The organism is Bradyrhizobium sp. AZCC 1578 (genome assembly GCF_036924675.1).
Classification (GTDB): Bacteria; Pseudomonadota; Alphaproteobacteria; order Rhizobiales; family Xanthobacteraceae; genus Bradyrhizobium.
Genome location: NZ_JAZHRZ010000001.1, coordinates 2094354 through 2152024 on the forward strand (window position 1 = coordinate 2094354; position 57671 = coordinate 2152024).

Annotated in this window: 54 protein-coding genes and 3 pseudogenes (2 of these 57 cut by a window edge); 15 read left to right on the forward strand and 42 right to left on the reverse strand. The window is 59.2% G+C overall.

Annotated features, from left to right (window positions below; genetic code table 11):
- Positions 1–76, forward strand: the 3' end of a protein-coding gene (locus V1290_RS10190) for a mandelate racemase/muconate lactonizing enzyme family protein (protein WP_334364284.1). Its footprint begins 1070 nt before the window's first position; the window shows 76 of its 1146 coding nt (coding positions 1071–1146); the start codon falls outside the window, past its left edge; it ends in the stop codon at positions 74–76.
- Positions 77–433: 357 nt separating this feature from the next.
- On the opposite strand, the gene V1290_RS10195 is transcribed toward V1290_RS10190, so the two are convergent.
- The 4 genes from V1290_RS10195 to V1290_RS10210 form a co-directional block, all read right to left on the reverse strand.
- The gene (locus V1290_RS10195; protein ID WP_334364285.1) at positions 434–1405 is read right to left on the reverse strand and encodes a Bug family tripartite tricarboxylate transporter substrate binding protein; all 972 of its coding nucleotides are present in this window, start codon (positions 1403–1405) and stop codon (positions 434–436) included.
- A 155-nt stretch (positions 1406–1560) separates the two neighbouring features.
- The gene (locus V1290_RS10200; protein WP_334364286.1) at positions 1561–2067 is read right to left on the reverse strand and encodes an aromatic-ring-hydroxylating dioxygenase subunit beta; all 507 of its coding nucleotides are present in this window, start codon (positions 2065–2067) and stop codon (positions 1561–1563) included.
- A 10-nt stretch (positions 2068–2077) separates the two neighbouring features.
- The gene (locus V1290_RS10205; RefSeq protein WP_334364287.1) at positions 2078–3343 is read right to left on the reverse strand and encodes an SRPBCC family protein; all 1266 of its coding nucleotides are present in this window, start codon (positions 3341–3343) and stop codon (positions 2078–2080) included.
- A gap of 122 nt (positions 3344–3465) precedes the next feature.
- Positions 3466–4368 carry a LysR substrate-binding domain-containing protein gene (locus tag V1290_RS10210; RefSeq protein ID WP_334364288.1) on the reverse strand — a complete coding sequence of 301 codons (903 nt, stop codon included), beginning with the start codon at positions 4366–4368 and terminating at the stop codon, positions 3466–3468.
- A 390-nt stretch (positions 4369–4758) separates the two neighbouring features.
- Here V1290_RS10210 and V1290_RS10215 point away from each other — a divergent pair, with 390 nt between their 5' ends.
- Positions 4759–5781 carry a fumarylacetoacetate hydrolase family protein gene (locus tag V1290_RS10215; protein WP_334364289.1) on the forward strand — a complete coding sequence of 341 codons (1023 nt, stop codon included), beginning with the start codon at positions 4759–4761 and terminating at the stop codon, positions 5779–5781.
- A gap of 148 nt (positions 5782–5929) precedes the next feature.
- On the opposite strand, the pseudogene V1290_RS10220 reads toward V1290_RS10215, so the two are convergent.
- The 11 genes and pseudogenes from V1290_RS10220 to V1290_RS10265 form a co-directional block, all read right to left on the reverse strand.
- Positions 5930–6542, reverse strand: a pseudogene (locus V1290_RS10220) (TetR/AcrR family transcriptional regulator).
- Positions 6543–6835: 293 nt separating this feature from the next.
- On the reverse strand, positions 6836–9052 hold the full coding sequence (locus tag V1290_RS10225; RefSeq protein ID WP_334364290.1) for a 3-hydroxyacyl-CoA dehydrogenase NAD-binding domain-containing protein: 2217 nt from the start codon (positions 9050–9052) through the stop codon (positions 6836–6838).
- A gap of 120 nt (positions 9053–9172) precedes the next feature.
- On the reverse strand, positions 9173–10381 hold the full coding sequence (locus V1290_RS10230; RefSeq protein ID WP_334364291.1) for an acetyl-CoA C-acetyltransferase: 1209 nt from the start codon (positions 10379–10381) through the stop codon (positions 9173–9175).
- Between the two features lie 391 nt (positions 10382–10772).
- Positions 10773–11975, reverse strand: coding sequence for an ABC transporter substrate-binding protein (locus V1290_RS10235; RefSeq protein ID WP_334364292.1), 1203 nt, complete (start codon positions 11973–11975; stop codon positions 10773–10775).
- 74 nt (positions 11976–12049) lie between these two features.
- Complete coding sequence (locus V1290_RS10240) at positions 12050–13633, reverse strand: class I adenylate-forming enzyme family protein (RefSeq protein WP_334364293.1); 1584 nt, start codon at positions 13631–13633, stop codon at positions 12050–12052.
- Between the two features lie 61 nt (positions 13634–13694).
- On the reverse strand, positions 13695–13886 hold the full coding sequence (locus tag V1290_RS36475; protein WP_442894977.1) for a PaaD-like zinc ribbon domain-containing protein: 192 nt from the start codon (positions 13884–13886) through the stop codon (positions 13695–13697).
- The gene (locus tag V1290_RS10245; RefSeq protein ID WP_334364294.1) at positions 13883–14653 is read right to left on the reverse strand and encodes a Phenylacetic acid catabolic protein; all 771 of its coding nucleotides are present in this window, start codon (positions 14651–14653) and stop codon (positions 13883–13885) included. Before V1290_RS10245 ends, V1290_RS36475 begins: the two co-directional genes overlap by 4 nt.
- Positions 14653–14907, reverse strand: coding sequence for a phenylacetic acid degradation b (locus tag V1290_RS10250; RefSeq protein ID WP_334364295.1), 255 nt, complete (start codon positions 14905–14907; stop codon positions 14653–14655). Before V1290_RS10250 ends, V1290_RS10245 begins: the two co-directional genes overlap by 1 nt.
- Before the next feature lie 14 nt (positions 14908–14921).
- Positions 14922–15233 carry a metal-sulfur cluster assembly factor gene (locus V1290_RS10255; protein WP_334364296.1) on the reverse strand — a complete coding sequence of 104 codons (312 nt, stop codon included), beginning with the start codon at positions 15231–15233 and terminating at the stop codon, positions 14922–14924.
- On the reverse strand, positions 15230–16186 hold the full coding sequence (locus V1290_RS10260) for a 1,2-phenylacetyl-CoA epoxidase subunit PaaC (protein ID WP_334364297.1): 957 nt from the start codon (positions 16184–16186) through the stop codon (positions 15230–15232). The genes V1290_RS10255 and V1290_RS10260 overlap by 4 nt, the downstream gene beginning before the upstream one ends.
- 34 nt (positions 16187–16220) lie before the next feature.
- Entirely contained in the window at positions 16221–16928 is a 708-nt protein-coding gene (locus V1290_RS10265; protein ID WP_334364298.1) for a TetR/AcrR family transcriptional regulator, read from the reverse strand.
- 362 nt (positions 16929–17290) lie between these two features.
- On the opposite strand from V1290_RS10265, the gene V1290_RS10270 reads away from it, so the two are divergent.
- The 4 genes and pseudogenes from V1290_RS10270 (at position 17291) to V1290_RS10285 (ending at position 19804) form a co-directional block, all read left to right on the forward strand.
- On the forward strand, positions 17291–17890 hold the full coding sequence (locus tag V1290_RS10270; RefSeq protein ID WP_334364299.1) for a 2-hydroxychromene-2-carboxylate isomerase: 600 nt from the start codon (positions 17291–17293) through the stop codon (positions 17888–17890).
- Complete coding sequence (locus V1290_RS10275) at positions 17887–18594, forward strand: SDR family NAD(P)-dependent oxidoreductase (protein ID WP_334364300.1); 708 nt, start codon at positions 17887–17889, stop codon at positions 18592–18594. The genes V1290_RS10270 and V1290_RS10275 overlap by 4 nt, the downstream gene beginning before the upstream one ends.
- Before the next feature lie 99 nt (positions 18595–18693).
- A pseudogene (locus V1290_RS10280) lies at positions 18694–19131 on the forward strand (putative sulfate exporter family transporter); the annotation flags it as partial.
- A gap of 109 nt (positions 19132–19240) precedes the next feature.
- On the forward strand, positions 19241–19804 hold the full coding sequence (locus V1290_RS10285) for a YeiH family protein (RefSeq protein WP_334364301.1): 564 nt from the start codon (positions 19241–19243) through the stop codon (positions 19802–19804).
- A 17-nt stretch (positions 19805–19821) separates the two neighbouring features.
- Here V1290_RS10285 and V1290_RS10290 read toward each other — a convergent pair whose 3' ends face one another.
- The 3 genes from V1290_RS10290 to grxD all read right to left on the reverse strand — a co-directional run bounded on the left by V1290_RS10290 (position 19822) and on the right by grxD (position 21770).
- Entirely contained in the window at positions 19822–20004 is a 183-nt protein-coding gene (locus V1290_RS10290) for a hypothetical protein (protein ID WP_334364302.1), read from the reverse strand.
- Between the two features lie 37 nt (positions 20005–20041).
- On the reverse strand, positions 20042–21214 hold the full coding sequence (locus tag V1290_RS10295) for a saccharopine dehydrogenase family protein (protein ID WP_334368982.1): 1173 nt from the start codon (positions 21212–21214) through the stop codon (positions 20042–20044).
- 229 nt (positions 21215–21443) lie between these two features.
- Complete coding sequence (grxD, locus tag V1290_RS10300) at positions 21444–21770, reverse strand: Grx4 family monothiol glutaredoxin (protein ID WP_334364303.1); 327 nt, start codon at positions 21768–21770, stop codon at positions 21444–21446.
- A gap of 421 nt (positions 21771–22191) precedes the next feature.
- Between grxD and V1290_RS10305 the strand changes: the two genes are divergently transcribed.
- Positions 22192–23388 carry an acetyl-CoA C-acyltransferase gene (locus tag V1290_RS10305; protein WP_334364304.1) on the forward strand — a complete coding sequence of 399 codons (1197 nt, stop codon included), beginning with the start codon at positions 22192–22194 and terminating at the stop codon, positions 23386–23388.
- 101 nt (positions 23389–23489) lie between these two features.
- Entirely contained in the window at positions 23490–24704 is a 1215-nt protein-coding gene (locus tag V1290_RS10310) for a multidrug effflux MFS transporter (protein ID WP_334364305.1), read from the forward strand.
- 281 nt (positions 24705–24985) lie between these two features.
- On the opposite strand, the gene V1290_RS10315 is transcribed toward V1290_RS10310, so the two are convergent.
- Positions 24986–26209, reverse strand: a complete 1224-nt coding sequence (locus tag V1290_RS10315) for an ABC transporter substrate-binding protein (protein ID WP_334364306.1) — start codon at positions 26207–26209, stop codon at positions 24986–24988.
- 192 nt (positions 26210–26401) lie between these two features.
- Between V1290_RS10315 and V1290_RS10320 the strand changes: the two genes are divergently transcribed.
- Positions 26402–26575: a hypothetical protein gene (locus tag V1290_RS10320; protein ID WP_334364307.1), complete on the forward strand. Its 174-nt coding sequence runs from the start codon at positions 26402–26404 to the stop codon at positions 26573–26575.
- Positions 26576–26588: 13 nt separating this feature from the next.
- On the opposite strand, the gene V1290_RS10325 is transcribed toward V1290_RS10320, so the two are convergent.
- Positions 26589–27083 (reverse strand): winged helix-turn-helix transcriptional regulator, encoded by a 495-nt coding sequence (locus V1290_RS10325; RefSeq protein ID WP_334364308.1) that lies wholly within the window; start codon positions 27081–27083, stop codon positions 26589–26591.
- A gap of 171 nt (positions 27084–27254) precedes the next feature.
- Between V1290_RS10325 and V1290_RS10330 the strand changes: the two genes are divergently transcribed.
- Genes V1290_RS10330 through V1290_RS10340 form a run of 3 tightly spaced genes read left to right on the forward strand, consistent with a single transcriptional unit; the run spans position 27255 to position 30966 of the window.
- Positions 27255–27746, forward strand: a complete 492-nt coding sequence (locus V1290_RS10330; RefSeq protein ID WP_334364309.1) for a (2Fe-2S)-binding protein — start codon at positions 27255–27257, stop codon at positions 27744–27746.
- Positions 27743–30115 (forward strand): xanthine dehydrogenase family protein molybdopterin-binding subunit, encoded by a 2373-nt coding sequence (locus tag V1290_RS10335; protein WP_334364310.1) that lies wholly within the window; start codon positions 27743–27745, stop codon positions 30113–30115. The genes V1290_RS10330 and V1290_RS10335 overlap by 4 nt, the downstream gene beginning before the upstream one ends.
- Complete coding sequence (locus V1290_RS10340; RefSeq protein WP_334364311.1) at positions 30112–30966, forward strand: FAD binding domain-containing protein; 855 nt, start codon at positions 30112–30114, stop codon at positions 30964–30966. The genes V1290_RS10335 and V1290_RS10340 overlap by 4 nt, the downstream gene beginning before the upstream one ends.
- Here the strand turns inward: V1290_RS10340 and V1290_RS10345 are convergent.
- The 12 genes and pseudogenes from V1290_RS10345 to V1290_RS10400 form a co-directional block, all read right to left on the reverse strand.
- A complete protein-coding gene (locus V1290_RS10345; protein ID WP_334364312.1) occupies positions 30946–31449 on the reverse strand; it encodes a winged helix-turn-helix transcriptional regulator in 504 nt (167 codons plus the stop codon). The two genes, V1290_RS10340 and V1290_RS10345, sit on opposite strands and share 21 nt — an antisense overlap.
- A gap of 127 nt (positions 31450–31576) precedes the next feature.
- Positions 31577–32830, reverse strand: coding sequence for a CaiB/BaiF CoA transferase family protein (locus V1290_RS10350; RefSeq protein ID WP_334364313.1), 1254 nt, complete (start codon positions 32828–32830; stop codon positions 31577–31579).
- A gap of 13 nt (positions 32831–32843) precedes the next feature.
- Entirely contained in the window at positions 32844–33641 is a 798-nt protein-coding gene (locus V1290_RS10355; protein WP_334364314.1) for an enoyl-CoA hydratase/isomerase family protein, read from the reverse strand.
- A gap of 97 nt (positions 33642–33738) precedes the next feature.
- Positions 33739–34728, reverse strand: a complete 990-nt coding sequence (locus V1290_RS10360) for a fumarylacetoacetate hydrolase family protein (RefSeq protein WP_334364315.1) — start codon at positions 34726–34728, stop codon at positions 33739–33741.
- Positions 34729–34809: 81 nt separating this feature from the next.
- Positions 34810–35406 carry a TetR/AcrR family transcriptional regulator gene (locus tag V1290_RS10365; RefSeq protein WP_334364316.1) on the reverse strand — a complete coding sequence of 199 codons (597 nt, stop codon included), beginning with the start codon at positions 35404–35406 and terminating at the stop codon, positions 34810–34812.
- 147 nt (positions 35407–35553) lie between these two features.
- Complete coding sequence (locus V1290_RS10370; protein WP_334364317.1) at positions 35554–36381, reverse strand: enoyl-CoA hydratase-related protein; 828 nt, start codon at positions 36379–36381, stop codon at positions 35554–35556.
- 25 nt (positions 36382–36406) lie between these two features.
- The gene (locus V1290_RS10375; protein WP_334364318.1) at positions 36407–37411 is read right to left on the reverse strand and encodes an NAD(P)H-dependent flavin oxidoreductase; all 1005 of its coding nucleotides are present in this window, start codon (positions 37409–37411) and stop codon (positions 36407–36409) included.
- Positions 37412–37464: 53 nt separating this feature from the next.
- A pseudogene (locus V1290_RS10380) lies at positions 37465–38653 on the reverse strand (acetyl-CoA C-acyltransferase).
- Between the two features lie 50 nt (positions 38654–38703).
- The gene (locus V1290_RS10385; protein WP_334364319.1) at positions 38704–39834 is read right to left on the reverse strand and encodes an acyl-CoA dehydrogenase family protein; all 1131 of its coding nucleotides are present in this window, start codon (positions 39832–39834) and stop codon (positions 38704–38706) included.
- A 21-nt stretch (positions 39835–39855) separates the two neighbouring features.
- The gene (locus V1290_RS10390) at positions 39856–41037 is read right to left on the reverse strand and encodes an acyl-CoA dehydrogenase family protein (protein ID WP_334364320.1); all 1182 of its coding nucleotides are present in this window, start codon (positions 41035–41037) and stop codon (positions 39856–39858) included.
- 14 nt (positions 41038–41051) lie between these two features.
- On the reverse strand, positions 41052–41789 hold the full coding sequence (locus V1290_RS10395; protein ID WP_334364321.1) for an SDR family oxidoreductase: 738 nt from the start codon (positions 41787–41789) through the stop codon (positions 41052–41054).
- 14 nt (positions 41790–41803) lie between these two features.
- Positions 41804–43393 (reverse strand): class I adenylate-forming enzyme family protein, encoded by a 1590-nt coding sequence (locus V1290_RS10400; protein WP_334364322.1) that lies wholly within the window; start codon positions 43391–43393, stop codon positions 41804–41806.
- Between the two features lie 221 nt (positions 43394–43614).
- On the opposite strand from V1290_RS10400, the gene V1290_RS10405 reads away from it, so the two are divergent.
- A complete protein-coding gene (locus V1290_RS10405) occupies positions 43615–44358 on the forward strand; it encodes an SDR family NAD(P)-dependent oxidoreductase (protein ID WP_334364323.1) in 744 nt (247 codons plus the stop codon).
- Positions 44358–45035: a glutathione S-transferase family protein gene (locus V1290_RS10410; RefSeq protein WP_334364324.1), complete on the forward strand. Its 678-nt coding sequence runs from the start codon at positions 44358–44360 to the stop codon at positions 45033–45035. Before V1290_RS10405 ends, V1290_RS10410 begins: the two co-directional genes overlap by 1 nt.
- A gap of 29 nt (positions 45036–45064) precedes the next feature.
- On the opposite strand, the gene V1290_RS10415 is transcribed toward V1290_RS10410, so the two are convergent.
- On the reverse strand, positions 45065–46264 hold the full coding sequence (locus tag V1290_RS10415; RefSeq protein ID WP_334364325.1) for a CaiB/BaiF CoA transferase family protein: 1200 nt from the start codon (positions 46262–46264) through the stop codon (positions 45065–45067).
- A 95-nt stretch (positions 46265–46359) separates the two neighbouring features.
- Positions 46360–46992, reverse strand: a complete 633-nt coding sequence (locus tag V1290_RS10420; RefSeq protein ID WP_334364326.1) for a 2-hydroxychromene-2-carboxylate isomerase — start codon at positions 46990–46992, stop codon at positions 46360–46362.
- A 244-nt stretch (positions 46993–47236) separates the two neighbouring features.
- On the opposite strand from V1290_RS10420, the gene V1290_RS10425 reads away from it, so the two are divergent.
- Entirely contained in the window at positions 47237–47752 is a 516-nt protein-coding gene (locus V1290_RS10425) for a winged helix-turn-helix transcriptional regulator (RefSeq protein WP_334364327.1), read from the forward strand.
- 125 nt (positions 47753–47877) lie between these two features.
- On the opposite strand, the gene V1290_RS10430 is transcribed toward V1290_RS10425, so the two are convergent.
- The 8 genes from V1290_RS10430 to V1290_RS10465 all read right to left on the reverse strand — a co-directional run.
- Positions 47878–49680, reverse strand: a complete 1803-nt coding sequence (locus V1290_RS10430; protein ID WP_334364328.1) for an AMP-binding protein — start codon at positions 49678–49680, stop codon at positions 47878–47880.
- Positions 49681–49856: 176 nt separating this feature from the next.
- A complete protein-coding gene (locus V1290_RS10435; protein ID WP_334368983.1) occupies positions 49857–51056 on the reverse strand; it encodes an ABC transporter substrate-binding protein in 1200 nt (399 codons plus the stop codon).
- 70 nt (positions 51057–51126) lie between these two features.
- Complete coding sequence (locus tag V1290_RS10440) at positions 51127–52329, reverse strand: ABC transporter substrate-binding protein (protein WP_334364329.1); 1203 nt, start codon at positions 52327–52329, stop codon at positions 51127–51129.
- 304 nt (positions 52330–52633) lie between these two features.
- Entirely contained in the window at positions 52634–52933 is a 300-nt protein-coding gene (locus V1290_RS10445; RefSeq protein WP_334364330.1) for a putative quinol monooxygenase, read from the reverse strand.
- 47 nt (positions 52934–52980) lie between these two features.
- On the reverse strand, positions 52981–55059 hold the full coding sequence (locus V1290_RS10450) for a 3-hydroxyacyl-CoA dehydrogenase NAD-binding domain-containing protein (protein ID WP_334364331.1): 2079 nt from the start codon (positions 55057–55059) through the stop codon (positions 52981–52983).
- Positions 55060–55233: 174 nt separating this feature from the next.
- Entirely contained in the window at positions 55234–56055 is an 822-nt protein-coding gene (locus V1290_RS10455; RefSeq protein ID WP_334364332.1) for an SDR family oxidoreductase, read from the reverse strand.
- 42 nt (positions 56056–56097) lie between these two features.
- A complete protein-coding gene (locus V1290_RS10460; protein WP_334364333.1) occupies positions 56098–56994 on the reverse strand; it encodes an alpha/beta fold hydrolase in 897 nt (298 codons plus the stop codon).
- 195 nt (positions 56995–57189) lie between these two features.
- On the reverse strand, positions 57190–57671 hold the 3' portion of the coding sequence (locus V1290_RS10465; protein WP_334364334.1) for a crotonase/enoyl-CoA hydratase family protein. It continues 310 nt past the right edge of the window; only the last 482 of its 792 coding nucleotides appear in the window; its start codon lies beyond the right edge, outside the window; its stop codon occupies positions 57190–57192.

Below are 57671 nucleotides of genomic sequence, written 5' to 3' on the forward strand. Positions count from 1 at the left end.
CTCTGGGACGGGACTGGACTTGCAGCCCGAACGGCTCGAGCCATGGATCACAGGCTGTTGGTCAGAGCATCTTTAGGAAACGATGATCGACCTGGACCTCTATGCGCACAATTGCGAGCAACTCCCGGGAACTGCTCGCATCCAAGATTGGGTGAGGCGAGCGGCGGCGGCTCCGAGGGGACGGCTCAACCGGACCCCATGATCAATTTTGCAGAACTTGACCCACAGAACTGGGGGAAGACCAGGCTATTCATTCTCTGGCAGGACAATCGTGAAGATTGGCCGCATGATGCCAATGGCTGATTATGTCATTCGAGCTGCATAGACCGCCTCTCGTTCTTTAGCAGCTTCGACAGACCTCAGTCCATTCGTGTGGAGCGTAAAACACTTTTGGCCGAAAACATCGACATCGGGTACGGTGAACCTGCGGCGCCTACTCTATGATCTGCGTGCCAGAGCTCTTGATAACGTCTCCCCATTTTTCATTTTCTTGTTTCATGAACCGTCCGAAATCCGGACCGAACACTGTACCTACTTCCGCGCCCGTCACTTCGAAGCTCTTTCGCAAGCTCGGGCTCGACATGACCCGCTCAATGTCAGCGGTCACTTTGGATACGATATCGGTTGGCGTCCTCGCCGGCGCCAACACCCCGAACCAGGAAGATGCCTCGAAACCAACCAATCCCGCCTCCTCAAATGTCGGCACATCCGGAAGTGAGTTCAATCGCTTAGGGCTCGCAACGGCCAACGCGCGCACGGTACCGGCCTGAACCTGTGGGATGACGGTGGGCAAGTTGTCGAACAGAATGGGGACGTGGCCTGCGACAAGATCATTCATGGCCGGCGCCGCGCCACGATACGGCACATGTCTTAGTTTGACGCCTGTCATCTTCTTGAATAATTCGGCTGACAGATGGTGCGTCGATCCAATTCCGGACGAAGCGTAATTGAGCTCTTCGGTTCCGTTTCTCGCCAGCTCCAAAAGCTCGCTCAGCGTTGAAGCCGGCAACTTCGGATTGACTATCAAAACGATTGGAACAGTTGCCAGCAGGGCGACAGGTGTGAAGTCCCTCGCCGGATCAAACGGCAGCTTCTTGTAGAGCGATGGATTTATGACAATTGGACCGGGCGAACTGACGAGATAGGTGTATCCATCTGCCGGCTCGGTCGCTGCCGCCTGGGTTCCGATATTTCCGCCCCCGCCAGGTTTGTTCTCTATAACGACGGGTTGTTGCCATATCTCAGCAAGTGCTTGCGCCAGGATGCGCGCTGCCGCGTCGTTCGAACCGCCCGCAGGATTCGGAACGATGAGTCGGACAGTCCGCGTCGGAAACATCTCGGCTCGAGCGGCGCTCACCTGAAGTACGAGGGCAACGGCAAGCAAACACAGAACCAGTCTTCTCACGGCCATTCCTCCCGTTGCCTGGTCGATTTGCTCCGCGAGTTGAACCCGCCGGGCTCTTTCCGAGAACGCGACTTCGCATCTTCAAGTCAGCCGCCAGGGCAAACCTTCACACTTCCGCAGTGTCCAACGCGTGACATCGCCGAAAACAACAATGCCTATAGTGGTACAACGAGCAGGATATCGACATTTCGCGAATCCAGGACAACGACACGCTCCTTGAACTTGAGCGAACTGCCTTCCTTTTGAATCACATCGAGATACTTTCCGGTGGCATACAGATCCATCCGGCCGGTCTCCATGATGCGAATGACCTGGAAGTTGGAACGCGCCGTCACGCAACCGGTCGCCTTGTCGTACGACATGGTCGGATAGCCGATGATGTGATTGTAGGTATGCGGTTCGAAGATATTGGCGGTATGGAACGCCTTGACCCGATCAATCATCATTCCGCGACCGACACACCGCATGATTCCGATCGGCAGGCCAGCCTCGTGATTTTCTTTGGTCGTGATGAGATAGATGCCGTTCGGCGTGAAGAACTGCGGCCAAAGATCGATGTCGCCATCGTCCATGGCATGGCCGTATGAGGCAATCAGTTCCGCAGCTTCACGGTATTGGTCACCGCCGGATTGCGCGACCGGCTTTTCGATGATGCTGGGCATGGCTTGCTCCTCAGAATCCCATGATGCCGCGGTAACCCTGCCAGAAACCGCGAACGGCAGTTTCAGTCGCACGAGAGTTCTTCTCGGATTCGGCGACCCGGCCCCCCATTTCCATGAAAGATGAGCATTCCGGATCGTTGCGGGTGCCGCGCTGGACGAATTCGTTGATGCAACCGTCCTCGAGCGAGACCAGACCTGCCGCACCCGTCAGATTGCTCTGCATGATGCGCATTTGCGATTGTTCTTCGGTATCGCGATCATAGCCGAGGTAAATCCAGAACAGCTCGGTCTTGTCGACTCCCTTTGGCGCAAAGAAACGGATGGCAAGCGAATTCAGTGTGAACTGAATGCACATGTTGGGAAAGACGGTCTGGATGCTGTGGGTGATGCCATCGTCGAATTCCTCCCAAGCCTCCAGCAGGCCCGGCCCCTCGAGGGCGGATTCATAATTGGCCGAATGGACCTTGGCCTCGGAATACTCGGCCGCCTCTTGCAGCTTGGCGCGGCGCGCGAAGCTCAAATGGTGCCACTTCTCATCGGACAGGATGATACCGCCGTCCATGTCCAGACGGTTCACCTTGAAGGTCGTATAGAAGGTGTGGAGCAGGGTTGCGTGATATGAGTCCCGCAGATTCTCGGCATATAGCTTCCAGTTATTGTGAATCGTCTGGCTGTGCGTGCCGAGGACACGAAGCGGGCGATCAAGATTTCGCTTGATGAACTGCGCCATATCGGGACCGAGATAGGTTTCGACGTCCTCGACCTCGTCGGAAAATGTTCCGAAGATAATTCCGCAGAAGTTTTCGATGCGGATCGGCTGAAGGCGATGCTTGGCGACATCGAAATCGCTCGGCATCCCGCCCTGTCCGCGTATCCCGTTACGAAACGCGACGCCCTTTAACTTGCCATCGAGGCCGTAATTCCAGGCATGATAGACGCAGGTAAGGCTCGCGACATTGTCCTGCTTCTTGAGGCACACCAGCGCGCCCTTATGGGCGCAGCGGTTGACCATCCCATGGACCTCGCCCTCATGATCTCTGGTCACGATGACAGGCGTTTCGCCGATCACTGTTGTGCGATAGTCGCCCGCCTTCGGGATTTCGACGTCGAGACAAAGATAATTCCAGCAACGCCCCCTGAAAATCCTCTCCTGCTCCAGCTTGTAGATTTCCGGATCGGTAAAGAGACGATAGGGCGCGCGCGCGATGCCTTCGGCGGGCCACTTGAAATCCGGTGCTTTGGCGGCAGCAGAACTCGGGTGGGGTGTCGACAGCATCTCGTTATTCTCCCTTGTCTCGCCAGATTTTAGAGGCTTTCAAAAGAGACTACCGAGCCGCGCGACATAATCGCCAATAATCATTTGGGCTAAATAAATAAGTAAATCGTATCAGTGGCGGTTCACGGCGGCGCTGGACGCGCCGACCTCTTCAACTGATCGACAAACGCGATGACCGCCGGCGCCCGCTCTGACTTGCGATAGACCATCGCCAGATCGGAGTGCTGATTGATCTTTGCCAACGGCCGGTAGACCACGTCGGCAATTTGCAGATGCCGAAGCGAGTCCGGCACGAACGCCACGCCGAGACCGCCGGCGACGAGCCCTGCTAAAGCGGTGAATTGTCCCGCGCGCTGCGTTATTTGCGGCGACAATCCGCCAGCGGCACATATCTGGGCAACCTGCGCGTTGAAGCCGCTTCCCTCCTGGATCTGGACCGCAACGAACGGCTCGGACTTCAACGCTTCCAGCGTCACCGTCTTTTGCCGCGCGAGCCGGTGTCCGCGCGGTATCGCCAATATGATCGGCTCACGGTGCAGCGACACGATCGCGACGTCGGGCGGCAGTGATTTCACCGGAAGACGCAGGATGCCGAGATCAAGCCGGCCACTGCTGACGTCGTCCAATTGCTGGACGATCCCGATCTCGTTCAGACGAAACTCCACGAGAGGATTGTCTTCGCGAAACCGGGAAATTGCTTTCGATAAAACACCGGTGAAGATGGCAGAACCCACATATCCAATTTCGATGTGCCCTAGTTCGCCGCGCCCTGCCTGACGCGCCACCAGCGCGGTCTTTTCAGCTTGCTGAAGGGTCCTGATCGCCTCGTTCAGCGTGACCCGGCCAGCGACCGTGAGTTTGACCGACCTTTTCGTCCGGTGGAAGAGTTCGACGCCGAGTTCGCGCTCGAGTGCCCGAATTTGCTGCGTGAGTGCCGGCTGCGCGATCCCGAGACGCTCGGCGGCCTTTCCAAAGTGCAATTCCTCCGCCAGAACGGACATGTACTTCAAGCGACGCAATTCCATTCTCAGCCTCCATGGCAGCCTCGACGCCCGGATGCAGCGTCGACCCGACCATGCCCATTCGTTGCTGAATAACCCATAATCGAATTAGCCGCAGGGCATCGTGATAAGTCTATCTTATTTATTCTCTTGGCGGGCTTATTGGAGCCGCGCCGACCTCCCGTCCTATGATGACTCTAGACCATTGCGGCGGCAGTTCGGGTCAACAACAGGGTGGCTGCAGGGAAACAAATGACGGGGGAATTCCAGGGCTAATGGCGGGCTCGACCTTGTTCCGGGCGGCAAGGCAACTACTGCCGATCCTTCGCTTCTGCGGATTTATGAGGCCCCAAACGGCCGACGCCGAAATTACAAATCGCATCACGAACAACCACGCCCCTTAGGAGAAATAACATGCAGTCACGTCGGAAACTGATGAAGGCCGGCCTTGCCGCGGCCGCCTTGGCCGCCACTAACGTCACGGTGCACGGCGCGCAGGACAAGAAGTCGCGCAGTAGCGCGAGCGGCGAACTACCTCGCCAGCTCACTGTGTTATCGATCCGCCAGGAGGATGGGCAAGAGACCATTGGAGTGAAGACCCAGGCTGGCGTGCTCGACGTGGCCGCCGCGTCGAAGCTCCTCGGGTTTTCGCCACCTCTCACTCTTGAGGACCTCCTCACTAACGGCGGAAATGCGGAGCTAAAGGCTCTGGTGGAAGCCGCCCTCAAGTCGCCAGAGGCAAAAAGCGCCTTCAAAGACGAGTCGAAGATCAAATTCGGGCGTCTACTCACCAATCCGGGAAAAATTATCTGCCTGGGTCTGAACTACCGGGAACACGTGGAGGAAACGGGTCAGAAACTGCCTTCCGAACCTATCCTCTTCAACAAATACAACAATACGCTCGCACCGCATATGACGACGATCAAGCTTTATCCCCGCGACGTCTGCTACAAGTTCGACTACGAAACCGAGCTGGTGGTGGTGATGGGCCGAAGGGCAAGCAATGTCTCTGTCGACGAAGCCCTCTCCTATGTCGCAGGATACGCTGTCGGTCACGATTTTACGTCGAGAGATCTGCAGCTTGAGAAAGCTGGCGGTCAGTGGATGCTCGGCAAAACGCTCGACGGCTTCGCCCCGATTGGCCCCTATTTTGTTTCCGCCGACCAGATCGATCCCAACAATTTAGATCTCGAGACCCGCGTGAACGGTGAGGTACGCCAATTGTCCAATACGAGCAAATTCATTTTCAATCCCCAGAAGGTTATCGCCTACACGTCGCGGCTCTTCGCTCTCGAACCCGGCGACATCATCTTCACCGGCACGCCAGCCGGCTGCATCATAGGGTATCCCAAAGAGAAGCAGGTTTGGTTGAAGGCAGGCGATAGGATCGAAAGCACGATTCAAGGACTTGGGACACTCTCCTTCGATCTCGCTTGAAGCGTAAACCGCAGCGCACGCAAAGAGCCAGGCAATTGCATGGTGCCGCACCATCAATTCGCATTTCCAGTTCCTCCGTCGAGTCCTCATGCATGCGCATCAACAATCGACTCAGTCCGGAACCACAGGCCTGAAGACGATAGGCTGCTTAGTCAGACTTGCCGAGAGCTTTCAGGATAAAGCGAATCTGGTCGCGCAGGCCTGCTTCGGTATCTTCGCCGTGTTGAACGCAGTGCTCGATCAGAATCGGATGGAAGAACGGCATGACGCGGACTTGACCGCTCGCGCGGCTCTCGCGGCATCTTCGACCTCGAACTCGCCCGCTTCGATGCCCTCGCGTATGATCGTCTCGAAGATGGCCACGATCCGTTCGGTGTGCGTCCGAATGATCGCCCAGTTCTCCTGCATGGCGGCGACAATGAGGTCGTGCATGTGCTTTTCCTCGACCAGCGTCATCTTGTTGTGGCGGTGAACGGCGGTCAGCAGCCGGTCGAATTTCTCCATGGCCGGCACGTTGTGCGTGCGATCGCGAAGGCAATGTCAGCAACCTCGTTCAAGACACGCCCGCAGATCGACTCGTTGATCGCATCCCTGGAGGGAAAGAAACGGTAGACATTCGCCGGACTCATGCCGAGTTCAGAGGCGATGTCGGCCATCGACGTCTTGTGGTAACCGATGAGGCGAAAGTGCTCCTCTGCCACCTCCAGGATGCGCGCACGCGCCTCGTGTGGTTCAGTTCCCGTTCGGACCGGACGATTCATGCACGTCTCCAGAACTATAAGATCAAAGCCTTTGCCGAAATCTGACTATCAGTTCTGATTTAGTACTTTACTAATCTCAGGAAAATAGCGATGGCGGAAGCGGCGATCGTGGCCGAGCTGCGGGGCACCCGCTGATGGTCCTCGTTGCGGCCTGGCCCAGAGCCGACGCGGGACAACAGGTAGATTCGGTCAAGTCCATGGAATGGAAATTCCATGGACCGGGCGCCGGAGGGAAAACCGTTTTCGCGGTTGCCCGGCCGCAAGCGGGGAAAGGTCAGGTCGCGGACGCCTCGTTATGCCGCAGCCGCCTTCTTCGGCGGGAAGCGGCCGTAAAACGTCTCGTTCTTAGCGGCCATGTCGATCAAGAGCTTCGGTGGCGTGAACCGCGAACCGTACTTCTTCTCCAGCTTCAGGCACTGTTCGACGAACTTCTTCGTACCCATAAAGTCGATGTAGGACAGCGTGCCGCCGGTGAATGGCGGGAAGCCGAATCCGAGGATCGAGCCGACATCGGCCTCCCGCGGATCGGTGATGACATCATCCTCCACGGTGCGCGCGGCTTCCACCGCCTGAACCACGAGAAACCGCTGCTTCAATTCCTCGACGTCGAGCGTATCCGGATCGAGATGCTTCGGCTGCAGCGTGGTCAGCTCCGGCCATAGCTTCTTCTGCCCCTTGCCTTTCTCGGGATAATCATAAAAGCCCTTGCCGTTCTTGCGGCCGAGACGTCCACGCTTTTCCACCAGTTCGACCAGCAGCTTCTTATGATCCTGATTGATCGCCTGCGCACCGATATCGGCTTCGGTGGCCCTCAAAATCTTCAGCCCCAAATCGAGGGCGGTTTCATCATTGAGCGAGAGCGGCCCGACTGGCATGCCGGCCATCTTCGCGGTGTTCTCGATCATCGCTGGCGGCACGCCTTCCAGCAGCATCTCGTAACCTTCGAAGAGGAAGAGCATCACGCAGCGGTTGGCGAAGAAGCCGCGCGAGTCGTTGACGACTATCGGCGTTTTCTTGATCTGGCGGACGTAGTCGAGCGCGGTGGCCAGCGCCACGTCGCCGGTGTTCTTGCCGACAATGATTTCTGAGAGCATCATCTTCTCGACCGGCGAGAAAAAGTGAATGCCGATGAACTTCGACTGATCCTTCCACTCCTCGGCCAGCGAATTGATCGGCAGCGTTGAGGTGTTGGTCGCAAAGATCGCGCCTTCCTTCAAAAGCGGCTGCGCTTTAGCGTAAGTCTCTGCCTTGACCTTGCGATCCTCGAACACTGCCTCGATCACGAGGTCGCAATCGCTAATCGCATTGTAATCGGCGGTGGCGGTAATGCGCGACAGGATCGCTTCACCGTCGGCCCGTTTCATGCGGCCCTTGGAGACCGCCGCATCGATGTTAGCCTTGGAGTGGCCCTTGCCCTTGTCGGCGGCATCCTGGTCGCGATCGATCAGCACCACGTCAATGCCGGCTTGCGCCGACACGAAACCGACGCTCGCGCCCATGAAGCCCGCGCCGATGACGGCGATCTTCTTGACCTTGATAGGCGGCACATTCGGCGGACGGCGCGCGCCCTTGTTGAGCTCCTGCATCGACATGAAGAGAGAGCGGATCATCGCCGCCGCTTCGTTCGACCGCAGGATCTTCGAGAAGTAGCGCGACTCGACGCGCAACGCCGTATCCATCGGCAACTGCAGGCCTTCATAGACGCATTGCAAGATAGCTCGCGCGCCCGGATAGTTATCGTAAGTCTCGCGGCGCAGCATCGCGGCCGCCGGCTGGAAGAACTGTGCGCCCTCTTTCGAGTAGACCGGACCGCCAGGCAGCTTGAAACCCTTCTCATCCCAGGGCGCGACCGCTTTGCCGCCGACCTTGATCCAGTCTTTAGCTCTCTGAATCAGATCCGCCGCCGGCACCACCTCGCCGATTATACCCCGATCCTGGGCCTTCTTGAGATCGATGGCCTCACCCTTGAACAGCATCTGAACAGCATCCATCGTCGGCATCATGCGCGGCAGCCGCTGCGTGCCGCCGCCGCCGGGGAAAATTCCAACCTTGACCTCAGGCAGGCCAACACGGGTTTTCGGGTTATCGGACGCGATGCGGTAGTGACAGGCAAGCGTCAGCTCGAAACCGCCGCCGAGCGCCGTACCGTTGATCGCAGCAACCCACGGCTTGCCGCCCACCTCGATGTTCCGGAACGATTGGGACAGCTTGCGGGCCTCGTCGAATACATATTTGTTCGCCACTTCCTCGCCTTGCGAACTCAGCATCTCCGCGTAGGTCCGATTCATGCGCTCGAGCATCGTCAAATCCGCGCCCGCGCAGAACGCGTCCTTGCCCGATGTGATGACGACACCTTTGACGGCGGCGTCCGACGTCATCTGCTCGATGATGGCGGCAAGCTCGGCTCCAGACGTCTCATCGATAACGTTCATCGATTTGCCAGGGATATCCCACGTCACCAGTGCGATGCCGTCGGCATCGGTTTCAACATTGAAGTTCTCGTAGGCCATGTGATCGTTCCAATTCCTCGCCGTCCATCCCAATTACCTCGCTGCTCGCGAGGCACTCTAAGGATGGCATGATAAGATTTTTCGCTTGCGTCCCCCTCCCCTTGCGGAGTGCGTTACAACTCAAACCCGTTCGATAATGGTTGCAGTGCCCATGCCGCCACCGATGCACAGCGTGACAAGGGCGGTCGATTTGCCGGTACGCTCCAGTTCGTCGAGCACGGTGCCGAGGATCATCGCGCCGGTCGCGCCGAGCGGATGGCCCATCGCGATCGCGCCGCCGTTGACGTTGATCTTGTCGTTGTCGATCTCGAACGCCTGGATGTAGCGCAGGACCACCGAGGCGAATGCCTCGTTAAGTTCGAATAGATCGATATCCTTGAGCTTCATGCCGGAACGCTCCAGCACTTTCCTTGTGACGTCGACCGGACCTGTCAGCATCATTGCAGGCTCGGAACCGATGTTGGCGAAAGCCCGGATCTTCGCACGCGGCTTGAGGCCGCGCTTCTTTCCGGCTTTCGCACTGCCGACCAGAACAGCGCTCGCCCCGTCGACAATGCCCGACGAGTTTCCGGCGTGGTGGACGTAGTTCACGGCCTCGATTTCAGGATGTGACTGCACGGCCACCGCATCGAAGCCACCCATCGCGCCCATGGCAGCGAACGATGGCTGCAACTGCCCGAGCGACTGCATCGTTGTCGAAGGACGCATATGCTCGTCCTTGTCGAGAATGGTGATGCCGTTGATGTCCTTCACCGGAATCACGGAATTCTTGAAGCGGCCTTCGTCCCAGGCCTTGGCGGCGCGCTGCTGGCTCTGCACGGCGTATGCGTCGACGTCCTCGCGCGAAAAGCCATACTTCGTTGCGATCAAGTCCGCCGCCACGCCCTGCGGCATCGAATAAGTCGGTACCGCCATGGACGGATCCATCGGCCACGCGGCACCAGATGACAAGATGCCGACACGGCTCATGGATTCCGCACCCCCGCCGATGGTGAATTCGTGCTGCCCGGACATGACCTGCGCAGCGGCGAAATTCACGGCATCGAGACCAGATGCGCAGAAGCGATTGATCTGAATACCGGGTACGGACGTATCGAAGCCGGCATTCAGGGCAGCAAAGCGTGTTATATCGCCACCAGCCTCCCCAACGGGATCGACTACGCCGAACACCACATCGTCGATGCCGTTAGCTGCAAGGTTGTTGCGCTCTTTCAGCGCCTTCAGCGGCGCGCTCGCAAGCGCGAGCGCTGTCACTTCGTGCAGCGAGCCGTCGGCCTTGCCGCGCCCGCGCGGCGTGCGCACGTGATCGTAGATAAATGCATCAGCCATTTGGTGTCTCCTTCGATCGCTCCCAGAACATTCGGCATTAGCCATATCGTGGGACGTGAGCCGGTTCTTCCCACGCCACTTCTTTGATGCATGCGGCCGACGTAGACTCTTCGTTGCTCATCAGTTCCAAGTGGACGCGCTTCAAACCCGATACGGTTCATCTCAATTACATTTGTCTAGCGACTATGAATTTACAAGTCTGTTGTGAAACGATTTCAGTTGAGAGGTCCAGCAGTACAATTGGACAAGCGATGCAGCTGGTTTGCGCGTCGGCGTTCAGCGGTACGCTTCGGCTTTGCGCTGGCCCATTCCGGCTATGCTCGGCGCGCAGTTGTGCCAGGAGGCGCCACTGTATTGCACCCGTTGGCTAAACCCGGCTTTCCGTCCCTGCTCACTCCGAGGAGGCATCGAGCACCGCGCTGAAAAGGTCCCAACGCGTGCCGGTCCAGCGCTGTAGCCTCATTTGCGTGTAGTTCATGTTGATCTTGTCGCTGGTATTGATGCTGACGCCAGGCAGCAGCGTTGGCAGTGCCACGTTCTTCAGGCTCTTCGCCTGCTTGATGATGTTCTCGCGGGAGAGATCGTTCCCGCACTGTTTGATCAGATGTTCGAGCAGCATGGCTTGCGTATAACCGAACAGGATATTGGTGTCGGCGATATCGACGCCGGGCATGTACTTGTCGATGAAGGTCCGATAGCTCTTCATCCCCTCGGTATTGGTCCACTGCGTGTCGGTCGGATCCATCATGTTCGTGCCGACCATCACCCCGATCGCCCTTTCAAGGCCTGCCGGCCTCAGGGTCGCGCCAACCGAAAACGACGGGTAGTTCAGCAAGATCGCCGGCTTCCAGCCAATCTCGGCAGCCCTGCGAATGGCTTGCGCCGCGAATTTTGGCGTTCCCGCCAGCAGCAGGGCCTCGGCCCCTGAACTCTTCAAGTTCACGATGTGAGAATCCACTGTCGGATCGCTGATCTCATAGGAGATGGCGGTGACCTTCTTGTCGAAATCGCCTTTAAGCATCGCCTTGAAGGCGTTGACGTAATCTTTGCCGAGATCATCGTTCTGATAGAGGATGGCATACTTGGCATTTGGCAGCGTCTTGGTCAGGAATTTGGCGTAGATCTTTCCCTCGGTATCGAAACTGACCAGGCTGGTCGTCGTCAGCGGAAAATCCGCCACATTCGTGAACTTGTTCGACCCGCTGGCGATAGCTATGGTCGGCACGCGTTTCGACATCAGATACTTTGCCACCGCCGTGTTGCCCGGGGTACCAAGCTGACCAAAGATGAAGGCGACCTCATCACCTTCGACGAGCTTGCGCACCTGCTCCACGGTCTTGGGCGGACTGTAAGCATCGTCGTAGGCAATGTAGTTTATTTTCCGGCCGTTTATTCCGCCGCGGTCGTTGACCGACTGGACATAAGCAAGAATGGCTTGACCGATGACTCCGTACGGCGAGGCAGGTCCGCTGAAAGGAAAGACTCCCCCAACCTTGATCTCAGACGGCGTCACCCCCGGAGCATCAGCGGCATACGCGGTTGACCCCAGCGCCAACAGCATCAGTGCGAAAGCAGGCTTGACAACTTTGAACATGGCGTCATTCCCCTGAAGTGAAACTACCTTTCTTCTGAAACCTCGCGCTGGTGCATGCGGGCCGACAAGCTTGACTAGGAAGCGCGAAGTGCCCGCCTCGACAACTCAAGCCGCTCGCGAACCATCGCTCGAACCAGGTCCTTACGTACCTTGCCGAAGCTGTTGCGGGGCAGCGTCTCGAGGCAGATGACTTCACGCGGCCGCTTGTAGCTCGCCAGCGAGGAGCAGCTTTTTACGATCTCATCAAGGTTGACGACGGCATCCGTAGCCGTGACGATCGCGGCAACAACAATCTCGCCCCACTTTTCGTCGGGGGCCCCGACAACCGCGACTTCCCGGATCGAGGGATGGTCGATCAATACCAACTCAACCTCGGCGCAATAAATGTTCTCGCCGCCGGAAATTATCATGTCCTTCTTGCGGTCCTTGATCGCAAGGTATCCGTCAGTGTCGATAACGCCAACGTCACCGCTTCGATACCAGGCAGTTCCGTTCAAACTGATGATCGCTTCGCGCGTCGCCTGCTCATCATTCAAATAATGAGAGAACCCCGTCGGTCCGCTGATAAGAATTTCCCCTACTTCACCATTCGGAAGAATCCCGCGCTTCTCATCATGAATGACTATCTGCGTACCCGGCGCTGGCAGCCCGGCAGTGCCGGGCTTCTTGGTCAGCATCGCTGGCGGGCATTTTGAAACGAACAACATCTCCGTAATGCCGTAGGCGTTTGTCACCCCATTTGGCAGCTTGAATCGTTCCTGGATGCGTTCCGCAAGCACCGGCGGCAGAGGCGCCGAAGCAGAGATCCAGTGCGTGAGGTGTGGTAAGGTCTTGTTCTCGACGGATTGCTCATGGACAAGCTGCCAGGCCATCGTGGGAACGATGAAAGCGAGCTGGATCCTGTACTTCTCCAAGCTCTCCAAGGTTTGAGCCGCGTCGAACCTCTTGAACAGAAAATTTGTTCCACCGCACATGACAACCGGCAATGCAAAGTTTTCCATCGCTCCGCGATGAAAGAGAGGAGCGACCGCCAGCGATCTCACTTCTTCGGGGAAGCCGCATGTAATGGCGGAGAGCATCGCGGAGGCAACCGCAGATCGATGCTTTACCACTGCACCCTTTGGTCGACCTGTCGTGCCCGAGGTGAACCAGATGCCGCTATCGGCGTCGGCGCTAACGGTCGGGAACTGTAGGATGTCATCAGCATCGCCACGCAACGCGTCGGTGAAAGCAAGCAGGCCAGGCCGAGCCTCTGCCCCGGCCACGATTTGAAGGATCGAGAGGTTGGAGATCGAAATCGCTTTCGATGCCAGCTCGGCGAGATCCCGGTCGACGACGATCGCTTTGCACTCCGCCGCTGCAAGCTGATACGACAGTTCCTCGGGAGTCAGACGGAAGTTCAGAGAAACGGTCAGCGCACCGAGCCGCGCGATCGCGAAGTAGGATAGAAGTAGCTCGCGCTGATTCCAGAGCAAATAAGCCACTCTGTCGCCCGCTGTGATTCCGCGCCTCTGCAGGCCGGCAGCAAGACGATCCACGGTCGCGTCAAATTCGAAATAGCTCAGGGAGCCGACCTCATCGACAATCGCGATCCTTTGTGGCAACGCACGCGACGTCGTGCGAAGAATGTCGGACACGGAAATAGCTCGATCGAGCACGACGACCCTCCCTGTCTGTTCGGTTCATGGCAGCTCGTGCTGCTCTTGGATTTTTTAGCTTTCATTCAGGTGGCCGCTCTGGCTGCCACTTCACCCAGTGAAAGAATGACTTGCATTTCAGGCATCGGAACAACACTTCCGAAACGCTGCCGCCGAATGGCGATTCGATCTCGACCGCACTACTCTCACAGTGCGGGCAAATGACCTTGCTAACATCGAGCGGCAACTCGAAGCTTGGCTCGCCCCGGTTCACGGAAGCGCCAGTTCGCGATTCTTGAAACGAATTTTCTCAAACAGATTCTCCGGGATTCCCGGGTTGCCATTGCGGCGGATGGACCGATGCCACGACTTTGCAGGGCTCGCAATTCCGTCCGGAACATCGAAGGTTGCGCTGACCGCTTCGAGGAAGCGATCGCGGAGGTCTGAGTCCGGCCTATCCCGATAGCCGCCCGAGTAAACTATATCAGGCTGGTCCGCGTCGCCCCACCAATCCAAAGCATCGACCAGGCGGCGACGCGCGTCTTCATCAACCGTGGACGCCGGATCTTTGCGTAGCGCCTTGATCCAACCCACGGAATAGCTGAGATGGAAGCGCGATTCCTTCAGTATCTTGTCAGCGAGACGTGCCAAGGTTCTGTCGGCCAGGATCGTTCTGTAGGCGCTCAGTTGCGTGGAAATGGCCTGCTCGGCCATGAATATCGCCGCGATAAAGTCGGACCACGACTGCGGCGGCCGATCGAGCAGCTTCGGCGAGCGAATGTCCTTCGCACCACGCGTCCACTCCATCTCCTCGCGCGTGACGCCGAAACGACCCAGATGCTGATAAAGCGCGCGGGCATGCCCATACTGCCCCTGCATCATCGCGCAAATGGAGGTGAAGTCCGCGATGGAGCGGCCGTTCTGCAACACCAACATATACCAGCCAGCGAGCACCAGTTTGGCATCTGCAATGCAATACAACTCGTCCCGCAGGCACCGGTCGGTTTCCGAGAGGTTTCCGATTAAATTGACGTCGGCCATCACACCACCTTCACCTTTGATTTGCTGCCGCGTTCGGTAATCGTAACGATTGCCGACAGCGGAACGATGCACATCTCCCGCCAGGTATGGTGGTCGTAGACAAACCAGGCGCGCGCCTCCGCCAGTTCTTCGTTGGGGGCTTCGACCGAACCGATATGAGTGAGCGGTTCTGCGGAATCTCGGCGCGCAAATACCTCGTAGAATTCGGGCTTGTCTCCGCCCAACTCCAATCGTCTGTCGATAACCTTTTTCATCATCGCACCTCTAACTAAACCTGTATTCCAAAGCGGCGCATCAGCTGTCGTGCATTGGACTCAATGGATTGAGTGGTCCAATCGTGATGCCAGCCTTCGAGAACGTTGACCTCGCTGACCCCTTCCAGGCCGCCCACGGCGTCCTTAACCGATTGTTTCAACATCGAGACGCCAGGACAGGCCAGGCACGGAATTGCGAGTTCGACATCGACCACGCCGGTTTCCGATATCGTGACTCCCCGCAACATTCCCATACTCTCGATGCTGACCGGTATATGCGGGTCATTCACCGCGAGGAGCGCCTCCCGGACCGCCTGCTCAGTCACCACAGGTCTTGCCCCCACAGCTCTGTCTGCATCCGGCTCAGGCCCGGCAGCTTCAATGGGCCGCCCTTCTTCCACTGCGCCAACTTTTCGGGCCACGTTACCGTACGAAAATCCCACTTCATGGTTTCCATATTCAGCAGGATCGGCATTTGATAATCGAGGACGTAAATGCCTTTTTCGTTATCGAAGTGAGCCGGCACCTTCAAACCAACCTGCTCGCAGAAGGGAACGAGGCGTTGCAGCCAAATCTGCCTGAGCTGATCGTTGCTGCTGCCGCGTATCTTATAATGGAGTTGGTCGGTCCTTGACTTGACATCGTCCGTGGCGCCGAACCACTCGGCACCCAGGGGAAACCAGAAATCCATGCGTTCCTGGACACGCTTCCGTATCTCGGGGCCCTGCTGCATGTAGTGGCGGACCATGTACTCGCCGCGCTTGACGTGAAAGTTTTCTTCGAAGTTCACCTTCCGCAGCGATCGGCTGTACGGACCGAACGAACAATTTTCCTCGAGATCGCACGTCGTGATATATCCCGCCTGATCGCCGACAAGGTGGCCTAGCCCCACATCGATCGGACTCAAGTTGCCAAACTCAAGCAGGAAGAAAGTCTTGAAATTTTTGGGATCGCGCTCGAACACCTGGTGATAGGAGTCGAAGCCGAAATCCTCGAGCATCCGGAACATAACCTGGGCATGGCCCATCTCGTCCTGCAGTGCAGACGCGATGGCAATTCGATCGTTGATACCGGGTGCAAACGCTATTGCATCGAAGTCGAGAGGCAACGTCATGATTTCGAGATCGGCGGCGATCGCCATGGTCGCGACCAGCACGTCACGATAGCGGGGCGTCATCTCGCTGATATCTTCTAGCGTGGCGCCAGCCTTAACTCGGGTCTGCAGGGCGATCTCAGTTGCCTCTTCCGTGATTTCACGCGCTAACGCTGCTTGAGCCACGATGCAAACCTCCGTCGTTACAATTGCTGACTGGTTATTCGTAGTCCTGAAGATTACCGCGCAAGACATCGATAACGGAGGGACCGTCCGCGACATCAATGTCTCGTGGCGCCCCCGATGCGTGTTGGAGACCGGAAAGCACGACCGCCTGCAGCGCACGAGTGAGACGGTGAACGTGAACGCGGAGATTCTGGCGGAGGCACTCAAGCATCATACCGTCGGCGGCCGCGATCAGGAGCCGGGCCATATCAGCACTGCTCAAATCGGAGCGGAACGCTCCGGAAGCCTGCCCAAGCTCCAGAACCTTCCGGATTTCTTCTGCGACGCGGTTATAGCCAGCACTTACTCTGCGCGCCGCCTCGGATTCGGTCCCGGCAAGCTCGATTGAGACGACGATCGGCAGCAGCATCGAGCCCGGATGTTCAAGGGCGATCTTGCCAGTCCTTTCCAGGAGTCCCGTCATGCGCTCGACCGGAGAGCGGCTGTCGTCCCTCAACAGCTGGACGTAGGGAATCAGAACGTTGGCCCGCACCCGGTTGAGCAACTCAAGGAGAACCCCCTCCTTGGTGCCATAATAGAAATACACGCTACCCTTGGTCAGGCCAGCGAGCTCTCCGATTCTCTCGGTCGTTGTGCCGGTGTAGCCCTGAGTGACGAAGAGAAATTCGGCAGCAGCCAACACTGCCGCCATGCTCAACTCGCGATGTTCAGAATTTGTCAGTCGCTTCTTGCGCTTTTTCATGCGCTCGAAAGTATTATCAGTCGACTCGCAAGGTAAAGCCTCGTGCAATCCCAATGCACCGCTAGACGCACAATCGCTCCTTTCTCCAGAGCCATGGTTCGCGTCGCCAACCCCTGACAATCCGGCTGAAATACTCATGCTCATGGCCCAGCGAAGTCTTGTTCGACGCGGCTATCAGTTGACATTGATAGTCATCTACATTTAACTTACTTACCGGTCAATAACTTTCTTATGAGTCAAAAGGGAAGCCGATTTTTGTATTGGAAACCAATTAGATACAAGAAAGTAAAAGCGCAGCTCGGAAGCCTTTCGACACGATATCGAGCGATCGCGAGCGATCGGAAAGCGAAAAAGGACCAAAGATGACTAGGCAGATTGAATTCTATTTCGACTTCGGTAGCCCCTACAGCTACCTCGCACAGACGCAGCTCAAGAAGCTGGCGGCAGACACGCAGGCCACCATCGTCTACATGCCGATAAACGTGTTGGATTTGATGAAGGCAACCGGCAACACCCCGACGACGATCGAGTGCAAGTCGAAGAGGAAATACGCGAAGAGCGATCTGCAACGTTGGGTCAAAAAGTACGGCGTCGGTTGGGAGCCCAACCAAAACTTCCGGCACATAGACCTCAACTTCCTGCTTCGCGGGGCCATCGCCGCGATCAAGCTCGGGGTGGGTGCCGATTTCGTATCGAAGGTGTTCACTGGCCTCTACGCTCAGGTGCTCGATCTTGGCGACGTCGAAATCCTCAGGGATTTTCTGAAGAAGAACGAGCTTCCTGCGGACGACATCATTGAGCTGATGGCTCGGCAAGATATTTTCGATGAACTGAAGGCCCGCAACAAGGCCGCCGAAGAAGCCGGCCTGTTTGGTACGCCCACGTTTCGGATTGGAGAGGAAATTTATTTCGGAAACGATCGGCTCCCATTCGTCGAAGCCGCAGCAAAAGCGCAGGCATGATCATGACAAAGCCAGTTTGTGTTATTACCGGCGTTGGTCCGGGCACGGGCAGCGCACTCGCACGCCGCTTCTCTCGCGGCGACTATCACGTTGCCCTCCTCGCGCGTTCGGAGAAGCGCATTCCGAAGCTGCAAGCTGAGCTGCCGGACGCCTCCGCCCATATCTGCGATGTCACGCAGGAGGACCAGGTCAGCGAAACCGTCGCCAAAATCACACGCGATCACGGCGCGCCCGAGATCGCCATCCACAATGCTGTGGGCGGAACGTTTGGAAATTTCCTGGAAGTGGATCCCGCGGCTCTTGAAACGAACTTCAAAGTCAACGCGATGGGGCTGCTTTATCTTGCCAAAGCGGTCGCTCCTGCGATGATCAAGGCGCAAAAAGGTGCCATCGTCGCGACAGGCAATACCTCAGCCTATCGCGGAGTCGAGAGCTACGCCGCGTTCGCGCCGACGAAGGCAGCGGAACGCATCCTTGCCGAATCGATGGCGCGACATCTAGGCCCAAAGGGCGTCCATGTCGCCTTTCTGATGATCGACGCAGTCATCAACGTGCCATGGGCTCGCAAGATGTTTCATGACAAGCCGGAAGAGTTTTTTGCTCAGCCGGCAACGATTGCCGATGAAATCTGGCACATCGCGCATCAACCGCGGTCGGCATGGTCTTTCAACTACGAGCTTCGCCCCTACGCGGAGAAGTGGTGAGGTTGCCCGGATCATCGGATCCTCGACCTGCCCCAAGCCAAGCCAACTGGGCCGCCACGCTATCCTGGCGGGTGGCCCCGATTCTCCAAAATTTTCGTCATGCATCCAAACAAGGGGCCGCTTTTGCTGGACACAAGGCGCACGAATGATTTGGGGAAGCCGCGCGAAGCCGGCGATCAAATCTCGGCCATCAAGTCATGGGCCGATCGCACCGCCGTTCTGGCGCCAGGCTTGATTGCCGCCTCCCTGATTGCAGTCCTGGCTGGCTTCTTGCGAACCTTATCGCTCCTGTCCGTCATCAGTCCGATGATGTTGGCAATGCTGATCGGGATGACCCTCACCAATGTCGCGGGTCAGGCGGGCTGGATGAACGACGGCATTCTCTTCAGCCAGCGACGATTACTCCGGCTCGCCATCGTCCTGCTCGGCCTTCAGCTCACCTTTGCCGAGGTCGCGACGTTGGGTGCGATGGGTGTGGTCATTCTGGCCGCAGTGCTGGCGTTCACCTTCGTCTTCACGGTGCACGCCGGACGATTGTTGCGCGTGGAGGAAAAACTCGCCAAGCTCATAGCCGCCGGAACCTCTGTGTGCGGCGCGGTCCGCGGTAGTCGCAGCGAACGCTGTTGTGGGCGGAAAGGAAGAGGACGTGACCTATGCTGTTGCATGCGTCACCATCTTCGGCACCATCGCCATGTTCCTTTTTCCGTTTCTGCCCGGGCTTCTGCATCTGAATGCCGGCCAGTTCGGACTTTGGACCGGCTCTTCCGTTCACGAAATTGCCCAGGTAGTTGCAGCGTCGTTTCAACACGGGCAGGTCGCGGGCGAGATGGGCACGATCGCAAAACTGTCGCGCGTCATGATGCTCGCCCCGCTGGTGCTTGCGATGGATCTGCTGTCCCCAAGACATGCGCGTGGCGGGACGGGCCAAGAAGCGGCAGAAGCGTCAAGGCGCGCGCCTGCGGTACCCTGGTTTGTCCTCGGCTTCATCGCCGCTACCTGCATCAACAGCATCGTCACCATCCCCGTGGGACTGAAATCGAATCTAATGTGGCTGACGATCTTCCTGCTGACGGTCGCGCTTGCCGCAATGGGAATGCATACCGACTTGACGAAACTGCGAAGAAGAGGCTTTCGCCCTGCCCTCCTGGCTGCTCTTGCCTCCCTGTTTATCGGCATCTTTAGCCTGGCCTGCATCAAGCTGCTCGATTGAGGACTTCCGGCGACGCGTCACAGCGCAAGCCAAAGAACAACTTGCAGGACGACTGCACAAGGCAGCCCCAACGTCAGCGCGAGGAGCTGACCTTCTCTTACTTCATCGGCGTTCAGATCGGGAAGGAGTTCGGCAGCGAGCAGCAGCGTCAGACCACATTCCATGAGAACCCCGATTCTGCCGGCCGGCATACGCTTCATTCTCTGGCTAAAAAATCACCCCGCAACTCGAGCTGTTTCAGCCCTCGACTTTGAAGGTGAGCCCGGCGTTCCGAACGAGCCGGGATATCAGCTTCTCGCCCATCGCCGCGCCAGGCGTCCAAATGCCGGCAGCAACGTCACTTGCGTCCTGCAAAAGGCAGAGCGCGCATTCCGTGATCATCTTCGACGTCGATCCATAGCCGGGATCCTTGTCGCCGCGAACCGCGACGGAAATCCTGCCGTGGTCCTTGCTGCGCCCGATGAACAGGATGTCGTAAGAACCGGCCTCGCGCTCGGCCCTGGATGGCCCCTCGCCCGGCTTCGGACTGCTTTCATCGCCAAACGATCTGTTTTCTTCCACAATCCTGGCGGCCGTAACCTCGCCCTGCTTGCCGGCCCCTGCTACGATCATCTCGTCGTAGACGAAGCCGGTCCCGTAGGGATGCCCCATCAGCGCGTTGGATCGATGGATATTGCGCGTGTTGATCGGCGACATGATGAAGGGGGCCACCCAGGCGCCGAGATCCTCGTCGAACTCAATCTTCATTCCATGCGGCTGCTTTGGGCCGGCAAAACCGGGCGTCAGCAAGAACGGGTCCTTGAGCTGGGCGAGCACCTGCGGATTGCTCGTAGCCGCGGCCATCGTCGCCCGCGAACTGGCCGCAGTTCCGCCCGAGAAAGTGCCTTTCATCACACGGACGCGGCCCTTCACGTGGTCAGCCGCTTCTCCCCATGCTTTCTTCGCGGCGCTCTGCAGGAAGAACACGCCAAGCTCGAATGGCACAGAATCGAAGCCGCACGAGAAAACGATGCGCGCCCCACTCGATCGGGCGTCGTTCTCATGGGCGTCGATCATGTTCCTCATCCAGACCGTCTCGCCGCTCAAGTCGAGATAGTCCGTACCCGCACGGGCGCACGCCGCCACCAGTTCCGATCCGTAAAGCTGGAACGGACCCACTGTCGAAATGACGGCGCGCGTCGTCCGGACCAACGCCTGCAAGGAAGTTCGATCGTCTGAGTCAGCCTTGATCAGCAAGGTATTGTCGGGCGCGCCCACCCTGTCGCGGACGGCCGCGAGCTTGTCGAGATCGCGGCCCGCCATTCCCCATTTGATTTTGTTTCCGTAGTTCGTGGCGATATATTCTGCCACGAGCTGCCCGGTAAAGCCGGTCGCACCAAACACAACCAGATCGCACTCTCTATCACGCACCATGTTTAGATCCCGTCAGTCACAAGCAAGACTGGGCTGCCGAAGGATGATCGCCAACTTGGATATCTATCATTTCATCTCGCCGCGCATTTCGTATCCAATGATGCGAGATACGAGTAGGGACGGCGGAAATCGAAATACAAATCGATTGTAGCCATGCAAGCTCCCTTCATCATCTACAGCGGGCAGACGGCAGCAGGGATTTCGATAGGGCGGCGACAGCGCCCGCTCAGGATTGCATAGCTTCCGGCTGTTTCAGAAGAAGCTGCTGCAATTCCCCTGAGCGGAACATCTCCGTCACGATGTCACAGCCGCCCACGAATTCGCCGCGCACGTACAGCTGCGGGATGGTCGGCCAATCCGAGTAATGCTTGATGCCTTGCCGCAGTTCTTCGGACTCGTAAATGTCGTGCGCTTTGAAGGGTACGCCGAGATGGTCGAGTATTCGGACCACCTGCGCCGAGAATCCGCAAGCCGGCGCGGCCGGCGTGCCTTTCATGAATAGGAGAACATCGTTGGCATTCACTTCGCTGCGGATGAAATCAGCAACACTCATAATCTTTCTCTCCATCTGATCGCGAGAGCTTACCTTCACTTACCACTCAACCCAACAATATTAAAGTTCATTTTTAGCACTTATGAAGTCACGCAAGCCCAATCTCTCCCGACGGAAACAGCTTACTGTCAATACGCTGCTCTGTCGTTCTCATGAAAAGGGCCAGCTGCATTGCAGCTGGCCTAAGTCCAAGTTGAGCGGTAGCGATACCGCTTGCCTCGGGGAGATTTCTCATTCGCAACCAAACGACTAATTTCCAAAATTGTCAATTCTAAAATAGAATTTACTGGCGTTAGTTCAGGCTGGCTGTAGCTCGGGAAGGCGCCTTCTTCTTGGGTGGAACCATCACCACTGCATTGCATTCCAGTCCCATAGATGATTATCGTCATACAATAGTCGCGACCAAACAGGAGAACCCGTCATGGCCGCTGCCAACGATCCCGTCGTCATCCTTTCCGCCGCCCGCACGCCGCTCGGCCGGTTCATGGGCGAACTGTCCCCCTTCAGCGCTCACAAGCTGGGTTCGCATGTGATCGGCGCTGCATTGGAGAGAGCGAACCTTGCGCCGGAGCGGATCGATGAGGTGTTCATGGGCAACGTGCTGCCGGCCGGACAGGGTCAGGCGCCGGCGCGGCAGGCCGCACGCGGCGCCAAACTGCCTGACGCCACCGGCGCCACCACTATCAACAAGGTCTGCGGTTCCGGCATGAAGGCCACCATGCTGGCTCACGACATCATTCATGCGGGCTCCGCCAGCATCGTGATATCCGGCGGCATGGAGAGCATGAGCAACGCCCCCTATCTGCTCGCCAAGGCGCGCGGCGGCTATCGCGCCGGCCACGACCGGATCATCGATCACATGCTGATGGACGGGCTGGAAGACGCCTACGAAACCGGCCGTTCAATGGGCGACTTCGGCGAGGCCACCGCGGAGGCCTATCAGTTCACTCGCAACGACCAGGATGCCTATGCGATGGAGACGTTGACCCGCGCACGCAAGGCGGTCGAAGGCGGTGCATTCCAGGCCGAAATCGTGCCAATCACACTGGGCGAGAAAGCCGGGCCGCGAGTCATCGCCAACGACGAACATCCGCTTAAGGTCGACCCGGCCAAGATCCCCGGCCTTAAACCCGCGTTCCGCGCCAACGGCACCATCACGCCGGCCGCTTCCTCGGCAAACGCCGACGGTGCCGCGGCGCTCATTCTGGCTAAACGCTCGCTCACCGATCGCGACGGCCTGCCGGTGCTCGCCGAAATCAAGGGCCATGCCACCCATAGCCAGGAGCCGCAATGGTTCACCACGGCACCGATCCCGGCGATCCGGAAGCTGCTCGACAAGGTCGGCTGGAGCGTCGCGGACGTCGACCTGTTCGAGATCAACGAAGCCTTTGCGGTGGTGGCAATGGCCGCGCAGAAGGATCTCGGCATTCCCCGCGAAAAGCTGAACATGAACGGCGGCGCCTGCGCGCTCGGCCACCCGATCGGCGCCACCGGCGCGCGCCTCATCGTGACGCTGCTGCACGCGCTCGAAGCGCAAAATCTGAAGCGCGGCGTGGCGGCGCTCTGCATCGGCGGTGGTGAGGCCACCGCCATCGCGGTCGAGCGCCTTGTCCGCTGAGGGCGACCAGGCGGAACATCCTCGGCGAGCGGCACGAGTGGTGTCGCCCGACGTCTTGTAGCGCACCCAGAAGCTGGTAGCTCAACGTGACGAAAGTTCTCATGGCCGACCAGAGCGAAGCGGTCGCGACTGCACCGCCACGCGCCCCCGTTTCCGGCGCCTTGCAGATCGCAGTACTTGCCGCTCTGGCGTCAATGGGAACACTCTCGACCAACATCCTGCTACCGTCGCTGCCACAAATGGCGGCATCGTTGAATGTCACAAGCGCGGCAGTCACGTCCGCCATCACAGTTTATCTTGCGGCGTTCGCATTCGGTCAGCTCCTGGTCGGACCGCTTTCAGATCGCTACGGAAGGCGCTGGCCAGTTTTGGTCGGCTTTGCGGTGTTTTTCGCAGGCAGCGTCTGGTGCGGCTTGGCAAGCGACCTGCCGAATCTTCTGATCGGCCGCGTCTTGCAAGCTTCGGGCGCTTGCGCGACATCGGTACTATCGCGTGCCATCGCCCGCGACTTGTTCAGTGGCGCGGCGCTGGCACGCACGATGGCGCTCATCATGATTGCGATGTCGGTCGCTCCTGGCTTCTCACCGCTGCTTGGCGGCGCGCTCGATCACATCTTTGGTTGGCGCTCCGAGTTCGCCCTCGTCGCCATTTTTGCGGTGATTGGTGCCATTGCCCATGGCATCGTGCTTGGCGAAACCCACAACTCGATCCGAATTCCGCTCGATCCGGTCGCCATCACCAGAACCTATCTCAGTCTGATCGGCGATCGCCGTTTCGCGGTCCCCGCAGCAACCGTCAGCCTGACCATAGGCGGCTTGTTCTCGACGTTTTCGGCTGCTCCCCGCTTATTCATCGAAGCACTTCAATTCACCCCGATCCAGCTCGGTCTGTTCTTCGCCGGCACCGTCCTGATCGTATTCGTTGCCGGCATGATGGCGACGAAATTTGCATCACGCTACGGTCTCGAACTCTCGATCCGCGCCGGTTTGTTGACAACGGCCACGGGCAGCGTGGCGATCTTGCTCGTCTCGCTGTTCAGCCCAACTTTCTTGCCATTTCTGTGCGCGATGTGCGTGTTCCTCTTTGGTATGGCCATTGTCAGTCCGCTCGGCACCGCGCAGGCGCTCTCTCCGTTCGGCGAGAAAGCCGGCGCGGCTTCAGCGCTGCTCGGTTTCTGGCAAATGATGAACGCCGCGGCCGGCGTATGGTTGGCCGCTACCCTGTCGCATGAAGCAATGTTTGCGCTAGGCGCGGTGTTGACGATCTTTTCGCTGGCTGCTCTTGGCCTGTACGCGCTGAAGCCGCATCTTGACTAGCTCGGGACAGGGAACAAGCGGCCATCAGAGCGGCTGGAGCGGCACGCGTGCTGCCTTCGGAAGGAAGATGCGGTCGTATTTCGACCTTGATCAGCTTCGAGTCGGGTAGCGGACGCTGTTGTTCTGCCCCTTCCTTCGGGATGGCCCGCCCTGAAGGCGCATCTGACGTAACGCTTGAACAAGAGCGTGCGAGCGCGGCGTTGAAGGGAGCCGGTCGAGGAGCCTGCAGAGGGAAGGCCTGTACGGTGCAAAGGTCTTCGTTGTCTGAACAGAAGAGCGAGTCAGCTGCGTTCGGAGCTGAGGAGCGGCCCGAACAGTTCCCAGCTGCCACCCTGGAATCGCTGCATCTGAAGCTGTTTGATCAAGTTGTAGTCGGTCGGGCTGCTTTTAAGGCGGATGCCGGGAAGTAACGGTCCGACCTCGATATCGAGACTGGTCGCCTGCTTGAGCACGTTCTCGCGGGTGAGATTGTCGCCGCACTTTTTGAGTACTTCGACCATGGTTTTTCCGACGGCGTAGCCGTACACCGTGAAGCCGTCGCCTTTGTCGCCCTCAGGAAAATACTTGTCCATGAAGCCCGACCACTCGTTCATGCCGGGGTCGTTCTTCCACTTCGGATCGTTTGCGTCTTTGAGATAAACGGCACTCAACACACCCAGAGCGTTTTCGAAGCCGGCCGGCTTCATCACGCTGTTCACCGACGACGAAACGTTGCTAACGATGTGAACGGGTCTCCATCCCACCTCGGCGACTTTCCTGATGCTCTGCGCCGCAAATTTCGGCGTTGCGATCGTCAGCAGAACATCGGCATTCGCGGATTTGATCTGAACGATCTGGGAATCGACCGTCGGCGCGGTCACCTCGAATGGAGCCTCCGATACGATCATCGAGGCCTTGGCCCCCAGACCGTCGCGCAAGCCGATGAGGTAGTCTTTGCCGAAGTCATCGTTCTGATAAAGAATGCCGATCTTCGCGTTCGGATGGTTCTTCATGATGTATTGCGCGTAGATGCGGGCTTCGTTCTGGTAGTTGGGAATGAAGGCAATCGTCCAGGGAAAGTTCTGCGGATCAACCCACTTCGAAGCGCCCGTCGCGAGGAAGAGGTGCGGGATCTTCTTCGTGTTGACGTACTTGTGGATCGCGGAGTTGCCCGGCGTTCCGAGTATGCCAAACAGCAACAGCACTTCGTCGTTCTCGACGAGCTTGCGCGTCTGCTCGACGGTTTTCGGTGGACTGTAGCCGTCGTCGTAGCTGATGAAGTTGACTTTGCGGCCGTTGATGCCGCCCTGTTCGTTTACCATTTTGAAATATGCGGAGAACGTCTTGCCGATCACGGAGTAGGCGGACGCCGGTCCGCTGTATGGCATGATGTTGCCGATTTTGATTTCGGTATCGCTCGCGCCAGCGTCATAAGCCTTCTGGGCGATCGCGCCGGTCGCGGTCGCTGCGCCGAGCAGACTGACGGCCAGTAACGAACCCGCAGCCTTCAAGAGGCGATAGTCCATTGGTGTCCCTCCCTAGGGGCAGATGTCGATGTTCGCCTGGCCTTTTATTTTGTGGCTCGTGACGGAGGTCAGTTCCAATATGGTCACCGTAACCCGCGCGCTGCGCTAGATCAAAAAATCGAGATAGCGCTATTCACGTGTGATTAGCGGCACTGCCGCCTAGTCTTGTCTGCTGACTGGCTCTGAAGCCGCGTGGCGTCAGAAGCTTCAGCACTGCTCGGTTTCTGGCAAATATTGAACGCCGCGGTCGGTGTATGGCTGGCCGCCACCGTGTCGCATGAAGCCATGTTCGCGCTAGGCGTCGTATTGACGATCTTTTCGCTGGCTGCTCTTGGCCTGTACGCGTTGAAGCCGGGCGCTGGTTAGCGACAAACCGAAATCATCCTTGGTCGAACTTGGCCAGTCGCCACCTCACCAGGTCGTCGGCGCCTGGGCCAGCCTGCGGCCGGACGTCCCGTAAGCGTACCAATTCTCCCGACTTGTCATCGACAAGCGCGAGCTTCACCGGACGGCCACTGTTCTTATTGATGAATTTGAGCGGCGGCCCGGCATTTCCCGTGATCGCCCACTTGTCCCCCACCTGAGCAAGCGCCTGGATGACCAGGAGGACTTCCCTGCCCTTGCGGGTAAGGAGGTACTCGTAACGATCGGGCCCGGTCTGATACAGCCGCCGTTCGATGAGTTCGTTTTGCTCTAAATGCTTGAGCCGGTCGGACAGCGTGGCGTGAGTAACGCCGGTCGACTTCCTCAGATCCTCGTATTTGCTCAACCCGAGCGACAGATCGCGCAGGATCAGAATGGCCCAGCGGTCACCGACCGCGTCGAGCACGCCGGCAATCGAGCAGGCCATTCCCTCAAAGCTCTTCGAGCGCATCCACGTCGACTCCAAACAACTCTTATTACCAGAGTAATAGGAGCGGCAGTGGGATCCAAGTACTCGTCTCCGGCTCCAAAAAAATCGCTTGCCGCCAGTCACTCTTATTATTAGAGTAACTACGAGTAAAGAAAAAGGGGACGGCCAAACCTGCCGCAATCAGGAGGATGCATGCCCAAGCCCGACAACCGTCACGTCGTGACGCTGGAGATCAACGGCACGCGCAAGACCGTCGCCGTCGAGGCGCGAAGGTTGCTGGTCCATCTGATCAGGGAGGACCTTGGCCTCACCGGCACGCATGTCGGCTGCGATACTTCACAGTGCGGCGCCTGCACCGTGGAGATCGACGGACAAGCGGTGAAGTCGTGCACCGTGCTGGCCGTTATGGCAGACGGTGCGTCGATAACGACGATCGAGGGCGTGACCGATATAGGCGCCGAACTCAGTCCTGTTCAGGCAGCATTCCACGAGCATCACGCCCTGCAATGCGGCTTCTGCACGCCAGGCATGGTGATGAGCGTCCGCCAGCTATTGAAGGATAAGCCCGATCCGAGCGAGGCCGACATCCGCCGCGGCCTTGCCGGCAACATCTGCCGCTGCACCGGCTATCACAACATCGTCCGCGCCGTCGAAAGTCTCGCATCGAAGGGCGACCAGCCATGAACGACACGACCGCTATCCGCCACATCGGCCAGCCGCTCAGGCGACGCGAGGATTTCAAACTACTCGTCGGCAAGGGCCGCTACGTCGATGATGTCAGGTTGCCAGGTATGCTGCATATGGCGGTACTGCGGTCACCGCACGCCCACGCCGAGATCAGAAGCGTCGACCTGTCCGCCGCCAAAATCTCACCGGGCGTTCGCCTCGTCCTGTCCGGCAAGGTGCTCGAGGGCAAAATGGGCCCGATCGTGCCGAACTGGATCATCCCCGGCAGCAAGGTGCCGTTCCGTCCCGTTCTCGCGACCGATCGCGTTCGCTTTGTCGGCGAGTGCGTGGCGCTGGTGGTGGCGGAAACGCTGGCCGAAGCCTACGACGCGATCGGTCTGATCGAGGTCGATTACGAGGTGCTGCCCGCGGTGACCGACGAAGAGGCCGCGATCCGTGAAGACGCGACGCAACTCCATGACAACGTTCCCGGCAACATCACCACGATCTACAAGGTGCGCGGAGGCGACTACCAGCAAGCCGCCCGCGAAGCCGATCAGGTCATCGGACTACGCGTCGTCAACAACCGACTGATCCCGACCTGCATGGAAACGCGCGCGATCGTTGCCTCGCCAGAGCCGGACGGCACACTGACAGTCTATATCGGCAGCCAAGTCCCCCACATGCACCGGCGTTGGATCGCCGAGACGGTCGGCATTCCCGAGCATCAATTGCGGGTGGTTGCGCCTGATATCGGGGGCGGCTTCGGCGCCAAGATGCATCTGTATCCGGAGGACCTGCTCTGCCCCTATCTGGCGCGCGAACTCAACGCACCGGTCAAATGGTGGGAAAGCCGCTCCGAAAGTCATCAATCGACCAGCCATGGTCGTGCTCATACCGAGAACATTGAAATCGCTTTCAAGAACGATGGCACCATCCTCGGCCTTAAGGTGGCAACGCTCGGCAATGTCGGCGCCTATCTCTCCAACATGGCGAGCGGCGGTCCAACGGTAAACACCATCAATTTCGGCACTGGCACCTACAAGATCGACAATTACGAAGCCATTTCTCGCGTCGTCGTCACCAATACCGTACCGGTTGATGCCTATCGCGGTTATGGCCGGACCGAGGGCGCTTACATCGCCGAGCGCGCGATCGACGCGGTGGCGCGCCATCTCAAACTCGACCAGATCGAGGTGCGGCGGAAGAATTTCGTTCAACCGGCGGAATTTCCCTATCGGCCCTACGGCAGCATGGGGGTGATGTATGACAGCGGCAACTATCAGGGACTTCTCGACAAGGCGCTTGCGGCTTTCGACTATGACGGACGCCGCAGCGAATGCGAAGCCCTGCGCGGCAGCGGCATCTATCGCGGCATTGGCGTCGCCGCCTATACACATATGTGCGGCATGGCACCTTCGCGTCGGCTGGCCCCAGGCGGATTTGACCGCGGCGGATGGGAAAGCGCACGGGTCAGCATCGATTCCAGCGGACGGGCCACGATCTATTCGGGCTCGATGAGCCAGGGTCAAGGCCATATCACGTCGTTGTCGCAGATCGCCGCTGACGTGCTGCAGATTCCGATTGAAAACATCGACATCGTGCAAGGCAACACCCGCCAGGTGCAGGCCGGCCACGGTACCTTCAATTCCCGTTCGATGGCTGTCGGCGGATCCAGCGTGCACGTGTCGTCGCAGCGCATTGTGGCCAAGGCCAAGAAGATTGCAGCAGGCATGCTGGAAGTGGACGAGAAGGATGTTTCCTATTCGGCGGGCGCGTTCAGCGTGCCCGGCACCGATATTGCGCCGGTTACCTTCTCCAAGGTCGCCCGCATGGCTTATCTCGGGCACAAACTGCCGGATGACGTCGCACCGGGCCTGGATGAGACGGTGTTTTATGATCCGACCGGCATGGGTTCGCCGTCAGGCATCCACCTCGCTTATGTCGAAGTCGATCCGGAGACCGGGATCGTCGACATTCTCGACTATGTCGCCGTCGACGACGTCGGCACGCTGATCAACCCTCGCCTCGCGGCCGGCCAGATCCATGGCGGCGTCGTGCAGGGCATCGCGCAGGCGCTCTATGAAGAGGTCAGCTACGATCCCGACAATGGGCAACTTCTGACCGGCTCGCTGCTCGACTATGCCGTTCCGCGCGCCGAGCATGTGCCGAATATCCGATCGCTGTTCCAGGAAACGCCGTCGCCGACCAATCCGATCGGCGTCAAGGGTATCGGCGAGAGCGGCTCTATCGCCGCCCCACCCTGCATGGTTCACGCCGTGCTCGATGCCTTGTCACCGTTCGGTATCACCCATCTCGACATGCCGCTGATGCCACCCCGAATCTGGACGGCGGTACAAAAGGCACGCGCGGGAGCCTCCCAATGATCCCCACAGCCTTCGATTATGTCCGCGCGTCTTCGCTCGCCCAGGCGATCGATCTGTTGCGCGACGATCCCGACGGAACGAAGCTTTTGGCCGGTGGCCATACCTTGCTGCCGGCGCTGAAGCTGCGGCTGGCATCGCCCGCGCTCCTGATCGATATTGGAGGCCTCGCCGAGCTCAAGGGAATCGAGATCAGCGAGACCGGCATCAGGATCGGCGCACTGACGACGCATACCGAACTCTTTGCTTCCGAGCCGCTGAACAAGGAGCTGCCGGTTTTTCGCCAGGCGGCCAGCCTCATTGCCGATCCCCAGGTACGTAACCGCGGCACGATCGGCGGCTCGCTCGCGAACGCCGATCCCGCGGCTGACTGGCCGGCGGTTGTGGTGGCGTTGCAGGCAGAGGTCGAGATCGCAGGCCCGAATGGCCTGAGAAGGGTGGCGGCACGGGACTTCTTCGTCGATATCTTTTCTACCGTCCTGGAACCGGACGAAATTCTCGCCAGCATCCATATCCCGCGGCCGAAGCCCGGTACGCGCTTCATCTACCGAAAGATCCGGCACCCCGCGAGCGGCTTTGCCGTCGTGGGAATCGCGGTCGGCGTGCGGCTGCAGGACGATGTCGTCGTCGAGATTTCCATCGGCATTACGGGTGCAGCGAACCACGCGTTCGCCGACCACCACGCCGCCGATTTCCTGACCGGCAAGACGCTTTCGCGGGACAATATCGACCAAGCGGCAAAATTGCTGAGTGAGGCCACAGAGTGCCTCTCGGACCGCTACGCATCGGCCGACTACCGCGCGAATCTGATCCGGGTCGAGATCAGGCGAGCGCTACTTGCGCTTTCGTCGTGAGGCGGGAGCCTTCGCACCGGCCGCTGCACGATCGGCGATATCGCCGCCAAATCGCTTGCGATTGAACGGAACAGCACCTGCGCCGGCGACGATCTCGACATCCTCAAGCCGCAACGGCTTGCCGCTCGTTGTCCGCAATTCCGGAAACTCGATCGGGCGCCCGGCGGCGCGGTCGCGGAACACGACCTGCGGTCCGGCCGGCTCCGCCAGCCAGTCGTCGCCCCATTTCTTCAGTGCGAGATAGGCCGGAAAGAAATCACGTCCCTTCTCGGTCAGAACGTACTCATATCGGCCGGCGTGTTCGGGTAGCGGCACCCGTGTCATGACGCCGGCCTCGACGAACTTCTTCAGCCGGGTGCTCAAGATGTTGGGAGCGATCCCGATATAGTATTCGAATTCGTCGAAGCGCTTCACGCCGTAATAGGCCTCGCGCAGGATCAGGATGGACCAGCGGTCGCCGACAACTTCCATGGCGCGCGCCATGGAACATTCCTTGTTGGCAAGACGGCTTCGCTTCACACTGGACATAGCTCTTTCAACTCCGAATTCAGCTCATACCATATTGAGCGGGATTCGTGTATGTCCCGTGCGCCCTTCGGCGTTTGGCTGATCAGGCGGCCTGCCCCGGCTCGGCTTCGGGCTTGGCAACGATCTCGGGCTGCAGCGCACGCCGATGCGAAACAAGCACGCCCGCTTCGCTTAAGCGTTTCAATTCCGCCTCGCTGACTCCGAGCTCGCTGAAGACCGCGAAATTATGCTCGCCTTGGAAAGCGGGTGCCCCGATCGGTGTCAACTCTTCGGCCGAAAAGCGCCACGGCCGACCCGGCAGTCGATACTCGCCACCGCTGCGGTCAGGAACGTGTTGCACGGCGCCCCAGTAATCGCTCCATTCCGAGGCCGTGAGCTCCTTGATCGAACGGATCTCGCCCATGGCGATCTTGGCCTCGTCGAACTGGGCGTCGAGGGTCGCCATATCCGGAAAGGTCAGGATCCAGGACTGGATGATCTGGTGCAGCACGCCGAAATTCGAGCGGCGCGCGGCAGCAGTGGAGAACCGGGGATCGTCCATCAGATCGACGCGGCGCATGGCGCGCAGCCACGACGGAAAGGTCAGGCTGCCGATGATACTGGTCGCAACCGTGAAGTGCTCGCCTTGCGGTCCCGTGAAAAATGGGCAATCGGTGGCCCCTAGTATCGCGGGCTCCGCCCCGATATCGTCGTCGGAGAGATCGACATGCGCTCGTTCATTGACGGCGAGCAGCGTCGCCGCCATTGCAACGTCGATATACTGGCCCTGCCCCGTCTTCTGGCGGCTGTTGAGCGCTGCGAGAATCGCAATCACGGTCTGCAATCCGGCATAGACGTCTGCATGCGACAGGCTGTCGGTACGCGGCTCCGCCAGCGTGTCGCCGTAGTGACGAACGCTGTTGTCGGTAAAGCCGGCCTCGGCCTGCACCGTTGGTGCATACGCCATCCGGCTGCGCCACGGACCGCCCTGGCCATAGCCGGTTATCGACGCGTAGATCAGGCGCGGGTTGCGTTTGGACAGTGTCTCGTAGTCAAGGCCGAAGAAAGCCAGAGTCCCGGCACGGAAATTTTCGACGACGATATCGGCGGTGTCGCAGAGTTTCAGCACCAACTCATAGGCGCCCGGCATATTGAGATTGATGCTGACATTGCGTTTTCCGGCATTTTGCTGGGCGTAATAGCCCGACATGCCGTCGGTCGATGGAAATGCAAACCGGGAAACGTCGGGGCTTGGCGGTTCGATCTTGATGACCTCGGCACCAAGATCCTGCAGCGTCCGCGCGCACAGCGGACCAGCCAGCACGCGGGAGAAATCGACGACACGGATTCCACTCAAGGGGCCACTCATGTTAGCGCCCCGCGAACTTTGCAAGACCCGGGCCGTTCTTGCGGAATGACGTGAGACCGGTCTTGAGATCTTCCGACGCCCAGATCGGCGCCTGTACTCTTGCCATCGCCTCGTCCGCGGCCACCACGCCCTGGTTGACCGCGATATGCGCGAGTTCCTTGGTCGCGGCATGCGCCACCGTCGGTCCCTGCGCAAACTCCTCCGCGATTGCCATCGTCGCCGTCTCCAGCGACTCTTCCGGAACTGTGAGATTGATCAATCCCCACTTCTCCAGCGTCGACGCATCATAGCGTCGCGCCAGCATCGACATTTCCTTGGCGCGCTGGGCACCAATCCGCTGCACCTGACGCTGGATTCCTCCCAGCAAGGGATGCAGCCCAAGCGTCGCCTCGACCGAGCCGATCTTCGCCGAAGAGGCCGCGATGATGTAATCGCACGATAGCGCAAGCTCGAGGCCGCCCCCCAGGCAAACGCCGTGAACACTGGCGATTAGCGGGATTGGCAGCAGCTCCATGAAGCGCAGGAATTCGACGCCGTTCAGCTGCCGATTTTCACCGGCCTGATCTCCGCTGCCTGCCTCTACCCGCTTCTCGAAGATATCCAGATCGGCGCCGGCGGAGAAATGCCGCAGTCCGCTACGGATGACGATGGCGCGGCTGCCTGCCTTCTGCGCTGCCCCCACCTGATCCACAATCGCGTTGAGGAGTTTGGGGCCGAGCAGGTTGTGCGGCCGATAAACCATGGTCAAAACGGAGATATTGCCGCGCTGCTCACGCGTCACCAATGCATCCTCGGACAAAGCTGCCTCCTGTTTGCCGGCGGCTCTTGCGACCGCATCGTTTGATCTGCGAAATGCAGGTTACACCATGGCTTGCATTTTGCAATCCATCGTTTCGTTAGATATTTTGACGCTCGACCCGATTTTTCAAGACCCCGATCTTCTCGACCTCGAGCTCGATGCTATCCCCGTGCTCGAGATACCAGCCAAGCTCGAGGCCGCAGCCATTGCCCACGGTACCGGAGCCGATGAACTCACCGGGCATCAACGTTTCATCCCGGGTAATGTGGGCGATGATTTCCTCGAACGAAAACAGCATGCCTTCACTCGTGCCCTGCGAACGAACCTCGCCGTTGACGCGGGCTTCCATCTTGAGGTTGTAGGGGTCGCCGATTTCGTCGGGTGTCACGATCCAGGGCCCAAGCACGTTGCCGCCATCGAAGCTCTTGCCTTTGGCGGGTCCCAATCGGCCTTCCATCTCCACCCGCTGGGCATCGCGCGCGGAAAAATCGTTGAAGATCGTGTAGCCGAATATGTGGTCGCGCGCCTTCGCTGCCGGAATGTTCGCGCCCCTGTTCTTGGTGACGATTCCGAATTCCAATTCGTAGTCCATGACCTGGCTGTAACGCGGCCATTTGACCGTCGTGTTGGGGCCCTTCACGCTAAATCGGTTGGTAATGTAGTAGATTGGTTGCTTGCGATACACCTCGGGCAGCTCGGGCAGCGGCGCAGCCTGCAGACGTGCGAGCTCAGCCGTATCGCCTGCCTTCCGCGCCTTTAGTTTGAGATGCCCGATCGGGCCTTGAACGATATGCACCGGGAACGACATGCCGTCGCGCATCTGGCGCGGCTCCGGCAACGGGGCAAGAAGTTCGGATTCCGCAACCGCAGACCATAAGTCCTGATCTTTCCTATAGCGGTCGAAAAGGTTGGATGCTTCGTCCAGCGCGGCGTCGCCATAATCCACAAGGTCAAGCATCGAGTTGAATGCTGGATTTTGCTTACCAGCCCGCTGCGAGGCGGCAGCGAGATCAAACAACAAGCGGCCGCCGGCTTGGACGAGCGCGAGCCTATTTTGACCTGCGGATCGATAGGTAGCTAGTTTCAAGGCGCACCTCCCAAGCCAAATGAGCATTTGACGGCAGCATAGACCATAACTTGCATTTTGCAAGTTATGGGCACCGGAGGCTTATGGACTCGGAAAGACATTAGCGTCCTGATTGCGCAAGGCCTGCCGACCGGCCTCCAGAAGAGCGTCAGACAGCCGCCTGTCGCCGGCCGCACGCGCGAGCACGATGGAGCCGACCATGGTCGCAATTGCGCCGGCTGCGGCCTGCCGCGCATCCGATGACGATCCTCTCGGGATCAAACGGGCGATGACATCGATCATTTTCTCGAGCCTGCCTGCAAAGGTACGCCGCGCCTCCGGGCCTGACCGTCCGATATCCGCGGCTAAAGCCGGAAGCGCACAACCGCGAGCCGGATTATTGCGATGGCGAGGGCTCAGATAGGACTCGACGACTGCGTCGTATCCTTTCTCGGGAGGCAATCCCTGCGTGAGATCCAGCCAATGGGCGATGGTTTGATCCATGGCCAAAGCGATCGCTTCAACGACCAAAGCGTCACGTGACTTGAAGTAGGCGTAGAAGCTGCCATGCGTCAGGTCAGCGAGCTTCATCAGGTCGACCACACTCAGGCCGTCGGCGCCGTTCTGACGCAGGCCGTAGGAAGCATTTTCGACGATCCGCCTGCGGGTCTGCTGCCCATGGTCTTTCGGATAACGCATCGCATGCTCCCGGATGAACTAAGATAGAGAGCCACATTAGATGATTATCATCATATATAACAACCGAATTCCTCAGAATGGCTTTTTGATCTGCGCCTCTACTAGGAAAAGCCGGTCAGCGATGCGGACCTTCAGATTGAACGCACACTAGTTCCCGGCGAATACGGGTTTGCGCTTCTCGATGAAGGCGCGGACCGCTTCCTTGTGATCCGTCGTTCGCGCAGAGCGGACCATGTATGCCGCTTCCTGGTCCATCGAATCCAGAAGGTCCGTGGCCAAGGCATGGTCAAGGTTGTCCTTCATGCCGGCGAACGCTTGCGAGGGGCCCTCGGCCAAGGACCTTGCAAGCGCAAATGCGACATCGCGAAGCTCGGCGTCGGCCACCACCCGGTTGACGAGTCCCAGGGTCTCGCAGCGGCGTGCGTCGATCCGTTCGGACAGAAACATCAACTCGCGTGCCCGGGACGTTCCCACCAGCCGCGTCAGCAGCCAGGCGATGCCGTAGTCCCCCGTCAGCCCGATTCGGGCATATCCCGTGGTCATCACAGCCGATTCAGCGGCGATTCGAATGTCGCAGGCGAGTGCGAGCGCAAGCCCTGCCCCCGCGGCAGGCCCGGGAAGCGCCGCGAGCGTCGGCTTTCGCAGTCCCACCAACGCACCCGTGAGGGTGCGCTGCTTGATGCGCAAGTCGGCGATCCGCTCATGGATCGGCGTATCGGCCTTCGCAGAATTGCTCCCCATACCCTTGACGTCGCCGCCGGCGCAAAAGGCGGCTCCAGCGCCCGTGATGAGCAGTGCGCCGACGCCGGAATCATCGCCGCACTGCCTTATCATGCGCCGCAGCGCAGGGGTCAGTTGGTCGGACAAGGCATTGCGGGCCTCGGGCCGGTTCAGCGTGATGAGCGCGACGCGATGGCGGATTTCACACAGCAACTCACCTGTGCCGGTGTCGAGCTCGATCCGATCTTCTGCCATCCGCCCTGGTTCCCGTTGCTAGGCTTCAGGCGACCATTAAGGCTTCCTTGCTGTCGGCGTCGAGGAATCCCGTAAGCCGTTCCCTGATCAACCGCTCGGCATCTGCCATGATACGGTCGATCAACTCCTTCACCGTCGGAATGTCGTTGATGAGTCCGACGACCATGCCGCAGCTCCAGGCGCCAGCGTCCATGTCACCATCGATCATTATCCTCGGATAGACGCCCGCCACCTGCTCGTGGATGTCGTCGATCTTCAGGCTTGCGCCCCTTTCGCGCTCGATCTCGAGCAGCTCGTCGACGCCCTTGTTCTTCAAGACACGCTCCGTATTGCGCAGCGCGCGCATGACCAGCACGGTGTCGAGTTCGGTCGCCTTGACCAAGGCCTGCTTTACATTGTCGTGGACTGGCGCTTCCTTCGTGGCGATGAAGCGGGTGCCCATGTTCATGCCGGCGGCCCCCATCGACAGCGCCGCGACGAGGCTCCGCGCGTCGGCCATGCCGCCCGACGCCACAAACGGAATCTTCAGCTCGTCCGCCGCACGCGGCAGCAGGATCATGTTCGGGATGTCGTCCTCGCCGGGATGGCCGCCGCATTCGAAGCCATCAACGCTGACAGCGTCGCAGCCGATCTTCTCGGCCTTGAGCGAATGCCGCACCGAGGTGCATTTATGGATCACCTTGATGCCGGCCGCCTTCAGCGCCGGCATGTACTGCTCGGGGCTGCGGCCCGCGGTTTCCACTGCCCTGACGCCACCTTCCTTGATCGCAGCGATGTACTCTGGATAAGGCGGCGCAGTGAAACTCGGCAGGAAGGTCAGGTTCACGCCGAACGGCTTGTCGGTCATGTCGCGGCAGCGCGCGATTTCTTTGGCCAACAGTTCCGGCGTCCTTTGCGTCAGACCGGTGATGATTCCGAGTCCGCCGGCGTTCGACACTGCGGCCGCCAGCTCGGCAAACCCGACATAGTGCATTCCGCCCTGGATGATCGGATGTTCGATGCCGAACATCTCGGTAATTGCTGTCTTCACGCGTGCCTCCGATGTGTTTTTACAGATCTCTGGTCTAGCCGGTTTGTTGGTCGTCAGTGGACAATTTCGAGGAGGCCTGCGGCGCCCATGCCGCCGCCGACGCACATCGTAACAACGGCGTATTTCGCCTTGCGCCGGCGACCCTCGATCATAGCGTGGCCAGTCAGCCGCGCGCCGGTCATGCCGTAGGGATGGCCAACCGCAATCGAGCCCCCGTTGACGTTGAGCCTTTCGGGATCGATCCCAAGCTTGTCGCGGCAATAGATCACCTGCACCGCGAACGCCTCGTTCAACTCCCAGAGATCGATATCATCGACCTTGAGGCCGTGGCGTTTGAGCAGCCGGGGCACGGCATAGACCGGGGCCGACACCCATCTCGTCCGGTTCACACCCGGCGCTGACAAAGCCACGGAAGATGCCCAGCGGCTTCAGACCCTTCTGCGCCGCGAGCTTGTCGCTCATGATGACAGCCGCGCTGGCGCCATCCGAAAGCTGACTGGCATTGCCGCCGGTAACAGTGAAGCCCGGCCCCTTGGCCGGCTTGACGCCGGCAAGACCCTCGGCCGTGGTATCGGGACGCGGCCCCTCGTCGGCCGACAGCGTCACCTGCTGATATGACACGGCGCCGCTCGCCTTGTCAGTCACCGCCATGGTCGTCTTGATCGGTGCGAGTTCGTCGCTGAACCGGCCGCCCTGCTGCGCGGCCGCCGTCCGGCGCTGGCTCTCGAGGCTGTATTCGTCCTGACGTTCGCGCGAGATATTGTAACGTTTCGCAACGATCTCGGCGGTATCCAGCATTGCGATGTAGGCGTCTCCCTTCATCGCGAGAAGTTCAGGATCGACGGCATGAAAATTGTTCATCTGGTTGTTCTGGACCAGGCTGATGGATTCACCGCCGCCGCCGATGGCAACCTCCACGCCATCGAAAATGACCGAGCGCGCAGCCAGCGCAATCGCCTGAAGGCCGGACGCGCATTGGCGATCGATGGTCGTTCCGGCCACGCTCACCGGAAGTCCGGCCCGCAGCAGCGCCTTGCGCGCAATGTTGGTACCCGTGGTGCCCTGCTGCATGGCGCAACCCATCACGACATCCTCGACTTCGGCGCCCTCGAGCTTCGCGCGCGACAGCGCCGAAGAGATGGCATGGCCGAGCAAGGTCGCGCCTTCGGTATTGTTGAGAGCGCCCTTGTACGCCTTGCCAATTGGGGTGCGAGCGGTCGAGACGATTACGGCTTCGGTCATTGTTTACCTCTGGTCGGAGTGCGGAAGTCGACTAGCTGTGTTGGAGGGATTCAGCTTTGCTGCGCGTACCGCATCAGATGATAGGCGGGATCGCCGAACTGGACGTTGATGGAGCTTATTCGCTTGAAGTAGTGGCCGACGTTCAACTCGTCGCTCATGCCCATGCCGCCGTGCAGTTGCACGGCCTGCTCTGCGACAAAGCGTGCGGCGTAGCCGACCTTGGTCTTGGCGCCGGACGCCAGTTTCGATCCGTTCGGTTCCTTCGACGCCAGGGTCAGATTCAAATGCTGAGTGAGCGAAATCGATTCCTCAAGCGCGATGAACATGTCGACCATGCGGTGCTGCAGCACCTGAAACGTTCCCAGCGCAACCCCGAACTGCTTGCGCGTCTTGCTGTATTCGAGCGTCGCCGAGTTCAGCTCCGTCATGGCGCCGACGGCTTCCGCGCAAAGGGCCGCGATGGCGCGATCGCGAGCCGCCTCCAGGGCCGCGACGCCCTCGCCTTCGCTGCCCAGCATCTGGCTGGCCGGCACCTCGACTTTCATCAGCGTGAGTTCAGCGGCGCGCCGGCCGTCGATGGTCTTGAAGCTCTGCAGGTGAAGATTGGCCGCATGGCGATCTACGACAAACAGACTGACGCCGTCGCGATCGCGTTGCTGGCCCGAGGTGCGCGCCGAAACGATCAGCTTGTCGGCCCATGGCGCACCGACTACCGCGGCTTTGGTTCCGCTCAGAACAAACTTGTCCCCTTGGCGGCGTGCCGTGGTGGTGACGTTGTGGAAATCATAACGTGACCGTCCCTCCGCCCACGCCAAGGCCCAGATCGCCTCGCCCTCCATGATCTTCGGCAGGAACGCCTGGCGCTGCTCGGGCGAGCCGGCGTCCTCGATCAGGCCACCGGCGAGGACAACCGTCTCAAAATAGGGCTCGACGACGAGGTTGCGGCCGAACTCCTGCATCACGATCATCGTCGCAAGCGAGCCGCCACCAAGGCCGCCGGAGCTCTCCTGGAACGGCGCGGCGCAGAGCCCCAGTTCGGCAAAGGATTTCCAGTGCCTGCGGCTCCAGCCTTCATCGGTCGCGACGATCTTGCGGCGCTCGTCGAAATCGTATTGCTCGCGCAGGAAGCGTTGAATGCTGGACCGGAGCAGTTCCTGTTCTTCCGTCAACTGAATGTCCATCGGATGCCTCGTGCGACGCAGTCAGAGACCCAGCACCGCTTTCGCGATGATGTTGCGCTGAATTTCGTTCGATCCCCCGTAAATGCTGAGCTTTCGGGAGTTCAGATATTTCTCAGTCGCCGTGTGCCCATAGTCGGGTCCCGGCATGAAGTGGTTGGCGCTTACCGGGTGCTCACGGATGGCCAGACCGTAATTGCCGATCGCCTGGTGCGTCAGATCGGTGATGCGCTGGAATATCTCGGTGCCCCTGATCTTGAACAACGACGCGGCCGGCCCCGGATCGATGCCGCGCGACATCTGCGCGACGATGCGCAGTTCGGTCGCCTCCAGCGCCAGCACATCAAGCTCAACGCGCGCGATCTCCCTGATGAATTCCCCGAACGCTGGATCGTCCTCGCCAACTTCGGTTCTCACAATCTGCTTCAGACGCCCGAGATACCGAGTGGACCGGCCGATCCCGGCCATGCTGGTACGCTCGTTGCCCAACAGGAATTTGGCGTAGGTCCAGCCCTTGTTTTCCTCGCCGATCAGATTCTCCGCAGGCACTCGCACGTCCTCGAGGAACACATCGTTGACTTCATGCGATCCGTCGATGGTGATGATGGGCCGTACGGTGACGCCGGGCGATTTCATGTCGATCAAGAGGAAGGAGATACCCGCCTGGGGCTTTGCCGAAGGATCGGTGCGCACCAGACAGAAGATCCAGTCGGCATGCTGGGCCAGCGTCGTCCAGGTCTTGTGGCCGTTGACGATGTAGTGGTCGCCGTCGCGCACCGCCTTGGTACGAACGGACGCAAGGTCGGAGCCTGAGCCCGGCTCCGAATAGCCCTGGCACCACCAGTCGTCCCCGGAGAGGATCCGTGGCAGAAACTTCTTCTTCTGCGCATCGTTGCCGAAGGTGTAGATGACCGGGCCGACCATGGTGACGCTGAATGCGAGCGGCGGCAACGTCCCGGCGCGTGAGGTTTCCTGTTCAAAGATGAAGCGCTGCGTGATCGACCAGCCTGGGCCGCCATACTCCTTGGGCCAGAGCGGAGCAATCCACCCCTTCTTGTAGAGGATCCGGTGCCAGAGCAGCGACTGCTCCTTCGTCAAATCGGTCTCGGGATTTGGAACGCGCATTTCCTGCGGATAGTTCTCCGCAATGAAAGCGCGCACCTCGTCACGAAACGCTGCGTCCTCGCTGGAAAGTTCGAGCTCCATCGTGCGAGGCCCCGTTACCACTTCTCGCCGAAGGGACGGATCTCCAGCTCGAAGGTCCAGGCGCTCTTGGGCTGCTGATAGAGCAACCAATAGGATTCCGCGACTGATGATGGCGGCATCAAAGCATCGGGGTTATCTAGCGCGTTCGGACCGAGTGCCTCGATCCGTCGCTGGCGCACCCACTCGGTGTCGACGCCGGAATCAATGATGAGATGCGCGACGTGGATGTTCCTGGGCCCCAACTCACGCGCCGCCGCCTGCGCGACAGCTCGCAGGCCGAACTTGGCACTGGCAAAGGCGGCATAGCCGGATCCACCACGGAGACTCGCCGTCGCTCCAGTGAAGAAGATATTGCCTTTGCCGCGGGGCAGCATCAGTCGCGCTGCTTCGCGGCCGGCGAGGAAGCCAGAATAGCAGGCCATTTCCCAGACCTTGCGAAACACGCGCTCGGTGGTTTCCAGAATCGGAAAGTTGACATTGGCGCCGACGTTGAAGATGCAGACTTCAAGCGGCGCATGCTTGTCGGCATCGCCAAGGAACGAGATGATCTCCTCCTCCTTGCGGGCATCGAGCGAGCGCGCGTGAATTTCGCCGCCGGCCTTCTCGATCTCCCTGACGAGCGGTTCAAGTTTGGCCCCGTTACGGCGCCCGGCAAACACCGTGAAGCCCTCTGAGGCAAACTTTTTGGCGATCTCGCCGCCGATGTAGTCCCCGGCGCCGATCACGGCCACGGTTGCGTTTCTCTTTTGCAAAGGTCTTCTCCCGGTCAGGTCAAGTGAGTTCGTCGTTGGAGTTTCGCCGCCTGCTTGGCGGCAGCTTGGTCGCGACGAAAGCGGCGGGCGAGCTCATGTTCGCGGATCTTGCCGGTTGAGCTTCCCGGTAGGACGTCGACGACAATGATTTTCGGCGGCCGAATATAGGAGGAGAGTCGAGGTTTGACGGAATCCATCAGATCGGTCGGCTTGACGCGCGATCCTGGGAACGGCTGCACGAATGCGACAATCACCCCATTGCCGTTGAGGGCTTGGCCAACGACGGCAGATTGCACATCCTTATGTGAATTGAGGATCGCCTCAATCTCGGCTGAGATCGCGCCGGTCATTTCCTTGCTACGGCCGACAATGTGGAGGCAATCGCCTTCGAAGCGCGCGAGATCGCCAGTGTTGAACCAGCGTTCGGTATCCATCACCTTCGCCGTCAGGTCTGGCGCACGATAGTAGCCGCGCATCACGTTGCGTCCGCGCACGTGAAGCTCGCCAACTTCGCCTTTTGACAGCGGTATACCATCCAGCGTTCTGACGCGGGCTTCAACTCCCGGCAGCAGCGCACCGACCGCATCATCGGAACGTGGCGCATCGAAGCGCACGGCAGATACCCCTAACGAACATTCGGTGGTCCCATAGCCGTTCAGCAGAGGCAAACCAAATTCCTTCTCTACGCGAGTTTTCAGATTGAGATCGAGGGATGAGCCAGAAACGGCGATCAAACGCAGTACGCCGCAGTCAACCTGCTTCAGACCTGCGACATTCTTGTATTCGAGAAGGCCTTGATAGGTGGCCGGCCCGCCATCAAGCATCGTGATACCTTCATCGACCAGTGCCTTGGCAAGCGTGGCAGGATCGTATCGGCTGGCCAAGCGCACGGTGCCGCCGACCATCAAGGTCATGGTCAGGAGCGAGATGCCGACGATATGCGAGATCGGCAGCACCAGATAGATCTTGTCATTATGATCCATGTTGCGGAAATGCGCGGTGGCCTTGGCGCTGATCAGCAGGTTATCGTGGGAGAGCATCACCCCCTTCGGCGTTCCGGTCGTTCCCGAGGTGTAGATCAGAACCGCGACTTGTTTTGACGGATCGGCTTCCACCGGTTCGACGGTTGCACCTTCGTCGAGCGGCGCAACGCCGATCTCCTGCAGAGGTCCCAACTGCCGGTTCTCCGCTCCAAGGCGCAACGCATGGGCAGCAGCTTCTTTCGAGACGCTCGACGTAAAGAACATTCGACGAGCGCCGCTATGATCGCGAATCTGGTCTAGTTCGCGCGCCGATAATCGTGGATTGGCGACGATCGCCCAGGCGTCGAGTCGGCTCGCCGCCAGCAGCAAGGCCGCCAGCGAAATGCAATTTTCGCTGACAATAACCATACGATCGCCCGCTCGCACCCCGAGCGAGGAAAGAACGGCGGCAATCTCGGTGACTCGCCTATTCAGCTCACGATAGCTCCAAGCGGAGCCGTCTTCGATCAAGGCGATTCGGCCTGGGGCATCGGCGACATGGTCAGCCGTGACTTCGTGGATGCGGCGAGGCAGCCCTGCAGCAATCTCATCGATACCGATCGCCCCTGACGGACCCGCCACCACCAACCTCCCGAACAACGAACGTCGCCTTTTGCCGCACGAGCTCAATCCAGATTTAACGTTCTTTTTTAGAACTCGTCAATTGCTATTTCGCGGATCCGTGCGAATCGGCGAAGAGGCAGTGTTGCTGCCATTTTTGAGGATGTTCAGAAAGTTCGTTTACAATTCAGCCGATTGGCGTTAGCTATCAGTCCCAAATAAGAACTTACGGGGAAGCGAGAATGGCGGAAAGTCGCGGCGTAGCAATACTGGTGGGCGCGGGCGACGCGATCGGTGCGGCCGTCGCGCGACGTTTTGCCAAGGGCGGCTATACGGTTTGTATCTGCCGGCGTGACGCAGCCAAATCCCAGGGACTGGTGGATGAACTCAGCGCTGCGGGTCACCGTATCCACGCTTTCAGCGTCGATGCTCGTCAGGAAGCCGAAGTTCAAAAGCTTTTTTCCGACGTCGAGAGCAATATCGGGCCGATCGAGGTCTGCCTTTTCAATGCCGGATCGAATGTCAACAAGCCCCTCGTGGAGACCACTGAAAAGCTGTTCTTCAAGGCGTGGGAACTAGCCTGCTACGCCGGATTCCTGGTCGGACGCGAGGCCGCTCGCGTCATGCTGCCACGTGGGCGCGGCACCATCTTCTTTACCGGCGCAACCGCCAGCGTCCGTGGCGGCCAGGGCTTTGCGGCATTTTCATCGGCAAAATTCGGCCTTCGCGCGGTCGCCCAAGCCATGGCGCGCGAACTGGGGCCGAAGAATATCCACGTCGTCCATCTCATCATTGACGCCGGCGTGGATAGCGAAGCCATTCATCAGCGCATGAAAGCGGCAAAGGGGATCGAGGCAAGCGAGATTCCTCCGGATAGCCTGACGAAGACGTCCTCCATCGCCGAGGCATACTGGTTCGCCCATCAGCAGAGCCGAGACGGGTGGACCCATGAACTCGATCTTCGTCCGTCCGTGGAGAAATGGTGATGAGCGCAGCACCCGATCTAACCCTATGGGGCGTTGGGACAAGCCGCACCATTCGCCCGCACTGGGCCATGCATGAGCTTGGCTTGTCCTACAAGATCAGGCCGATCGGGCCGCGGACCGGCGAGACCAAGACGGCCGAATACACCAAGCTCAATCCCCGCCAGAAGATCCCCTTGCTGCAGGACGGCGACTTCTGCATCGGAGAAAGCGCCGCGATCGTAGCCTATCTGTCGCGAACCTATTCGACGCCGGAACGCTCGCTGATCCCCCAAGCCCAGCGCGAGTATGCCGCATGGCTCGAATGGTGCTTCTTTATCGTGGCCGAACTCGATTCCACCAGCCTTTACGTCATGCGCCGCCATCGCGCGGACGCACTGGGACATATCTATGGAATTGCGCCCGACGTCGTCGCGCAGGCGGGTGAGTATTTCCGGCAACAGTTACGACACGTGGAGGTCGCCCTGGCAGACGGGCGGACATTCCTGATGGGTGACCGGTTCACCAGCGCCGACATCCTGCTTACGACGTGCCTCGATTGGGCTATCGCTTACGGCGTCGGTATTTGCGACAATGCGCAACCCTACCTTGAACGCATCCAGAAGCGGGAGGCCTATCAGCGAGCGGTCGCGGCGAATGTCCCGGTGGCACCGATCACGCCGGCAGCGGCGAAGATCTGAGAACCCTTCGCCGATCGCGATAGCCTGACCTAGACGGCCACACGCACGGCACGTTCGGCGATCATCTTCTCGATGGCGCTGTCGTCATAACCCAGTTCGCGCAACACCTCGCGCGAGTGCTCGCCGACCCGGGGCGCCGGTCCACCAATTACCGCCTCATTGATTTCGAAGCGAGCCGCGGGCTTCGGCTGCCGCACTCGGCCGACTTTCGGCTGATCGAATTCCGCGATGATACCGCGCGCCACCACCTGCTCATTGTGGATGATTTCGCTCCGCCGCAGGATCGGCGCGCAAGGCACGTCGGCGGCGTCCAGCCGGTCCAGCCATTCCGCGGTGGTATGCTGGCTGATATACTCAGCCATCTTGTTGATGCGCGCGGTGGCGTTGACCGAACGCGCCGATGGCGTCGCAAAGCGTGGATCGTTGGCAAGCTCGGGATCGCCGGATGCCCGGCAGAAACCCTGCCATTCGGAATCCGAAATCGTGCCGGCGGTGATGTAGCCATCACTGGTTTTGAACACGAGATCCGGCCGATCGTTGGGATCGGCTGCGGCGGCCTCGGCCCCCACAACCGTATATTGCATCATGCCTTCGGGCCACAGGTAGGAAATCATCGCATCCAGCATCGCGACCTGGATATGATCGCCCTGCCCGGTTTTCTCGCGGGCATAGAGCGCTGCCGCCACCGCCTGTGCAGTGAACACTGCAGTGGTCTTGTCGCATACGATCGTGCGGATCATTTGCGGACGGTTCGTTATCGGCTGCGACTGGATATCGGCGAAGCCCGACAAGCCCTGAATGATCGGGTCATAGACGCGCTTCTTTACATACGGGCCGGTATCACCAACGCCGCTGATCGAAACGTAGATCAGGCGCGGATGGCGCTGCCGCAATTCTTCCACGCCTAGACCGAGGCGCTCCATGGTGCCGGGCCGGAAGTTCTGCACCAACACATCGGCCTGCGCGACCAGCCTGGTGAGCACCTCACGGCCACCCGTGCTCTTGACGTCGATCGACAGCGAACGCTTGCCGCGGTTGGAAGAGATGAACAGCGCGGAGAACTCGCCGTCCTTGTCGATGGTGGCCCGGCTGCGGCGCGTAATATCGCCGCCGATCGGCTCGATCTTCAGCACGTCGGCGCCCTGGTCCGCCAGAAACATGGTCGCGAACGGGCCCGACACCACGCCGGTCAGGTCGAGGACACGAACACCATTGAGCGGACCAGGCATGGCACTCCCCTGTACTTTGTTATTCTGGGCCTGAGCCGAACTTAGCTTATCGCCCGGCCCTGGATTAAGATATTCGCGGACCTCGAGGCTCGGTTCTACGCCGTCTTGGGAACAGGCTGACGGGCCTGTTCGACAATGGACTCCTCCACGTCACGAAGCTGGTCCTTGCCGAAGAACATTTCCTTTCCAACGAAGAAAGTCGGCGAGCCAAATGCTCCCCGGCTGACCGCGTCGTTGGTCAGATCGATCAGCCTCTTCTTGACGTCATCCTGTTGTGCGCGGGCGATCAACCTGTCGATATCGATTCCCGACGAAACAAACGCATTCCGGAAGATTTCGAGGTCGTCCATCTTCTTCGGCTCTTCCCACATATGATGGTAGGCGGCACGGAAATAGGGCTCGAATACGCCTTCAAATTGGGCGGCGACGGCACCGCGCATCAGCATCAGCGTGTTGACCGGAAAGAACGGATTCTGGCGGAATTTCGTGATGTTGTGGCGCCGGATGAACCGCTGGGTCTCGAGCGCCTGGTATTCCGGCTTGTTCTTGATGCCGCGAAGCGAGTCGAACGGCGACATGTTGCCGGTCGCCTTGTAGATGCCGCCGAGCAAAACCGGGACATACTCGAACTTCACGCCGGTACGCCGCTCGATTCCCGGAATGGCAACCTCCGCCAGATATGCGTTGGGGCTGCCGAAATCGAACTGGAATTCTACCTTCAGGGGCATGTCGGCTTCTCCCGGAGCGTGCATCGAATGATCAGGTGTGATGTTCAATAGCCGAATTCCGGCTACCACCCATCTTTACAGTTCTAAAAACGAACTGTCAAACTCATACGATTTTCTGCTGATTTGCGCACCGCCAATAGGGGATTGTTTGGAGCTGAGTACCTATCTAGAATGGTAGGTAAAGCTGAGGTTCCCTGGACGATTCGAGCGGAATCGGGTCGTCGGATGACTGGAGAGCAGGAAAATGCGATGGGATGCCCTTGAAGAAGAGCCGTGTTCGATGGCCCGCACCATCGGCGTGATCGGTGACCGTTGGACCCTTCTTATCCTGCGCGAATGCTTCCTTCGCACCCGCCGCTTCGAAGGATTTCAGTCCGCGCTTGGGATCACACGGCATTTGCTCGCGGAGCGACTGAAGAAACTGGTCCGGCTAGGTGTCCTGCGCCGCATTCCCTATCAGGAGTCTCCCAAGCGGCATGAATACATCCTCACTCAGAAGGGACTCGATCTCTATCCAATAATGATGGCGATTGTGCATTGGGGTGACACGCACATGGTCGACGAACGCGGGCGGCCGTTGCTGCACCAGCACCGCAAATGCGGCAAGAACTTCGATCCGGTCATGGTGTGCTCTGAGTGCGGCGAGCCGCTTTCGGCTAAGGAGGTTCATACCCACCCCGGCCCCGGTGCCCGAAGCACGCCAGCGGTAAAGGCGCCAGAGAGCCCGAAGGCAAAGGCGCGCCGCAAAGCAGCCGCTTGAGGTCGCGCGCAGCTGGGATATCACGTCGTAGGCCTCGCTCTAGCAATTTGCAGCCTGGGAATATCCGCAGGCGCCATCTGGCGGACACGACATGCGGCAAGGGTCGCGGACCGCTGAACTCGCCTTTAGACCGGTATCACATCTCGACTTGCTTCATTGCAGTAGAGGCGCTCGACCTGTTCAGAGCGATGCTTCAGCACAGCACGTTGATTGACGTAGGCCTTGTCGGTGATTTCCCCTGCTGCCATTGACGGCGGCTCCTTCAACAGAGAGAACGAACAGATTCTTTCGCTGCTTCCAACGGTTTCATTATATTCCCGAAAACGTTCCTTCAAAAATTCGACCACATCGGCATCGCAGGTCAAATCTGAGCCTGGACTCTTCGAAATCCGCGCTGCCTCGGTCGGATTCAACCAGCAGAGCAGCGCGCACGCTTCACGATTTTCCCCCGCGACGACAATGTCCAGCAATACGCCGCGCGTGGCTGCCAGGATTGCCGCGCGTACATTGCCGATGGAGACCCACGTGCCGTTCGCGAGTTTGAAGTTTTCGGAAATTCTGCCCGTAAAACGCAGCCCAAGCTCCGGCTTCGCGGGATCCAGAAACGAAACAGTGTCGCCGATGCGATAGAAGCCTTCCTCATCAAAGGCCTTTTCCGTCAAATCCGGCCTTCCGAGATAACCTGGGGTAACGTTGGGTCCCTTGACCCTTGCCTCGTAAGTATCTGAAACCGGGATCAGCTTCAATTGCAGACCCGGCGCGGGAAGACCGATCTCTCCCGGCTGGTCGGTTGCCCAATGGGTCGTACTGATTGTCGGTGCCGTTTCGGTGGTGCCATAGCCCGACATGACCGGGATGCGCCGACCGGTGATCGAGGACGTCAATCGATAGAGCTTTTTGAGCGTGCCTTCCGAAATTGCAGCCCCGGCATAGCTCATTCTATCCATCCGCTTGAACACGCTGGCGCCAAGCTCGCGGTCGTTCTCGATCGCATCACACAACAGGTTATAGCCGGCAGGCACGTTGAACATGGCGGTCGGGGAAATTTCCCTGAGGTTGGCGATGGTCTTGTGGAACAGCTGAGGCAGCGGCCGACCGTCGTCGATGTAGAGCGTTCCGCCATTCTTGAGGATGCTATGAAGGATCACGTTGCTTCCCATTGTGTGGTGCCATGGCAGCCACTCGACCTGGACAGGCGTATCCGGAGGAGACACCAGCAGGCTGCCCATTTGCAGTGAGCTCGCCATCATGCGGTGGGTGTTGAGCACGCCTTTCGGGAAACCGGTCGAACCGGACGTGAAGAGAATCTTTGCGACGGCATCGCAAGACACCGCACTTGATGCACGCTCGAATCCGTCGCTCAAGCTTCGGGCGGTCAGAGTCTGGAAAGGCACCGTGTCCGGCGCGCCATCGACGCTGATCCAGGTCGCGGCTGCCAATTCGGCAATGGACCGACCGGCGGAATAGTCGCGTCCGCTCTGAACGAAAACGAAATTCGGACGCAGCGCTTCCGCAACGTCCTTGAGGCGGGCCAGGCCGCCGGGCATCAGCGTGTAGTTTGGCGATATTGGCGCCAGGATTACCCCGATTGACATCGCTGCGAACGAGATCACCGCGTTCTCGATCGAGTTTCCTGAAAGCACCGCCAGCTTGTCAGCCGGCTTTGCACCCATATCGATCAGGCTTTGGCCGACCGCCTGAACCTGCAACCAGGCCTCGCTATAGGTAATCTCGTCCCATCCTCCCCTCGCGTTGCGCTGCGCGAGAAAAATTCGATCCGGAACAGAATTTGCCCAGGTCGGAAGGAAGTCTGTGATGCGCCAATCGCACTCGCCCAACTGAATAGGCGAGCTCAATACGAGCGTGCCGTCGGTTCGACGCGCTATCGAAACCTCTTTTGGCGCAAACGTCAGTGCCTTCGTCGACATCGAGATTGATCTCCTTAATTACGCGTGGAGCCAATCGCGCGCGCTGCACGCGCTTGCCCCCTGATGGCCATTGCCTCTGGTCCACCGCCTGGGTGCGTGATCCGTCAACCGAGCTTCGGGCCAGAACGGTGGGCAGTTCGCATCGAACTGCCGCACTCGTGGCTTCGCTGGTCAGATCACTCCGACCTGGCGTCCAGCACTTCCCCGAAGGCTTGCCAGCTCGTGCCGGCCCATCGCTGCAACCGCATCTGCGTCCAGATCATGTTCTCGGCGCTGGAGGTGTTGACCTTGATGCCGGGCAGCGCAGTTGGAATGACGAAGTCCTTCAGGTTCTTGGCCTGCGCAAGAATATTCTTGCGGGACAAGTCGCTCCCGCATTGTTTTAGAATCTGCTCGAGCACGATGCCTTGCTGATAGCCAGTCAGATAGCTGCCATTGGTGATGTCGGCGCCCGGCAAATACTTGTCAAAGAATGCCCTGTAGGCCTGCATACCCGGGTCGTCTTTCCATGCCGGATCCAGAATGTCCTTGTTGGTCGTGCCGACGATCACGCCGACCGATTTGTCGAGACCGGCCGGTGCGAGCGTGCCTCCGACCGAGCTGGATGGAAAATTGAGGATTACGGTCGCCTTCCAGCCGATCACCGCGGCTTGCCGGATGGCCTGAGCGGCGAACTTCGGCGTGCCGGCGATCACGAGGGCATCCGCACCGGAGCTCTTCAGATTGACCACCTGTGAATCAATCGTCGGTTCGGTAACCTCATAGGACGCGGTTACGACCTTTCGGTCGAAATCCTTACCGAGAAACGCCCTGAAGGCGTTGACATAGTCTTTGCCAAGGTCGTCGTTCTGGTAGAGGATGGCATACTTTGCGTTTGGCAATGCCCTCGTCAAATATTTGGCGTAGATCTTTCCTTCGGTGTCGTAGCTGACAAGACCTGTCGTGGTCAGCGGGTAGTTGGCAACATCCGTGAACTTGGATGACCCGCTCATAATTGCGATGCTGGGCACCCCTTTCGACCTCAGGTATTTAGCCGTAGCGGAGATACCGGGAGTGCCGAGCTGGCCGAACATGAACGACACTTCGTCGCTCTCAACGAGTTTGCGGACATGCTCCACCGCCTTAGGAGGGCTATATGCATCGTCATATGCGATGTAGTTAATCTTGCGACCGTTGATGCCGCCGCGGTCGTTGACCGACTGGATATAGGCCATAACTCCCCTGCCCACGAGACCGATCGACGACGCCGGTCCGCTGAAGGGAAAAACGCCGCCGATCTTGATCTCGGTCGCTGTAATTCCGGGCTCTTCGGCCGCGAATGCCGGGCCGCTCAAAAGCAAAGCCAAAGCCGCCACAATCTTCCATTTCATCGACATTTGATCCCTCCATACCCGTACCCCTGCCGGTACGAGTTCTCTTTTGTCGCGTGCCATTAGTCGCCCCTCATCACTCCGAGGAGGCATCGAGTACTTCGCTGAAAAGGTCCCAGCGCGTGCCGGTCCAGCGCTGAAGCCTCATCTGCGTGTAGTTCATGTTGATCTTGTCACTCGTATTGACGCTGACGCCGGGCAGCAGTGTCGGCAACGCCACATTCTTCAGGCTCTTCGCCTGCCTGATGATGTTCTCGCGGGACAGATCGTTGCCGCACTGCTTGATCAGCTGTTCGAGCAGCATGGCCTGCGTATAACCGAAGAGGTAATTGCCGTCGGCGATATCGACGCCCGGCATGTACCTGTCGATGAATGCCCGATAATTCTTCATCCCTGCGGTGCTATCCCACTGCGCATCCGTCGGATCCATCAGGATGGTCCCGACTATCACCCCCACCGACCTTTCAAGGCCTGCCGGCTTAAGGGTCGCGCCAACCGAACTGGAGGGGTAGTTCAGCAGGATTGTTGGCTTCCAGTCGATCTCGGCTGCCTTTCGGATTGCTTGCGCCGCAAACTTTGGCGTTCCTGCCACCAGCAATGCTTCGGCGCCTGAGCTCTTCAAATTCACGACCTGAGAATCTACTGTCGGATCGCTGATTTCATAAGCGATGGCAGTTACTTTCTTGTCGAAATCGCCCTTCAGACTCGCCTTGAAAGCGTTGACGTAATCTTTGCCGAGGTCATCGTTCTGATAGAGGATGGCATATTTCGCATTCGGCAGCGTCTTGGTCAGGAATTTGGCGTAGATCTTTCCCTCCGTGTCGAAGCTGACCAGGCTGGTCGTCGTCAGCGGAAAGTCCGTCACGTTCGTGAACTTGTTCGACCCCGAGACGATGCCGATAGCCGGCACTCGCTTCGACATCAGATATTTTGCCACTGCCGTATTACCGGGCGTGCCTAGTTGGCTGAAGATGAAGGCAACCTCATCGCTTTCGACGAGCTTGCGAACATGCTCTACGGCCTTGGGCGGGCTGTAGGCGTCATCATAGGCAATGTAATTGATCTTCCGTCCGTTGATGCCGCCGCGGTCGTTGATCGACTGGACATAAGCGAGAATCCCTCGGCCGACCAAACCGATCGACGAAGCGGGTCCGCTGAAAGGAAAGACCCCGCCAATCTTGATCTCAGTCTGTGTTACCCCCGGCGCGTCAGCGGCAAATGCGGACGATCCCAGTGCCAAAAGCATCAGTGCGAAAGCAGCTTTGAACAATTTGAGCATAGCGTCCTCCCTGTGAACAGCGGAGTGCGCGCCCCGGCGGGGCCCGCGATCCTGCAAACCGCGGCCATTGTTCAGCCGTCTTTCCGTTAACCTACAGTTCTTTTTTAGAACTCGTCAAGCCGCTTCGAGAAGAATTGTCCCGCGTATCCGTACGGAAGCAGAGATTGGCGTCTCCCGTTGAGCTCGCGCAAGAACTCCAATTGACCTTTACTGAATGACTCGTCAAAGGGGACGGGAAGTCCGTGCAGCCTTGAAATCGTTCTTATATGGAACCCGGTATCCGGGCCGTCTGAGGACGATAGAGCTACCGCTTCTCGACCTTTTCGGGAGTGATGATCTGGACCTGTACAGGGGCTGCAAAGCACTTCACCGCCACGCGGCCAAATGCTCTCATGTGGTCGCTCTTGGAATGCAGAGGGAGGCAGTCGGCCGACTGCCACTGTTCGACGAACACGAGCTTGTTCGGATCGGTGGTACTTTCGAACAGCTCGTAGGAAATACATCCGTCTTCCTTGTGGGTGGCGGCGATGCAATCCTTCGCGGCGGAAAACAACTCCGCCTTCATTTCTGGCTTCACCGTGAGCGTTGCTATCACGTAGACCATCTCGTCTATAGTCCTCTCTTGACGCGGAGATCCCGCACCTCCTGCATCTACTTGAAAGCCGCGAAGGTTCCGCCCGAGGTAGCGAGGCGATGTAACAGCGGCACCGGCCGCAGTGTTTCGTCCTTGTCCAGTGCGGCCATAAACGCCAACCGCTCAGCCACGACGGGGAGGCCTATCTGGTCCGCAAGAAACATCGGACCGCCGGTCTGGGGCGGCCAGCCGTATCCATGGAGCCAGACCAGATCGATGTCGCTCGCCCGCTCCGCGATCCCTTCCTCGAGAATTCGTGCGCCCTCATTATTCATCGGGTAGATCAGTCGTTCATGAATCTCGGCGTCGCTGATCTGGCGTCGCGTGATGCCCAGCTTGCGACTGGTATCCACGATCAAGGCCTCTACGTCGGCATCCGGAATCGGCGTTCTGGATCCAGCATCGTACCGGTAGTACCCCGCTCCGGTCTTCTGACCGAATCTTCCCGCTTCGCACAACGCATCCTCCATCGGAGATGTCTCGCCACTATCCTTGCGCGATCGCCAGCCGATATCGAGACCTGCCATATCCCCCATGGCAAAAGGCCCCATCATTCCGAACCGCGTCGCGACAGCGTCAACCTGCTGCGGCAGCGCCCCGTCAAGCAACATCTTGCGGGCCTGGAGCAGGCGGACCACGAGCATTCGATTGCCGACAAAGCCGTGGCAGACGCCCACGACGACGGGAATCTTCCCGATGCGCCGCGCGACTGCAGCGGCCGTGGCCAGCACGTCCGGCGACGACTTTTCGCCACGCACGATCTCGCACAGCTTCATGACATTCGCCGGGCTGAAGAAGTGCATCCCGAGTACGTCTTGGGGCCGCTTCGTGACCGCTGCAATCGCGTTGACGTCGAGAAAGGAAGTATTTGTTGCGAGAATCGCCCCCGGCTTCGCAACTGTGTCGAGCTTGGAGAAAATGTCCTTCTTTATCTGCATGGTCTCGAATGCCGCCTCGATGACGAGGTCGGCCTCCGCAGCGTGCTCCAGGCCCACGGCACCGGTTATCAGTCCCAAGCGCTTGGCGACGGTGTCCGAAGACATCGCCGAGCGTGCTGCGGTCGCCTCGTAGTTTTTCCGTATGGTACCAAGGCCACGGTCGAGCGCATCCTTTGCGATTTCGATCAGCTTCACCGGGATGCCGGCGTTGGCAAAGGACATGGCGATGCCGCCACCCATCGTGCCTGCGCCGATGACCGCGACCGAGTTGACTTTCCGCGGGCGTGTGCCGGCCTCGAGACCAGCGATCTTGTTGCTGCTGCGTTCCGCGAAGAACACGTGACGCAGCGCTTTAGACTGATCGCCGCTTCTCAATCGGGTGAACAGCGTCCATTCCCGCCGGATCGCTTCATCGAACGGTACGTCCAGGCACCAAGCAACGGCTTCCACGCAGGCCGCCGGAGCTTCCAGCCCGCGATTGCGCTTCATCGCTTCAGCCGCCGCCTTCGTCAGGATGCTTCTGTCAGCGCGCGCCGCTTGCAGCATGGAATCGTCATCGCGCAGCGAACGCAGGGGACGGCGTTCGGACAGAACTTTCTGCGCAAAGGCAACACCCGCCGCCACTGGTTCCCCTTCGAATATTTGGTGGACCAGCCCAAGCTGCAGCGCCTCTTCCGCGCCGATCGGATCGCCGGTCACGATCATTTGCACAGCTCTCGCCGGTCCGATGGCACGCGGCAGACGTTGCGTACCGCCACCACCCGGGATCAATCCAAGTTTGACTTCCGGTTGCCCGAGCTTGGCGTCGCTCGCCGCGATACGGAAATGGCAGCCCATCGCAACTTCGAGCCCGCCGCCGAACGCGACGCCATGAATTGCGGCGACGACAGGTTTGGACCGGTTCTCGAACAGGCGATTGATTTCGTCGAGACTGGGTCCCTCGATCTTCTGGTCGAACTCGCGAATGTCGGCCCCGCTAATGAACGTGCGGCCGGCGCAGGCAAGCACGACGGCCGCATACTGCGGATTGTCCAGCACCTCCCGCATGGCGTCGCGCAGACCTTGGCGCACCAGCGAACCGAGTGCGTTCACTGGCGGGTTGTCGACCAGAAGAACGGCCACAGTGCCGTGTTTCTCGATAATAACAGGGCTTGTCATCGGCTATCTCCTTTAGGATGGGCGGTGCGCTCGGATCCGCCCAAACCGCTTGCGCGGCACCGGCTGGTTGGCAGCTTGGTAGTTCGGCTTGGTCAGTGCTGCCACAGCGCATCTGGCGAGCGGCTATTCAACATTGAATTGAGTGCGCGCCAGCAAGCGCCGGCGGGCGAGCTGTCAGACAGCCATGATGCCGCCGTCCACTGCCAATATCTGACCGGTAATGTGCTTGCCGGCGTCGCTGGCGAACAGGATGATCGCCCCCTTCAAATCGTCTTCATCACCGATGCGACGCAGCGGAACACCCTCAGTCAGCTTGTCGAGGCCAACCGTCTTAATGGTTCCGGCCGTCATTTTGGACGGGAAGAAGCCGGGAGCGAGCGCATTGACCGTAATGCCGTACTGACCCCAACTGCCCGCCAATGCGCGGGTGAAATTGACAACCGCCCCCTTACTCGTGTTGTAGGCAATCATCTGCGGCTCGCCAACGTGACCCCGCAATCCGGCAATCGACGCCATGTTGATGATGCGCCCGTACTTGTTCGGAATCATCGACCGCTTCGCGACCTGCTGGCTCAACACGAACAGGGAACGAATATTGAGATTCATCACCTTGTCCCATGCTTCGACAGGATGATCCTCTGTCGGAGCTCCCCAGGTGGCGCCGGCATTGTTCAAGAGAACATCGATCCTGCCAAACTTGCCCAAGGCTTGGTCGACCAACCGCATGATATCGTCATCCTTGGAATTGTCGGCCGCGATAGCGTCCGCCTGATATCCGAGCTTTGAAAGATGTGAACACGCCTGCTCGAGATCGGCGGCTTTCCGCGACGACAAAATCACCTTGGCGCCTTGCTCGCCCAATGCCTCGGCGATCTGCAAGCCCAATCCACGTGAGCCGCCCGTTACGAGCGCGATTTTTCCCGTAAGATCGAATGCCTTCTTCACGCTGCCCATGAGCGATTCCTTTTCATAGAGTTCCTCTTCATAGCCGGACACGCACCGCTGTTCCCGCAAGACCAGCCAGGTTTGCTTGCACAATCACCTGGCGCTTTGGATGAACAGCTCAATCAATGCAATGATGGTGTCCGGTGCGTCTTCCTGGCTAAAGTGTCCCGCATGCGGGAGCTTAATGACCGGCGCGTCAGGCCATATTGCTTTGAAATCAGAGATCTGGTTCTCCGGCGCAATCGCTCGATCCTTCATGCCGACCGCAAGCATCGCGGGTTTCGACTTCAGGTTTTGGAGAAGCGGAACGCCCTCCTCGAGGTATGGAATGATCCGACCGAGCAAAGCGTCGAGCGGAAACTCAATTGCCCCGACGCAGTCCTCCTTCGTCGGAAAGGCCGAGCCGAAGGCTGCAAGCCAATTGGAATCCACCGCCGACAAATTCTCCAAACCCTGCGTCTTCATGATGCTGAGGATATTCACGTCCAAGTGCCCCAACACCTCCCCGAGCGTGCCGGCTTTGTGATGCTTCAGGATGAGCTGGAACCAGGGCGTCGACCCCGCGGAGGTCTTTCCATAGCCGGCCAACGTGTTGAGGAGAAACAGGTGCCTGACGCGGTGCGGATGTCGTAGCGTGAACGCTGAGCCGATCAGCCCACCCCAATCCTGCAAAACGAACGTAATGTTCTTGAGATCGAGCGCTTCGATCAGCTTGGTCAGGTTGTCGACATGAGTCCTCAGCGAATATTCTCGATCCCGAGGAGTTTCGCTCTTGCCGAAACCCATGTGGTCAGGAACGACCACTCTGTGCGTGGCGGAAAGCGGAGGGATGAAACGTCGATAGAGGTAACCCCAGGTGGGCTCCCCATGCAAACAAACGATGGGATCGCCGGTCCCCTCGTCGACGTAATGCATCCGAAAGCCGGCTCCCTCAAAAAAGCAGGGTTCGAAAGGCCAAGTTCCACCAAAGGTCTCGCTGGCGGCAATCATGACAAGTCATCGCTCCTTCGCATCTGCTCGAACGCACCTATTCCGCGATGGCAAAACCACCTTTGGCGCGCTCAGTGCCTCGGCAATGTGGCGACCAATCCAACGCGAGCGGTGCAATCTTCGTAAGATCGGACGCCTTGCGTGCTGCCCATAAGTGACTCCTTTTCCTTGCCGAACTGGTCACGGCGCAAGCGACTAACGTCCCTCGAAGACCGCGGCACGGCGTTCGACGAAGGACTGGATGCCTTCCATCATGTCCTGACTGTTGAAGACACGGTCCTTGATTTTGGGGATGTAGTCGATCGCAGCTCGTTCAGCGGCCTCGATGTACTTCAACGCAGCTTCTTTGGTGACCTGGATTCCGATCGGCGCGTTCTTGGCAATGGTTTGCGCCAGCTCCATCGCACGCTCGATTTGCTTTCCCGGATCGACCACTTCCTGCACGAGGCCGATCTTGTGGGCCTGCGCAGCATCGAACTCGTCGCACAGGAACAGGTGGTACATTGCATCCCCCCAACCGGCCCGGGTCAGAAAGCGGAAGTGCGCACCGCCGAGCGGCGCAATACCCCTCTTCGACTCCATCTGGCAGAATCGACTATTTGAGGCAGCGACGACAATGTCTCCGGCAAGCATCATTTCGATGCCGATGGTGTAGACGATGCCCTGCACCGCGGTGA

Bases quoted from the DNA above. Each gene is read 5' to 3' on its own strand.
- V1290_RS10200 (WP_334364286.1), bottom strand. From the start codon at position 2,067: ATGCCCAGCATCATCGAAAAGCCGGTCGCGCAATCCGGCGGTGACCAA.
- V1290_RS10205 (WP_334364287.1), bottom strand. From the start codon at position 3,343: ATGCTGTCGACACCCCACCCGAGTTCTGCTGCCGCCAAAGCACCGGAT.
- V1290_RS10210 (WP_334364288.1), bottom strand. From the start codon at position 4,368: ATGGAATTGCGTCGCTTGAAGTACATGTCCGTTCTGGCGGAGGAATTG.
- V1290_RS10215 (WP_334364289.1), top strand. From the start codon at position 4,759: ATGCAGTCACGTCGGAAACTGATGAAGGCCGGCCTTGCCGCGGCCGCC.
- V1290_RS10225 (WP_334364290.1), bottom strand. From the start codon at position 9,052: ATGGCCTACGAGAACTTCAATGTTGAAACCGATGCCGACGGCATCGCA.
- V1290_RS10230 (WP_334364291.1), bottom strand. From the start codon at position 10,381: ATGGCTGATGCATTTATCTACGATCACGTGCGCACGCCGCGCGGGCGC.
- V1290_RS10235 (WP_334364292.1), bottom strand. From the start codon at position 11,975: ATGTTCAAAGTTGTCAAGCCTGCTTTCGCACTGATGCTGTTGGCGCTG.
- V1290_RS10245 (WP_334364294.1), bottom strand. From the start codon at position 14,653: ATGGCCGACGTCAATTTAATCGGAAACCTCTCGGAAACCGACCGGTGC.
- V1290_RS10250 (WP_334364295.1), bottom strand. From the start codon at position 14,907: ATGAAAAAGGTTATCGACAGACGATTGGAGTTGGGCGGAGACAAGCCC.
- V1290_RS10265 (WP_334364298.1), bottom strand. From the start codon at position 16,928: ATGAAAAAGCGCAAGAAGCGACTGACAAATTCTGAACATCGCGAGTTG.
- V1290_RS10270 (WP_334364299.1), top strand. From the start codon at position 17,291: ATGACTAGGCAGATTGAATTCTATTTCGACTTCGGTAGCCCCTACAGC.
- V1290_RS10275 (WP_334364300.1), top strand. From the start codon at position 17,887: ATGATCATGACAAAGCCAGTTTGTGTTATTACCGGCGTTGGTCCGGGC.
- V1290_RS10290 (WP_334364302.1), bottom strand. From the start codon at position 20,004: ATGAAGCGTATGCCGGCCGGCAGAATCGGGGTTCTCATGGAATGTGGT.
- grxD (WP_334364303.1), bottom strand. From the start codon at position 21,770: ATGAGTGTTGCTGATTTCATCCGCAGCGAAGTGAATGCCAACGATGTT.
- V1290_RS10305 (WP_334364304.1), top strand. From the start codon at position 22,192: ATGGCCGCTGCCAACGATCCCGTCGTCATCCTTTCCGCCGCCCGCACG.
- V1290_RS10310 (WP_334364305.1), top strand. From the start codon at position 23,490: ATGGCCGACCAGAGCGAAGCGGTCGCGACTGCACCGCCACGCGCCCCC.
- V1290_RS10315 (WP_334364306.1), bottom strand. From the start codon at position 26,209: ATGGACTATCGCCTCTTGAAGGCTGCGGGTTCGTTACTGGCCGTCAGT.
- V1290_RS10325 (WP_334364308.1), bottom strand. From the start codon at position 27,083: ATGCGCTCGAAGAGCTTTGAGGGAATGGCCTGCTCGATTGCCGGCGTG.
- V1290_RS10330 (WP_334364309.1), top strand. From the start codon at position 27,255: ATGCCCAAGCCCGACAACCGTCACGTCGTGACGCTGGAGATCAACGGC.
- V1290_RS10335 (WP_334364310.1), top strand. From the start codon at position 27,743: ATGAACGACACGACCGCTATCCGCCACATCGGCCAGCCGCTCAGGCGA.
- V1290_RS10340 (WP_334364311.1), top strand. From the start codon at position 30,112: ATGATCCCCACAGCCTTCGATTATGTCCGCGCGTCTTCGCTCGCCCAG.
- V1290_RS10345 (WP_334364312.1), bottom strand. From the start codon at position 31,449: ATGGCGCGCGCCATGGAAGTTGTCGGCGACCGCTGGTCCATCCTGATC.
- V1290_RS10365 (WP_334364316.1), bottom strand. From the start codon at position 35,406: ATGCGTTATCCGAAAGACCATGGGCAGCAGACCCGCAGGCGGATCGTC.
- V1290_RS10370 (WP_334364317.1), bottom strand. From the start codon at position 36,381: ATGGCAGAAGATCGGATCGAGCTCGACACCGGCACAGGTGAGTTGCTG.
- V1290_RS10385 (WP_334364319.1), bottom strand. From the start codon at position 39,834: ATGGACATTCAGTTGACGGAAGAACAGGAACTGCTCCGGTCCAGCATT.
- V1290_RS10390 (WP_334364320.1), bottom strand. From the start codon at position 41,037: ATGGAGCTCGAACTTTCCAGCGAGGACGCAGCGTTTCGTGACGAGGTG.
- V1290_RS10405 (WP_334364323.1), top strand. From the start codon at position 43,615: ATGGCGGAAAGTCGCGGCGTAGCAATACTGGTGGGCGCGGGCGACGCG.
- V1290_RS10410 (WP_334364324.1), top strand. From the start codon at position 44,358: ATGAGCGCAGCACCCGATCTAACCCTATGGGGCGTTGGGACAAGCCGC.
- V1290_RS10415 (WP_334364325.1), bottom strand. From the start codon at position 46,264: ATGCCTGGTCCGCTCAATGGTGTTCGTGTCCTCGACCTGACCGGCGTG.
- V1290_RS10420 (WP_334364326.1), bottom strand. From the start codon at position 46,992: ATGCCCCTGAAGGTAGAATTCCAGTTCGATTTCGGCAGCCCCAACGCA.
- V1290_RS10425 (WP_334364327.1), top strand. From the start codon at position 47,237: ATGCGATGGGATGCCCTTGAAGAAGAGCCGTGTTCGATGGCCCGCACC.
- V1290_RS10430 (WP_334364328.1), bottom strand. From the start codon at position 49,680: ATGTCGACGAAGGCACTGACGTTTGCGCCAAAAGAGGTTTCGATAGCG.
- V1290_RS10435 (WP_334368983.1), bottom strand. From the start codon at position 51,056: ATGTCGATGAAATGGAAGATTGTGGCGGCTTTGGCTTTGCTTTTGAGC.
- V1290_RS10440 (WP_334364329.1), bottom strand. From the start codon at position 52,329: ATGCTCAAATTGTTCAAAGCTGCTTTCGCACTGATGCTTTTGGCACTG.
- V1290_RS10445 (WP_334364330.1), bottom strand. From the start codon at position 52,933: ATGGTCTACGTGATAGCAACGCTCACGGTGAAGCCAGAAATGAAGGCG.
- V1290_RS10450 (WP_334364331.1), bottom strand. From the start codon at position 55,059: ATGACAAGCCCTGTTATTATCGAGAAACACGGCACTGTGGCCGTTCTT.
- V1290_RS10460 (WP_334364333.1), bottom strand. From the start codon at position 56,994: ATGATTGCCGCCAGCGAGACCTTTGGTGGAACTTGGCCTTTCGAACCC.